This is a genomic window from Mesorhizobium sp. FG116 (genome assembly GCF_057809835.1).
Map to the genome: position 1 here is coordinate 1 of NZ_JBMDKS010000030.1, position 50,154 is coordinate 50,154.

The following is a 50,154-nucleotide window of genomic DNA, read 5'->3' on the forward strand; positions in this document are numbered from 1 at the left end:
CGTCGCGACAAAGTTTCATGCAGCCATTTCAGGAAGTCAGAAGACGCCGGTTCCGGGGGCCCTCTTTCTGGCGCCATTCGGTTGATCTCGACGTTTTGCTAGGTTCTCAATGCCTTTCGTCTGTTTCGCGCCCGCATCCGGTCGTTCGGGTCAGATGCCGGTGCTCCCGAAACCGGACGACTGTCCTCAACACCGGACCCAATTTCGCATCCGCTCAGATTTCCCGGTCAGCGTCGTGGACAAATTAAGCTGCGATGAAGCTGTTACGAGCTTGAAGCCGGCACTTCATATGTCCACACCCGAAAACCTTTCAGGATATGTGGACCGAATGAATTGATCAGCGGAATGTCGGTCGCGTCGCGGCCTCGCGCGACGACGATCCTGCCTATCCGCGGCGTGTTGTTGCGCGGATCGAAGGTGTGCCACTCGCCGTCGAGGAACACCTCCATCCAGGCGCTGAAATCCATCGGATCGACGACCGGGACGCCGATGTCGCCGAGGTGACCGTTGACATAGCGCGCCGGGATGTTGAGGCACCGGCAAAACGTGATCGCCAGATGTGCGAAGTCGCGGCAAACGCCCACGCGTTCATTGAAGGTTTCGAAAGCCGTGCGTGTCGATCGGGCCTGCATGTAGTCAAAGCGTATATGGTTGTGGACGAAGTTGCAGATCGCCTGCACGCGACCCCAGCCGGGTGGGATCGTGCCGAATAGGTCCCACGCCATCTGGCTAACCCGGTCAGTCTCGCAGTAGCGGCTTCCCATGAGGTAGACGAGACAATCGTCCGGCAGTTCCGGGACCGCGAGTTCGCGTGCGTCAGGCAGGACCAGGTCCAACTGCCCGTCGTCCCAGATGGTTGCATCGCCCCACATGCTCAAGTCGCCGGCAGGCGCGACGAGCCTCCGGCAGCGGTTGCCGAACAGATCGCGGTAAGCCGATACGGGCACATCGGGAGTGGTGAATGTCGTCTCCGGCACCCTTATGTCGGCCGCCCGGTCTTCGTGGACCGACAGCAGACACACCAGGGCGGTCGGCTGCTGGCAAGTCAACTTGATCTCGTAGCCGTAGCGGATCAGCATTGACTTGTGCCTCTACCGGAAATCGGCAGCAGTCAGCGTATAGGTGGTCCGGCGGCGATGGGAATAGGCCTCGCGCGCGACATCGTGGATCGCATTGCGCGCCGTATCGAAAGCCGTCAGGGAGTCGGCTTCGGACAGTTGCGTCTTGCCGGCCTTTGCCAGCGCTGCGGTCTCGACAAAGAATGGCACCTCGAACATGCCGTCATGCCCAATGAAGCGAATGGCGTTGCGCACTTCGTCGAAGCTGCGGCTCGGATTGGGAAATTCGAGCGTCACCGTCGGCATTCCTCTGCCGTACGCTGTGCGGTCCGGATGCCGGCCATCGCTCTGCCTCCACCTCGGCGTCGCAAATCATTCCGCCGATTGAGGGACAGCATGCCGTCGGTCGCAACCCTCTGGGTTAGCCCGATCATCGTGTTGCCGTCGATGCGGGCCGGAACCCCGGTGAAGACATGATAGACGGTCCAGGAGCGGTCCGCCTCAACACGGCGGCCATAGTGAAGATCCCGGGAGCCATGGCCGTGCGCGCCGCCCTCGTTTTCCCATCTGTCGATGGCGAAGTCCGCGGTCTTTTCCGTCAGCTCCGGGTGGTTGTTGGGAGCGTTCATGGTCGTGTCCTTTCTTCGTTCGCCACCTCGGCTTCGAGCGCGCCGGCATAGAGCACCGCGCCGGCCGCATCGGTAATCGTCATGGCGTCGGGTCGTTGCGGCATGTTGAGCGTTTGCGAGAGAAGGCGCGCGACCTCTATTGCGTCGTCGAGATTGGCTGCTTCAGCAGTCTCCCGACCGACAACGGCATGCGCATCGTCCCTGTCCCGGATGCGGTAGAATTCGATCGCAATATGCATCGCCATCCTTCCGGCCAGCACGAACTCAGGGATTGCCCTTGCCACGAGGTCCATTGGCGTTTGCAGCAACCTTTAACTGGTTCCCGAAGCCGCTTTCAGGCTTGGATGGAGCCTTCTCCTGCTTCGGCTTTCTGATCTCGCGATTGCTTCGTTTCTGTCCTTTAGCCATGTCCGAACGTCCTTTCGATGAGCGTTGCGCCGCTGCCAGATTGCGATATGTCGACCGGCTCGAGGCTGTCTTCAGTCGTTACGCGTTCATAACGCTCGTCGTCGTTGCGGATGCGGTATTGCAGGGAATCTCCCCGCGGCGGCAGCGTGCCGGTGATACGATAAATGTCGGCCGCATGAGGGGGTCTCGCGAACCCGCCCTTTAGCTTGACGGACTGCCCGACCGCGAAGAAATGCGTCGGAACCTCACGCGGGAACTGGCGGGCGGTGCGTTGAATGAAGCTCGTAGAAGTCATGACTGTTGGTGATCCTGTTCGAGAGCGGCGTCGAAATCGACAGGATCGATCGGCGCCAACTGATGTGTCTGGCCATCAATGCCGATGGCCGGCAGGTGGATGAAGGCGCCTACACGTCTCCAGGTGAGGCGGGAGGATATCTCCAGAAGTTCCTCGTCCTGGTCCACGCGATAGTCGCCGGCAGGCTGCGCGGCGTCGAAGCCGGGCAGCATGAAGGGTGCGGTGAACCGGACGACGGTCTGCGTGGTGCGCGTTGTCATGGTCGATTCCTCCGCAGGAGCACGCGACCGCACCTCCCGCATCATCCCATTCGAACCGGAACGAACCTCCCTGCTGCCAGTACATCCGTGGTCAGCGGCGGGGTTCATTCCAATGTTCGAACAGAGCGATATGTGCGCCGAAACGGCGCTTGATGCATTCGCTATCGAGAATTCGGTGGTGAATGGCGGGTCTCTGACACCGCGAAGCCAAATCGGCCAAATCAACGAGCCACTTATATGCGCTTCAATTGAGTTGCGAACAAGGCGCGGAGCGATTTTTATTTACGATCACGAATTAAAAATCTCAATTTACATAAAATAAACAATCGATTGAAACAAAAATACTGCTCTCTAAAAGTGATAATTTCTGAAAATTAATTAAGATAGTCAGAGAGATATTTTAGAATACGCAAGAATTAATTTTGGCACTCCTATCATTCGAGTGCCAGAGTCGTTATGTATATGAAGTGGTCGCCCTAAGCGCCGACCCCAGAAAGAACCCCATGAAATTTCGGCCCCTCCATGACCGCGTCGTTATTCGACGTGCGGAAGGCGAACTCAAGTCCAAAGGTGGCATTATCATTCCCGACACCGCGAAGGAGAAGCCACAGGAAGGCGAGGTGGCCGCCGTCGGCCCTGGCTCCCGCGACGAAAGCGGCAAGCTGATTCCCCTCGACGTCAAGGCAGGCGATCACATCCTGTTCGGCAAATGGTCTGGCACCGAGGTCAGGATCGACGGTGAGGACCTCTTGATCATGAAGGAGGCCGACATCATGGGCATTGTCGAGAAGACTGGTACTGCCGCCAAGAACGCCGCCTGATCTTCGATCCCGAATCTCAAGACCGAACTGGACAAATATCATGTCTGCCAAGGAAATTAAATTCTCCACTGATGCCCGCGACCGCATGCTGCGCGGCGTCGAACTTCTCAACAATGCCGTCAAGGTGACGCTTGGACCCAAGGGCCGCAACGTCGTCATCGACAAGGCCTATGGCGCGCCGCGCATCACGAAGGACGGCGTCACGGTCGCCAAGGAGATCGAGCTTGTCGACAAGTTCGAGAATATGGGCGCGCAGATGGTGCGGGAGGTCGCTTCGAAGACCAACGATCTCGCCGGCGACGGAACTACCACCGCGACCGTGCTCGCCGCCTCGCTTTTGCGCGAGGGCACCAAGCTGGTTGCTGCCGGCCTGAACCCGATGGACCTGAAGCGCGGTATTGATCTCGGCGTCGCCGCCGTCGTCAAGGAAATCCTGGCGCAATCGAAGAAGGTCAAGTCCTCCGAGGAGATCGCGCAGGTCGGCACCATTGCCGCCAATGGCGATGCGACCGTCGGTGAGATGATCGCCAAAGCGATGGACAAGGTGGGCAACGAGGGGGTCATCACCGTTGAGGAAGCCAGGACGGCAGAGACCGAACTCGCCGTGGTCGAGGGAATGCAGTTCGACCGCGGCTACCTGTCCCCCTACTTCGTCACCAACACCGAGAAGATGCGCGTGGAACTGGAGGAGCCCTACATCCTTCTGCACGAGAAGAAGCTCGGCAATCTTCAGACCCTGCTACCGATCCTTGAGGCGGTCGTGCAAAGCGGCAAGCCGCTGCTGATCATCTCCGAAGACGTCGAGGGTGAGGCGCTGGCCACCCTGGTCGTCAACAAGCTGCGCGGCGGTCTCAAGGTCGCGGCCGTCAAGGCGCCCGGATTCGGCGACCGCCGCAAGGCCATGCTGGAGGATATCGCCGTGCTGACCGCCGGTCAGATGATTTCCGAAGATCTTGGCATCAAGCTGGAGAACGTCACGCTCGACATGCTCGGCCGCGCCAAACGGGTCGAGATCGAGAAGGACACCACCACAGTCATCGATGGCGCAGGCGACAAGGCCGGAATCGCTACACGCATCACCCAGATCAAGGCGCAGATCGAGGAAACAACCTCGGACTATGACAAGGAGAAGCTCCAGGAGCGTCTGGCGAAGCTCGCCGGGGGCGTCGCGGTGATCCGGGTCGGCGGCGTGACCGAGACAGAGGTCAAGGAGAAGAAGGACCGCATCGACGACGCGCTGAACGCCACCCGCGCGGCTGTGGAAGAAGGCATCGTGCCGGGGGGAGGCGTGGCGCTTCTGCGTGCCAGAGCGGTGCTGGCGTCTTTGGAAAGTGACAATGCCGATATAACCGCAGGCATCTCGATCGTGCGCCGGGCGCTTGAATCGCCGATCCGTCAGATCGCCGAGAACGCCGGGGTCGAGGGCTCCATCGTCGTCGGCAGGCTGACTGACAGCAAGGACCGCAACCAGGGCTTCGATGCCCAGACCGAAACCTATGTCGACATGATCAAAGCAGGCATCGTCGATCCCGCAAAGGTCGTCAGAACCGCACTTCAGGACGCCGGCTCGATCGCGGCGCTGCTGATCACCGCAGAGGCAATGATTGCCGACGCGCCTGCGAAGGATTCCGCGCCAGCGGCCGGAAACGGCGGCATGGGCGGGATGGGATACTAGGCGCGTCGACGGTCGCGGATGCCAGGTATGGCATCTTTGGATTTCGCATTTCGTTCAGGCCATAGCGCCCGAGCCGTCATGCGACGACAGTGACTCAATCCCCCGCCGCCGCCTCCCGAAAATTCCCGCGGCCTGACAATTGAATCCCTGTATCAGTGTGGGAGCCGGGCGGGTTTTTGGCGATTGCTCAAGCTGTTCGATGATCGGCGCCTCAAATTCACAGCTTTCGCTGTTGCGATGGCATTGAAACGGAACCCTCGTGCCGCCTTGGCGCTCGTAGTAGGCGGCCACGAAATCGCCAATCATGGCTGGCAACGGATCGACTATTATGAAGTCGATCAGGTTACAGAACGTGAGCATATCAGGCTCGCGGTGGCGAATTGCCGAACTTACAGGATCGTGGCCTCTCGGCTGGTATACAGGTCAGGTCAACGTCGAGAGAAGTTCTTGCGAACAGGTTTCCGTCACCGCTCTCGCCTTTGCGCGCGATAGGGCGTAGTGTGCGCGATGGCTAAAAGCAAACTTCGATCCCCGATCGTCGTCTATATAGCCGGCCCGATAGGTTTCACGCTGATCGAGTCCGTCCAGCAGGTTTCGGACTTCCTGTTTGAGCATTGGCCCGGGAACGACAGCATGGCTTGGGCAGGCGCGATGAACCGCTGCGCCGAAGACGGTGGCATCGATGACACGAGCACCGCACCGCTTGCGGAGCTAAAGGATGCCGCTATCAGCTACGGTCACATGGTTGAGATCTACGGACATCAGCACTGATTTCTGACGGCGTCAGCCGGCGTTGGCGGCAATGAGATCCGCTGTCCCGGGCATCTCCCTATTGAAGTATGCCACTTAACCAGACGGAGCGCTCGAATGGCGATGAAGCCGAATTATCGATACGAACGCAGTCAACGAGATAAAGCAAAGGTTGCCAAGAAAGAAGCGAAGCTGGCCGCGAAGGCAGTAAAAGGGAAGCCCCCACCCACGGACCAGGATGACGCGCAATAAGCCGTTGCCGACGAAAGCTGACCCGGTGCAGAATGGAATTGGGCTGCGATGACAAAGCGCGAGACGGACGACTTCGAGATCGACGTGGAGTGCCCGCGTTGCCACCACAAGGCCAGGACACGCGTCGGCTGGATTCGTGCCCACACACAGATGGAATGCCCGAACTGCGGCGAGATCATTGATATAGAGAGCAGGAATTTCCGGTCGTACGAACAGCGCTGAGTGCTGTGGCCGGGCTTGCTCTGCCACCCTCCAGATAATCGGGAGGAAGCCAAGCCCGACAAGCGCGGCGCGCGAACCTCTGGCGAGATAGATGACGCGAGGCTGGGTATCAGCGTAAATCGCCGGCCGTTGTGACATAATTGGTTTGTCTGCCGCGCGCGTAAAGCTTGCGGGCTGCCTCGTGAATGGGAGCACGGGCTCGGCCGAACGCGGCAAGAAACGCGGTCTCCCTTGCGCCTCTCGCGCCAGGCTTTGCACCAGATACTGCCAGCGCATCAGCTTCGACAAAGAAGCACACTTCGAACACGGATCGTGGCCGATGAAGCGGACCGCGTTGCGCACGTCGTCGAAGCTCCGGCTTGAATTAGGAGAGTCGAGCGTCACAGCACGCGATCGTGCCGCCGCGCCTAATTGCGACGATTGAGCGATAACGTTCCTTCGGTGGCATGGCCGCGGCTCGGCCCGGTCAGGTAATAGGCCTGGATTTTCGCAGGAATCCCCATGAAAACGCGATAGATGCTCCAGGAACCGTCTCGCTCAACCCGATGGTCATGTTGATGATCCCCGGTGTCATGCCGATCGCATCCTGCTTCGTGCCTGGAACCCATCGGGGCGCGTTGCTCGCTTTCTTGAATATTCATGGTGATGTCCTTTCTTCTTATATCGGCGTGAAACGGCACAACCCACGCACGGCGATCCCGCCGGAACCTTACCGGCCGTCAGTTCCTGTTCTTTCGCGCGGGGCGCCAGCATTCGCTTCGGGCCTGCGCTGGCTGCCTAAAAGGATATCAGCTTTTGCCGGCGCCTTTGCCTGTTTGAGTTTCCGGATCTCGGGATTGCTGCGTTTTGTCCCTTGGCCATGGCGGAACGTTCTTTCGAGGAGCTTTGCGTTTTCGCCACCTCGCGATACGTGCACCGGGTCGAGGCTGTCGTGCGTGGTCAACGTCTCATGGCGCTCCTCGTTGTTGCGGATTGGATAATGCGGAGAAGTTCGCCCTTGGAGGAAGCATGCCGGGGATTTCCGCGGTCTTCGGGAGGGTGCCGAAGTTGCCCTTCAACCTGACGGCCTGGCCCGGCGCATAGGTGGGTTGCTGCCTCGTGGCGGAGCGGGCGGGGGTTTCGGCGCATGAAGCTTGTCGCGTTCATGATTGCTTTCGGTCGTGCTCCAGTGCCGCTTTGCTGGGGCGTGTCGAACCCCGGCAGCGAAAAAGCCGACAGGAAGTGAACGACCTGCTGCATGCTGCGGCTGTCCATGACTGCCATTCTTCCGAGGCGCTGCTATCCGAACCCCAGATGACATTCAGCCTGTCAGGTCCGTGCGCAATTAGCGCGAGGAGTCGATACAAGGCTTTGAATAGATGCGGCGGGTCACGCCCAATCGGCCCGACCATATTGCTATCGAAATTCGGAAAATTGGCGGGGTCTCTGACACCGCGCAAGCCAAATCCGCTAGATCAACGAAGCTTATCCATGCACTTCAATGAGTTGCAAGAAAGGCGTGTCCGCTTTGTTTTTCTTCCGGGGGAATTGTAAGAGCGGCGGGCAAGGAAAAGTTCGAAACGCATGTGCCTCGACATCACGACCATTCCGGCCGAGTCCTTGCGAGGCAGGTCGTGGTCTGGTTCCCTGCTTGCGGCGGGTGTTGCCCTGATTCGCGGCTCGTGGTCTCGAACCGGCAAGGCGAGCCTCTAGAAGGAAGACGACAATGAACACCAGACCGGCAGTCACCGAAATGAAGCCCCGGATCACCGTGATCGGCGTTGGCGGGGGTGGCGGCAATGCCGTTAATAACATGATCGCCGCTGGGCTGCAGGGTGCGGAATTCATCGTCGCAAATACGGACGCGCAGGCTCTTGCCATGTCGAAGGCGTCGCGGCTGATTCAACTGGGCGCCAGCGTCACGGAAGGGCTTGGAGCCGGTTCGATGCCGGATGTCGGCGATGCGGCCGCGCAGGAGTCGATCGACGAGATCATGGACCATCTTGCGGGAACGCATATGTGCTTTGTAACCGCAGGCATGGGAGGTGGCACGGGAACGGGCGCCGCTCCCGTTATCGCGCAAGCCGCGCGCCAAGCCGGCATTCTCACCGTGGCCGTCGTCACAAAGCCGTTCGTCTTTGAGGGCAAGCGCCGGATGCAGTCGGCGGAAGAAGGCATTGAGCGGCTTCGAGAACACGCGGACTCGGTGATCGTCATCCCAAACCAGAATCTGTTCAAGATAGCCGACGCCAGGACGAGCTTCGCAGACGCCTTCGCCATGGCCGACCGCGTGCTCCATGCCGGGGTCGGTTGCATCACCGACCTCATCGTGAAGGAGGGGCTGATCAACCTCGACTTCGCCGACGTCCGCGCGGTGATGCGCGGCATGGGTCGGGCGATGATGGGTACCGGGGAATCATCGGGAGAAGGCCGGGCTAAGGAGGCGGCCGAGGCGGCGATTGCGAACCCGCTCCTGGACGAGGCGTCGATGGGCGGCGCAAGAGGAGTTCTCGTGTCGATCTCGGGCGGCCTGGACATGACGCTGTTCGAGGTCGACGAGGCGGCAACCCGCATCCGGGAGGAAGTCGATGCCGATGCCAACATCATCGTCGGCGCTATATTCGACCTGGCCATGGAAGGAAAATTCAGGGTATCCGTCGTGGCGACCGGACTGCAGCAGAAGGCGCAGGTGATCGATTTCAAGCAGAGAACAGCATAAGGGAACGTAGGATGCCGTCCGAATCCCGCTCACCGCGTCTCGCGGTTCTGATCGACGCCGACAACGCCTCGGCAAAGATCGCCGACGGCCTGTTCGAGGAGATCGCCAAGATCGGCGAGGCCAGCGTCCGCCGGATTTATGGCGACTTCTCCAGCGCCCGTTCGAAGGCCTGGGCCGACGTGTTGTCGAGGCATGCGATCATTCCCCAGCAGCAGTTCGCGTACACCACAGGCAAGAACGCCTCGGATATCACCCTCGTCATTGATGCGATGGATCTCCTCCACAGCGGCCGGTTCGACGGCTTCTGCCTGGTTTCCTCCGACAGCGATTTCACCCGGCTGGCCGCTCGAATCCGCGAGCAGGGCACCGACGTGTTCGGTTTCGGCGAACAGAAGACGCCCGAAAGCTTCCGGCAGGCTTGCCGGCGGTTTATCTATACCGAGAACCTGCTGCCCTCCGCATCCGTGAATGAGCCCGAGGTAACGCCGGTTACAAAGCCGCTGCAGCCTTCCGCCGCCGCCGTGCCGGTCATCCGGAAGATCATCGCTCAAATGGAGAGTGAGGACGGGTGGGTGCCGCTCGGGGTGGTCGGCACCCAGCTTGCCAATCTGGCTTCCGATTTCGATCCTCGCACCTTCGGCTTTCGCAAGCTGAGCGACCTAGTGCGCAAGACGAATGCCTTCGAGATCGACCATCCCGCCGGGGGAGCGCTGCGCATCAGGATCAAACCGGAAGCCGCAGCTAAGGCGCCGCGCAGGAGGTGATCACCCTCGATGCTAGCCCTTCACTGGCCGACGAGAATACCTGCTTCGCGCGCAGCCAGGGCAAACGCGCGCCGAACGGTTGATATCGGCTTCTTGTCCGCGCTGGCGTCGTGGCAGGCCTGCAGGGCCGCGCGATGCGCCGGCCCCCGTTTGCCGGACCAAGCCCGAAGCAGAAACGACGAGCATTCGTAGACGTCAGAAATTACCGTCTCGGCGCCGTGCGCGTCGGCCCGAACGGTTACCGGCAGAGCGAATTTGGGACTTTGCATCGCCGTCCATAGGGCATTGCGGCATTGATAGCGAGACAATTCGTCCAGAATTCGCAGCCCGCCCGTCTGCAGTCAAGGCACCTTGTTCACCGACGTCACCGCGAGGTTGGTAAGTTTGTTGTTGGTCGCCTTTTCTTGGTCGAGAATTCGCTGAGCAGCTTATGCGCCTCGTCGTGCCAGGCCGCTGGCCCATTCGCGCAACGAGCGTACCGGGAAATCTGGTGTGCTCGACCGCCCAGCAGCCAGCCAGCAGGCCGGCATCGAGAGCAGTCTCCGACGCTTCTTGCATCAGGCCGTCGGCCCCCTTGATGAGGCCCCCGATGGCCTCGCATTTCTCTCCGGAAGCCTTCTTGCCGATCGACTTGAACACTTGTTCGAGTTTCTTGATTTCCCCTTTCGTTTCCTCGAGGTGATCCTCCGCCGCGCCGGAATTGGCAGCACAGAAAGAGCGGGCGTGACAAATGGTTGCGCGCGGGTGCTCCAAGCCGGCGCCTTGGCCACCATCGGCTGTAAATGGCCCCGTCGGCCGGCCGGGTCGGGAGCGACGCCGCAAGATCATCGATCGTGGCCTTCCAAGATTAATCCGGGCCGCGCCTTGTTTCGAACACCGTATTGGTTTATGTTGCAAGTATCGGTCTTGGCTGTCGAACTTTGTTTCTAACGCGCACTGCGTTTTCGGCGATCTTCTCCTCTCAAAATCGATCTGATCCGTTTGTCGTGCACCTTGCACGGCAAACAATTACCTATGGATGATTGAAAGGAAATCGTCATGAATACTGGAACAGTAAAGTTCTTCAACGCGACCAAGGGCTTCGGATTCATCGAGCTTAGCAACGGCCAGCCGGACGTATTCGTCCACATCTCGGCGGTAGAACGGTCCGGCATGCGCTCGCTCGTCGAGGGCCAGAAGCTTAGCTTCGACCTCGTGAAGGACAACCGCAGCGGCAAGAGCGCAGCCGAGAACCTGCAAGCTGCGTAACTGATTGCGCTGGCCTTTGACCACGGATGTACTGGCACTGGCCGCAGAGCGCAGATGAGAGAGGTCGGGTATGTCCCGGCCTTTTTTTCTTTTTATGACTGGAGATCCGCACATGCGACACCTCGAAATGCCGCAAGGGATATTCAAGCCCAAGCCGACCGCCATCGAAACGAAGCAGGATGCCACCACCAGGGCGGCCCGCCATATCATCGACGGTGAAGCGGCCCTACGGGAACAGAAGACCGAACGGCTGAGGCTGGCAAGACTTGCCACGGAAACAACGAACACAAATACGCCGCCCCCCCAGAAGCGACCGGTCCGACGCAAGCGCGCATAGCCGGATCGACCCGGCACAAGCGCGAAACAGGGACAGGACAAACGCCGAATTCCAACAGGGAAGGATAATGAAATGCCCTCCACCTATCTCTATTGTCGGCTCGCAGTAACGAAATTCTACGACATGCTGCTGGGAAAACCGCCCGTGGTGGCGACACGTTTCAAATCCACAAAATTAGCTGCGCGACCCGACGAAGCGCGACGCCGAAGGCAGGGTGATACCGACGGCTCGCGTCGCAGGGTGACTGAAACGAAGCTCAGGCACCAAATGCACTGAGCCGTCCGCTGAACGTCCTGCAACTGCAGAGCACGCATGTCGGAAATTTCTACGGGTCCGCGATGAACAGCCAGAACTTCAGAATGCCTTGGTGATCTACGATGACCGGACGGCTACAGCCTGATCTCCTCGGTGTCGCAGGCGACCGACTTCCTGTTTGCCAATCACAAGGAACATGGCAGCGCGGGCGGGTAATTGCTGCATGCATCAAGGCAGGCGTTTCCACCCCTGAGCAGGTCAGCACCGCCCTTATCGCCGCGGTACCGGCGCCGGGATCGGGATCGATCCCACGTGCGCCTGTATTGATTTCGGCAACCGACTTCTCGCCCTGATCGAATATCGTGGCCGCCAGGGAGCGCAGATGAACAACGTAATCAACCTTCATGGCGAAAAGCGGTTGAAGGTGTGCGCGGCGGTGACAAATTAGGCCATGGAGCGCCGGCATAATACTGGTGCGGGCGGAGTAAAAACAGTCCAGTGGCTAGGCGGATCCCTTTGGGGGCCGGCCGGGATGTTTGCCGGGGAAGTCTATGCCGCCGTCCGGCATTTCGTTTTCGTTGAAGGCAACAGCCGTCGTGAGGCCGATATCTTCACTGCGATGCTGTCGTTAGCGGGGCGCGGATGGCTGCAAATATGTGGCATTGCCCCGAGTGTAACGCTACACCGATAGACGTCTACGACACGCCTTTTTGGAAAGCTGCGGAAACAAGCGAAGCCCAGTCCTCTCGCTTGTAAAGCTGATGGCCTACGGATTGTCCGAACAGCCATCAGCTTTACGCCTGCATCAGCCTGCCTGTGTTCAACAGTTGGACGAGACCACAAAACAGCCCGATCGGGATTATGTCCATTCGAACCAGTCATAATCCCTAAATCGGCCCGTGCGGGACGATAGTTGCATGACGTCGCGATAAGCACCTTCGTTTATCACAATGTTTTATTAGATAAAATCTGAAATCGTAACCTGACGACCTAGGAAAATTATAACTTTCGCGCACCTCAGGTACGGGAAAGTTATAATTCTCCTGGCTTTCATGTGGGAGCTATGCTAACTTTGTCGTACCTGAGGTGCGCGAAAGTTACAAAATGCCCCTTCACTTGGTAGGCGAAACGCTCGACAAGACCCGCAGTCATTACATGGCTGAGACGGGGAAACTCGTGCAAGTGATGCGGGGCATTTACGTTGACGCGGATGACGACATCGACGCCACGGTCATCAAGCACGCTGTCCGTATCGCTCACTATCTCTACCCTCAGACTTACCTCTCCGCTGTCAGTGCGGTCGCGCTCGGCCCGACGCGTGACGGACGTCTTTTCCTGAGTGGCCGACGTAAACAGCGCACGAGGCTCCGTACGCTGGAGATCATTCAGAACGAGGCTCCCGAGCATCCGTCTGTTGCCCAAGCCATCATCGACGACGGCATGGGAGAGTTTCGTGTCAATGTTTCGTCCATGCGGCAACGCTTTCTCGAAGCCTTCCGACTGCGTAGCGAGCATGCAGCCTCGATCGACGACACGTCACGAGCAGCCATCGCAAGCAGGCTCATAGAAGAACATGGAAATGCTCAAGGTGCCGCTGATGCGGTCTGGGCGCTCGCTCGCCAAAATCAGTGGTACCGGGAGGGCGAAGCCGCAGAGAGGTACTTCTTGCGCCGCCCGGCAACGGCTCCTGCGCGTAACGAGGCAGCGCTTGATCTGATCGTGGCATGGCACGGCAATCCTGTAGGCAATCTCGCTCACGACGGCTTCGAGTGGCGATGGAAACAAACGGAAGAAAATGGCCCCCCTCTTGTCCGGCAAACGACACCCGGCAAATTGCCTCCGTTTATCCTGTCCCTTCTTCCCGAGGGGTGGCTGGAGTCCGTCTTAAACGACCGCGACGAGCGTGCCATGCTGCGATCCGGCAGGCGTTACATGTCCAACATAACCATCGTAGAAAAGCGTAGTGAACTGGCAGCTCTGCCATCCGACATTCTGCAAACGCGCCTATCATCCTACTTAGAAGGCGGAGTTTTCACGGGCCGCTACGCGGGCCCCGGCCGCGACCATATCGAGAAGAGTTTCGAGCAAAACCTGGCGCAGATATTCGCAAACGCCGAAACACCACGCCTATCCGGTGTACAAATCAAAGCCCCGATGTTTCTCGATGGTGATGGCTCGCTTTCACCCAGCATAACCACTCCGTTCACCCACATCCTCAAGCCCGCGGGCACAAGCGGCTTTGAGGCTTTGCCTGTGATTGAATGGCAATCGCTCACCTTGGCAGCGGCTCTCGGGTTCAGGACACCAGCAATGGCGCTCATCCCTATGCCGGACGGGATGCCGCCCGCTCTGCTGGTTGAGCGCTTCGATATACGCACCAGCAAGAAAGACACAGAGCTCCTGGCCATGGAGGATTTCTGTTCGGTCCTGGATGTCCCCACCCGCGCCAAATACGACGGCACGATGGAACGCATAGCGCGGGCAATACGCCCACTATCGACCTCTCCCGACGAAGATGTTCTGCTTCTTCTCAAGCGATCACTGTTCGCATGGTTCATCGCGGACGGCGACATGCATCTGAAGAACATGGCCCTTTTGAAAATCGCCGAGCCCGGCAGCGCACGCTTCAGTTCCGTCAGGATGGCCCCTCTTTATGATGCCGTCACAACGCGGGTATTCCCGCGCCTCGAAAGAGATCGCATGGCCCTTAAGATGAACGGCAAAGATGATCGCCTACGCCGTTCTGATTTCAAGGCATTCGCGAGCACGGCAGGTATAAAAGCATCCGATGCTGATGCCGCAATAGACGAGCTTATTTCGCAGCTCGAAGCAGCCCTTCGCGCAATAGCGCTTCCCTCTGTGGTACCTGCCGCCACATCGATAAGCGATGCAGCAGAACGTATGCTTACATTAATAAAAGAACGACTAGATGATTTTGCCTGATGAATCTTGCAGTCCAGGCCCCCAGTATCACATCTATGGGCGAATGCTTCCCCGCCACCCCCAATGCTTCAGAAACAGAGCCGGGAGCGGCCAGCAGACCGTGCTTGCAAACCCACCCCACTGCGGCTGGATGGTGATGGCGGAACGCGCCGAATGGCCGTAGTAGCCACCGAGCGTTGCGAAGGCGGCATCTTAGAGGCCGGCCCCCAAGCCGAGGCCAAGCACGACCCATCCCGAGACGAACACCCACAGAGACGGTACGGCCGCAAGCATGACGAGGCCAGCGGGGACCGGCGAGGATCTTATCTTCGGACGCTGTAGCTTCGGTCGTGCTGGATCAGCGTTCCGCCTCGACGGCGTCAGTGCGCCGGCTTCCCCGCTCATACCAGCCTTTCGAGCGGTTCACGATCCAGACGACCGAGAGCATGACCGGCACTTCAATCAGCACCCCGACTACGGTTGCGAGCGCGGCCCCGGAGTGGAATCCGAACAGGCTAATGGCGGCGGCGACCGCCAGCTCGAAGAAGTTGGATGCGCCGATCAGCGCCGAAGGACCGGCCACGCAATGCTGTTCGCCCACGGCCCGGTTGAGCAGATAGGCCAGCCCCGAGTTGAAATAGACCTGAATCAGAATGGGGACCGCCAGCAGGGCAATGATGAGCGGCTGCGCGATGATCTGTTCGCCTTGGAAGCCGAACAGCAGCACCAGCGTCACCAGCAGGGCGACCAGCGACAGCGGCCCGAGCTTCGCCAGCAATGCGGCAAGCGCCGGAGCGGCGCCGCTGGCAAGCAGCCGCCGCCGGACGATCTGCGCGACGATCACCGGAATGACGATGTAGAGCAGGACCGAAAGGACCAGCGTTCCCCACGGCACGGTAATCGCCGACAGGCCAAGCAGCAGGCCGACAATCGGCGCGAAGGCCACCACCATGATCGCGTCGTTGAGCGCGACCTGGCTCAATGTAAAATGCGGCTCGCCCTTGGTGAGATTGGACCAGACGAACACCATTGCGGTGCAGGGTGCGGCGGCCAGAATAATGAGGCCAGCGATATAGCTGTCGATCTGGTCGGCCGGCAGGTGGGGCCGGAACATCCAGCCGATGAACAGCCAGCCGAGCAGCGCCATCGAAAAGGGCTTGATCGCCCAATTGATAAACAGCGTTACGCCGATGCCGCGCCAATGCCGCCCGACTTCACCAAGGGCGGCGAAGTCGATCTTGAGCAGCATGGGAATGACCATGAGCCAGATCAGCACCGCGACGGGCAGATTGACCTTGGCGATTTCGAGCGCGCCAACAGCTTGGAACGCGCCGGGGAACCAATGTCCGAGGGCGATGCCGACGACGATGCAGAGGGTCACCCAAAGGGTGAGATAGCGTTCAAAGGCGGACATGGGGATTTCCTTACGCCGTCGCCACGCGGCCGTGTTCGTCAATGACCCGCTCGCCATCCTCTTTCACGAACTCGCCCCGTTGTGGTGGCAACAGATCAAGCACCGTTTCGGATGGCCGGCACAGCTTCACCCCTTTGGGGCTGACGACGAGAGGGCGATTGATCAGGATCGGGTGCGCCATCATCGCGTCGAGCAACGCGTCATCGGTCAATTCGGGATCGCCAAGGCCGAAGTCAGCATAGGGTGTTCCTTTTTCCCGTAAGATCGAGCGGAGCGACAGGCTGGCGCGCTCGATAAGCTGCGCGAGCAGCGCCCGCGAGGGCGGGGTTTTCAGGTATTCGATGATATGAGGCTCGACACCTGCATTGCGGATCAGACCAAGGGTATTCCGCGAGGTCCCGCAGTCGGGGTTGTGGTAGATAATAACATCCATGTCTTGCCTCATGCCGCGCTGCCGCGCGGCGAGCTTGCGCCTTTGGATTAGCCGATTTCGACAAGGCGGGTGCGCAACATCGATTTGTCGAGGCTGGAGACGGGAAGCGCGGCAAACGCCGCGATGCGGTTCCGCAGATAGCGGAACGCGCTCATGAAAGCCGTTTGCCGGGCAATCTCTGGCCCTTCGACGGCGGCCGGGTCTTCGATCCCCCAATGCGCCGTCATAGGCTGGCCGGGCCAGACCGGGCAGGCTTCGCCGGCCGCGTTGTCGCAAACGGTGAACACGAAATCCATGACCGGGGCGTCAGGCCCGGCATATTCGTCCCATGCCTTCGAGCGTAGGCCATCAGTGGGGTAGTCGAAGTTCGCGAGTGTCGTGATAGCGAGCGGGTTCACTTCGCCCTTGGGCTGGCTTCCGGCCGAATAAGCACGAAAACGTCCCACGCCATCCTTGTTCAAGATGCTTTCGGCGAGGATCGAGCGGGCGGAATTGCCGGTGCATAGGAACAGGACATTGAAGATGCGTTCGGGTGCGGCGTGGTCAGGCATGGGCTTTGTCCTTGGTGGGAACACAACAGGCGGCGAGCGCAGCGACAGCCGGGGTGCAGACTTCGGGATGCCCTTGGCAGCAGTCGCGCATGAGAAATTCGAGAAGGCCTGACAGCGCCGGATAGGAGGCGCTGTAAATGATCGAGCGGCCGTCGCGGCGGGACTCGACGAGGCCGGATTGTTCAAGGTGGCTCAGGTGGAAGGACATGCGCGACGAGGATGCGCTGCCCATCGCTTCCCCAATGGCCCCTGCTGCCATCCCGTCAGGCCCGGCCGTGACCAGCAGGCGCACGATACGCAGACGGGTTTCCTGCGAGAGCGCCGCGAACGCGGAGAGGGCTTGCTTTTCGTCCATTAATGTCTCAACATTTCAAGAATCATTGAAATATGGGTATACGAACATGGATGTTCACGCCAGCCCCCTAATGACGGATTTTCAGGATGACGCCTCACTCGGCGCGTTCCTTAATGCTTTGGAAGCGCACGCCGACAAGGCCCTTGTCCTCACCTATGGCAACGGGCAGCAGGTGCAGGCCGGCTATCACGTCACCGAAGTTAAGGCGGGTTCTTTCGTCACGCTCGATTGCGGCGGCAATCCCGATGCGTGGCGGGAAACCGTCTTGCAGGTCGAGGATATTCCGGCGACCGAACGCAGCGCGCCCATGACCGTCGCCAAGTTCCAGTCGATCTTGGGAAAGGTCGGCAGCAAGATCCAGCTCGACGGGGAGGCGCGTTTGACTTGGGAGGTGAGCCGTCCCGGCGCTCCGATGCAGGTTTATGATGTGGCCAGCATCGGGATAGAAAGCGGCCGGGCGATTGTGCAGTTCAGCCCACGCCCCGCAATTTGCAAGCCGAGGCATCGCGCGCAACAGGTCGGAGCATCTGCCTGTTGCGGGTAGGGCGTCACCGCAATCCCAATTCGCAACAGCGGATTTCGGGAGTTGCGACAATTGCCTTGGTTCGTTGCTAACGCACTGTTTCGGTAGCCTATTCCGACATCAGTCGGATCGCTTGCGTCCAGTAACCATAGCTCTCGCAAGGTTCTCGTGATGCACGAAGCTTGCTAGCAGGACACCGAGAATGTGAAAAATGACCAAGCCCAGCGTGATATTGGCGATCACTTCATGGGCCTCACCGAAGGCGCTTTCGCCTCTGGTCTTGTCGCCCTCGTCTCCTTCGCCGGCGGGGAGTTGTTCTGTCGTGGTAGCAGAGGTCTGTGCAAACAGTGGGGCCAACGGCCCAGCGCCTTCTTCGGCATATCGGATGAGCCCGGTGACCACGGTTGCAGCCAGGAAAATCAACAGCGCTATGACCATGGCGCCACCCGCGGGACTATGGCCGATGTAGCGCTTCGCGCGGGCAAGCACGAGATTCCAGAGATAACGGATGGCAGCTATCGGATCGGTCACGAAGTCCGAAAACCGCGCATGACGCGGCCCGACAAATCCCCAGCCAATGCGGGCCAGGACCAGAACGCCGACGATATAGCCTGCCCAGACGTGAACGGTCGTGACGTCTTCTGTCAGGTATGCGACGAAGAATGCAAGGGCAACGGCCCAATGAGCTACCCTAACAAACGGATCCCAGACCTTTATTTCGGATGAAGCCCGAGCGTGCATGTCGCGCATTCCTTGAAAATTTCCAAGCTAGGTGATTCGGCTTCCCGTGCGTTGACTTGGATCAAAGGGTCGGCATCCGTTCGCCTGCCAGAGGTTGCCCGACTGATCGCTATTTATCGAGCCTGACATTGCTGCCATCGGCAAGGGCAGCGGGCGGATAGACGACGACGATGTCGCCGGAACCCACGCCCTGCGCTATCGCGGCAACGCGTTGCGAGAGACGCGCAACTTGTATCTCCCGGAGAAGCACGCGGCCTTCCTCTACAACGAAGACGTTCCAGGCATCGCCGCGCCGGAACAGCGCTCCGACCGGCAGGACGGTCGCCTGATCGGTCTGGTCGACCACGATCTTGACCTCGACACGGTAACCGTCTCCCAAGCCGGTCCACGTCTCGCGCGGCGAGGTTAGGTCGACGATAACCCAGACGCGCTGTTCTTCGACCCCAAGGGCGGAGACTTTGGTGAAGCCGGAGGGCTCCACGCGTCGCACAGCACCCTCCAAATCTGTGGGACCGCCCCAGCGCTCAATGATTACCTTGTCGCCATCCTTTATGCGGGCGGCGTCAGTCGTCAAAACATCCACTGCGATTTCGAGATCGCCTGGATCACCCACCTCGATCAACGGAGATCCTTGCGAAACAACATTTTCGCTTTCCTGGACGATCCTGAGAACTCGACCATTTATGGGTGACAGTACAGGGTAGCTTTCGCCAGGCTCGGAATTGTCGGCGGTCTTCAGAGCCGCGCGAGCCTGCTCCAGAACGTGGGCCGCAGCGTGCCAGCGGCGTTCCGTGGCAATGAGCTGCCGCTCCGCCACCAGCACGAGCAACTCCTCCCGCTGCAATTGCGCGGCGGCGGCGACGTTTTGTTCCGCGAGCTTTTGGGTGCGCTCCAGATCGGCACGGGCTTGAACCAGCAGCACTTTGGCCTGCTCGTAAAGCGACTCGGCTTCTTCGACCGCCGCCTCGGCGGCGCCCACCTGCGCCTCCAGTTCCAACCGGACGCGTGGGTCGAGCAATGGAGAGACTGGCGGCGTGATGATCGCCATAGTTTGTCCCTCCTGCACGGCATCGCCTGCCTCCAGAGCCATTCTCTGCACTCGCCCGGATAAAGGGGCTGATACCAGATAGCGATCCCGCATCCGCGTGCGGCCGTCTTCTTCGATCGTGTCCTGGAACGTCGTCGCCACGACCTCGGCGGTCTCGACGAGAACCGGCTGAGGCATAAAAACCCAGTAGAGGCCAAACGCCACGAGCAACAGCAGCAACAATCCGCCGACGATGGATGTTCTTCGGCGCTTCATGATCAGTCTCGGGTCTTGAGCACGGACACCAGATCGAGTGTGTCGATCCTGCGGCGGATTGTGATGAAGCTGGCCACGGCCGCGCCGATCACCAGAAGCGAGGCCATCGCGTAGCTGCTCGGATCGATCACGGCGGGAATCTGGAACGACTCGCGCGCGCGCGCAGAGGAGATCAGTTCGACCAGGTACCATCCGATTAGAAGTCCGGCGGGAACAGCCACAACGAGCTCCACGACGAGCTCACTGAGGATGACAGCGGACACCTCGCGCCGAGTCAGTCCGATGATGCGGAGGCTGGCGAGTTCCCAGGCGCGCTCCTGCAGGGCGATGCGGGCGCTGTTATAGACCACCCCTATTGCGATCAGCATTCCGAACCCCGCGAGAATCAGCGCGCCGATCAGCACCATTCCGCCGATCGTCTCGTTGAACAGTGCAAGCCAAAGAGCCTTGACCGAACTTCCCTCGACCTTTGGCATCAACTTTACCCTGGACCAGAGCAGATCGGATTGGCGCAGATCAAACTTGATGGTCGCGAAATTTACGACGGGACCCTCCCGCATCAACCGATTGAGCGCGGTGCGCTCCATCGTCACCGATGCCCCCAGGATGTCGTCCGAGATCCTGCGGACGGCGACGTCCCTCGCGGTCCGGGCGCCTTCGAGTACCTCGATCGAGACAGTGTCGCCGACGTGCAGATCGAGCTGCCTCGCGATCTGCCGGCTGAGCATGATGCCGTCGGAAGGAACGGCAATCGGCTGCAGCGCGCTGTCCCTCATGACCTTGAGCTCGGAATCCGAATCCAAGCCAGTAGCTGAAGTGCGGTAGGTTCGGTGCCCCGCTCGCAGTCTGATTGGAACGACCCGCTGGATCTCGGCCGTCAGCACGCCGGGAATCGCCTGCAGCTCGTAGAGCGCATCTGCTGAGACCGGCTCGGCGAAGGTGAGAAACGCGTCACCACGCTCGATGCGTCCGAAGCTCACATCGATCATATAGTCGATTGCGTCAAACCAATAGAGCCCGAACAGAACGAGCGGAATCGCCAGAGCGATGCCGACGGTCGTCAAGAGCGTCCTCACGGGCCGACCCAGGATCGTTCGGGCGGCGATGACGTACTGGAGGGGAATTCCCCGGCTTCCCATTGTCTGGAGCCAACTGAATGCGTGCAGCGCCGGCGGCGTTTCGGGCCGCATTGCTTCCGCGGGCGAAAGTGTTGCGATCCGATATACGGTCGATGCCGCAGCGAGGTTCGCCGCAGCGAAGCTGACAGCCGTCACAGCGACGAGCAGCCACGGCTCGAGCTGCGCCTCCAGTGATGGAAACCGAAAGAAGGCGCGATAGCTTCCGACGACCCCGATAGCGAACCAGCGTCCCAGAACCAGACCCATAACCGATCCGAGCAATGCGATGGCGGTGACCAGCTTGAAATAGTGGAACGCGATCGTGCGGTTCGCGAACCCCAACGCCTTCAGCGAAGCGATCTGACCCCGTTGTGCCTCGACCATCCTTCCGATCACGACGTTGAGCAGGAATGCGGCGATGCCGAAAAAGACCGACGGCATGACGATGCTCAAGGTTTCCTGCTCGGCCAGTTCGTCTTGGAGAAAGCGGTGGGACGGCTGATCGCTCCGATCGTAGGCTCCCGTGCCGCCGTAGGGCGCCAGCAGGCGATCGACCTCGTCCAGGACATGCGGCATGCTCGCGTCGGGCGCCAGCGTCATCACGACGTCATTGAACGCACCGTCCATGTCGAATGCGCTGGCCACTGCATCCTCTCCGGCCCACAGCACGACGAAGTTTCGATCGTCCGGAAGCGGCACTGCGGCGCGTGTCGCAAACACGAATTCTGGCGACAGGGCGCTGCCAACGACGCGGAAGCCTTGTAGCCGGCCATTGAGGACCACGTCGATGGCTTCTCCCAGCCGCACAGCGCGCGCCTCCGCATAGGCGGCGTTGATGATGACTTCCTCCGGATGCAGCGGATCGGGCCAGCGTCCCTGCACGAGGTGAAGGCGATCGAGCAAAGGCTGACCTGCGGTCGGAAGCGAGATGACGCGCCCTGAGATGGGGAGGTTCGTGTCCACGCGGATCACCCGCACGGCCTTCGCAACGCGCGGCTCCACGATGCCGATGCCGTCGATCTCGCGCAGGCGATCGACAATGGTAAGCGGCGCGCGTGTCATGCTGGCAAAGAGGTCCGCGAAGCGTTCGTTGCGGTAGTGCGCCTCCATGGCGCCGACCAGCGCCAGATAGTTCGACACCGACATCACGAAGACTGCCACGCCGGCGGCGACGAGCATTGCGATGCTGAGAACCTGAAGCCGCATCGACCAGAGATCGCGCAGCACCTTGATGTCCAGGACGTTCACCATTCCACATCCTCGGCGCGGATGCGATTTGGATTCGGCTCCTCCTTGACGATACGCCCGCCGCTAAGCCGCAACACGCGGTTCGCCATCCCTGCGATTGCCGAGTTGTGAGTGATCACGGCGGTCGTCGTGCCAAGTTCAGCGTTCACCTTGGCGATTGCTGCGAGGACCAGCCGGCCGGTGTCCACGTCGAGAGCGCCGGTCGGCTCGTCGCAAAGCAGGATGTCCGGCCGTTTTACGATTGCGCGCGCCACTGCGACACGCTGCTGCTCTCCGCCCGACACCTGCGAGGGAAAATGACCAGCGCGATGTGTCAGTCCGACGAGCTCGAGCGCCTCAGCTGGCTTCATTGGATTGCCGGCAATCTGCGCGACCAGCTGTACGTTTTCCTCGACTGTGAGGCTCGGGATCAGGTTGTAGAATTGAAAGACGAAGCCGACATGCTCGCGCCGGTACGTGGTCAACTCCTCGTCGCTTGCTCCGGTCAGTTCGTGATCTCGCCAGGTTGCTGTACCCGACGTTGGAGCGTCCAACCCGCCGAGGATATTGAGCAGGGTCGATTTGCCCGAGCCTGAGGGCCCAAGAAGAACGATGAATTCGCCCTGCCGGATATCGACATCGACGTCCTTCAGCGCTACGACGCGGGAGTCGCCGGAGCCATACACCTTGGTCAACCCTCTGGCCACGAAGACCGGACCCTCAGGTTGTGTTGTCGAACTCTTTGCCTCTCGCTCGCGGACTAGCATGCGGACTCCGGTCCCTCAAACGACACATAGAGTTTGGCTCACGTCGGCAGCCTTGATTCTTATCAAGTATTACAACGACATTGGAGCAGCCGCCTCAACGTCACCTGGATCGCGCCCTGCCGTACCATCGTTCCGGTCTCAATCCATGCAGTGCTGCATGCCGGCCGCTGGGCGACGTTTAGAGCCGGCGGGAAGAGAGATTCGATGACGCTTTTTGACATCCCAATTGCCCCCTGAGGTGAGCCTGGCGTGTAGCCACGCTCCAGCACGGTTTCTCATCGGCTTCTCAACTGCCGGAACGTCGGTCATTGGGATCCCTCAAGGAGACAACTGCCTCAAACCCACGGTCGCCACCGCTGCGCGGCGACCTCAGTTCGAGGCGGCTGCCGATGCGATGAGCAATCGTGGTCACGATTGACAGTCCGATGCCGCTGCCGCGCCCGGAGCTGCCGTTGCGTTCGAACCGGCCCGTCAGCCTCTGGAGCTTCTCAGGTGGCACCAATGCGCCATCATTCGCCACGGTCAAGATTCCTTCGGTCGAAAGCGCGACTTCGACGGGCGAGTTCTTTTCACCGTGCTGAAGGGCGTTTTCGATCAGATTCCGGCACAGGATTCCCACCGTGTCCGGATCGACCGACGACAGGACTGGTGTCTCGGGCATGCCGAGCACTATTCGGCCTGGCGTCTCCGCCCGCTGCATGTCCTCCACGACGACGGACAGCACGTCACGAAGGTCTGACTCCTGATCCAGCTTCAGGCGCCCACCCTCCGCGCGAGCAAGCTGCATCAGCCGCTCGGCCCGCACGGTAAGCCGCTTCAGCGTCACCTCGATGTCAGCTCCGCGCTGTGCCGTATGAGATTCCGCAGTTTCTTTGCGGATGCGTTGCGCCTGGGCGATTGCTGCGGCAAGGGGTGTGCGAAGCTCGTGGGCTGTATTGGCGGCGAGGCTGCGTTCCGCATCGAAAGCCGCACGAAGCCGTTCCAAAAGCGCATTCATGGTGGCGGCCAAAGGGGCCACTTCGCTCGGCAGGTCGTCGGCAGAAACCGCGGCCAGATCCTTTTCGCTGCGCGTCTCGAGCTGCTCCCGAAACGAACGTAAGGGATGCGTTGCTTGTCGAACGGCGAAGGCGATCGCACCGAATGCGGCAGGGATCACGAGGAGGACCGGCAACGCGAGCACCATCTGCATCTCACGGATGACTGACGCCTGATGCTCCAGCGGCTGCGCCACAGTGATAATGACAGTGCCTTGCAGAGCTTCCTCGCTGTACAGTCGGTATCGGTCGGTCCGACGGAAACCCGGACCGTCATAGTCGGGAAATGCCGAGAGATCGGCAGCGTGGGAACGTAGCAGGACATCGCCCTTGTCATTGCGCACCAGGTAGGTGAACAGTTCGCCGTGGCTGCGGATCGCGCCGAGCCTCTGGCTTGCCGTGTCGCCTTCTTCGCGACCAAAAATGTCGAGGACAGCGAGCGGCAGTAGCCGCTGGGCGGTTTCCTGGAGCGAAGAGTCGAAGACCTCTTCGATCTCATGACGGATTAGCACGGCTGTCGCCCAGGCTGCCCCTACCCAGATCACGAGGAGGATGGTGCCGAGCGTAAGCAGAAGCCTTCTCTGGAGACTTTGAGGCGCCTTCATGGCTGCGCCAGCCGATAACCGAGGCCGCGTTCGGTTTCGATCAGGTCGGATCCGAGCTTCTTGCGTAGGCGGCTGACATGAACCTCGATCGTATTGCTCTCGATCTCGGCATCGAAGTCGTAAAGCTTTTCCTCGAGTTGGGTCTTGGAAAGGACCTGGCCCGGTCGGGTAAGGAAGGATTCCAGAAGGGCCCATTCGCGCGCCGTCAGTTGAACCGGCTTTCCTTCGCGCCGGACGCTCCGGCGCGCGATGTCGATGTCGAGGACACCGTGCCGGATGATCGGGTTTGGGTTACCGGCATACCGTCGCGCGACCGAACCGATCCGCGCGGAGAGTTCGTCAAGGTCGAACGGCTTGACCAGATAGTCATCTGCGCCGACCTTGAGACCTTCAATCCTGTCGGAAACCTGATCGAGGGCGGTCAGGACGATAACGGGAGTTGCGTTTCCCGCGGCGCGTAGAGCCTTGAGGAAGGCGATGCCGCGACCATCGGGAAGCATGAGGTCGAGCAGAATCAGATCGTGGGCGGCACCCGCGATTGCATCGCGCGCCGCGTCGAGGCGCATGACCCAGTCGACGGAGTGTCCGTCGCCAACAAGCTGGTCGCGCACGGCCGCGCCCAGAACAGCATCATCTTCAACAAGCAGCGTGCGCATCCGGCGCTTCCTTTGGCCATGCTCCATGGTGGCCGCCCGTCCTGACGGTTTGCTGAAGCAGGACATCGGCGGCCTTCAGGAAACCGTCAGCTTCACCCCGCAATCTGAAGCCAGTCCAAGTAAGGGAAATTATGCGCCATGCGCCTCGCCCTGACAATTCTCACCATGGTCGCGGCGCTGCCCGCGGGCAACGCCATGGCCGACGACGACTGCTTCGTGCCGATGGCCGACTGGAAGCCCAGGGAAGCTGTCGCGAAGATGGCGGCCGATCTCGGATGGTCCGTGCGCAGGATCAAGATCGACGATGGCTGCTACGAGATCATCGGGACAGATGCCGAGGGTCGGCAGATAGAGGCGACCGTCGATCCTTCGACCCTCGAGATACTGGAGATCGAGGCGCGGGACAATGACGGTCGCAACGGTCGCGGCCAACAGGACCGCAGCGACGACTGAGTGGAAGTGGACCGCCGCCGACTTGTTGAAAGGGCTCCGCCACGGCGGGGCCTTCTGCTTTTCTGCGGTTCCTGACGGCTAACTGAAGCAGAAAATCCCATCGCGTCAGGATGCGATCAGGCGCGTCACCCAGAAAGGACCAGCAGAAAAAGGAGACCTGCCATGAAGAATACCCTCGCAATCCTGCTTGCCTCGACCGCGCTGGCTGTCGGCGCCGGCATCCCGGCGTGGAGCGCCATGCAGCGCGTCGAGCATTCCCCGAAGTCGTTCCAAGACAATCCCTTCGTTCGGCTGGCCGGCGATGACGACGATGGCGACCGCGAACGTGGCCGCAGCTATCGGAGCAACGATGACGGCCACCGTGTCGGCGATGACGATGACGACGGCGGTGGTGACGATGATGAAGATGATGATGGCTCTCCAGGCGCCGCATCGGCGAGCCCCGCGCCGGCCGGAACCGTCGCTCCACCCGCTAACGGACTGTTCGGCGGCGGCGCGATGCCGAAGGTCAAGGTGAACTAACCCGCCTCCTTCCTCACTTACGCAATCCGGAGAACCATCATGAAGAAGATCCTTGCCGCGCTGGCTTTGACGACGGCACTGACCCTCCCGGGGATCGCGCTTGCGCGACCTGTGACGCTGACCACAACACTGAAGAGCTATGGAGGCGATGGCGCCTATCTCGCGATCTATGTCACCGACTCGAAGGGCGCGTATGCCGGGACCCTCTGGATGGCTGGAGGCAAGGCGAAATACTACGAGCACCTCTCCGACTGGTACCGTGCAACTGGCGGCAACGCCGCCGAGATCAACGGCATCACCGGCGCCAGCGTCGGTGCGGGGCGCACGCTGGAAATCACGCTCGATCTCGCCGATGCGCTCTTTGATGCGGGTTATACCGTGCATATCGACGCCGCCGTCGAGGACATGCGTGACAGTCCAAACGAGGTGGCCATGCCGCTGACGTCGGCAGGAGCCGGACAGACGGTGCAGGGCCGTCGATACGTCGCAAGCTTCGGCTACAGCATCTGAGGCGGCTGCCATGGTCCGGATCCTCCACCGCTGGCCGGGGTTGGCGGCGCTGGCCCTACTTACGTTCCTGGCACTCAGTGGCGCGGCTCTCTCGGTCTTTCCGGTGGCGGAGCGATTGTCGACTGCGCAGGGCGATGCCACCACCAGCGTCGCGGATCTCGCGGCCACGATCCGCTCGGTCTACCCCGGCGTCGAGCAGATCAGGCGCTCGCCGTCGGGCCGCATCACCGCCTACTGGTTCGACAACGGCGCGCCCGGATCGGCTGTGGTGGATCCGGCGACCGGCATCGCCGTCGGCTCGGCCGATCCCAACCAGATCGAGCGGTGGCTCACCAACCTGCACCGCTCACTATTCCTGGATGACGCAGGCCGTATCGTTTCGGGCATAGGGGCGGCGGCCATGCTGGTCCTGTCGATCTCCGGGATTCTTCTGGTCGCGCGCCGGACCGGAGGGTGGCGGCACTGGCTGTCGCCACTGCGCGGCCCGCTGGCGGGACGCATCCACGTCGAGCTGGCCCGCGGCGCCGTGCTTGGCCTGCTGCTGTCGTCTGCGACCGCGATCTGGATGACAGCTTCGACGTTCGGGCTCCTGCCCGACCGGCCTGCGGCCCTTGACATGCCTGTCGCCAGCGGCCAGACCGGGGCATCGCTTGCCGAGATGCCGCTGCTCGCGGCGACACAAGTTTCCGACCTGCGCGAACTGACATTCCCCTATCCGGACGACGCAACCGACGTCTTCACTCTGAAAACTGACCGAGGAACCGGATACATCGATCAGGGCACCGGCGAGATGCTGGGCTGGGCGGATCTCAGCGGCTGGCAGCGCGCGACCGAAACGGTTTACATGCTCCACACAGGGCGCGGGGCAGCGCTGCTCGGTCTCCTTCTTGGGGTCATGGCGCTGGCAGTTCCGGCGATGGGCACGACGGGCGCGATCCTGTGGTTCGTGGCACGCCGCGGCCGACCTTCCATCAAGGGCAATGCTGTGCCGGTGAGCGCAGATACGATCATCCTGGTTGGAAGTGAGGGCGGCAGCACCTGGGGTTTTGCCGCCACGCTTCAAGTTGCGCTGGCCAAGGCCGGCAAGCGCGTTCATGTCGCCCCAATGTCGGCCTTTTCACCCGAACGCACCCAAGCCGCGCAGCACTACATCGTGCTGGCGGCGACTTACGGCGACGGCGATGCTCCTTCGTCCGCCACAGGCTTCCTCGATCGCCTCGCCGCTCTACCCGTGATCCCATCGGGAACGCTTGCTGTGCTCGGCTTCGGGGATCGCAGCTTTCTTCGCTTCTGTGCCTATGCGGAAGCCGTCGAAGTCGCCGCTCGGACGAAAGGGTGGCAGATGCTGCTGCCGCTCGGCACGATCGACCGGCAGTCGCCGCAGGAGTTCGCACGGTGGGGGCATGCGCTCGGCGCCGCGCTGGGCGTTCCCTTGGAACTCGACCACCTGCCGGTCGCACCGCAGACCACGTCGCTGACCCTGGTGTCGCGTCGCGATCACGGGCACGAGGTCCAGGCTCCGACCGCGATACTGCGCTTTGCCGTGCCGCGCCTTGCGCTTTGGCAGCGTCTTCTCGGCCAGGGATTCGCCCGCTTCGAGCCGGGCGACCTGATCGGCATCGTGCCCGAGGGCTCGACAATCCCGCGCTTCTATTCGCTCGCTTCCGGCAGCAAGGATGGCTTCGTCGAGATCGTGGTCCGCAAGCATGTGGGCGGCCTTTGCTCCGGCGTACTGCTGGCGCTGAAGCCGGGACAGCAGGTGGCTGCCTTCCTACGGCGCAATCCGCGCTTCCACGCCGGCAGGGACCGCACGCCGCTGGTCCTCGTAGGGGCCGGCACCGGCATCGGCCCTCTCGCCGGCTTCATCCGCGCGAATGTCGGGCGGCGGCCGATCCATCTGTTCTTCGGGCTGCGCCACCCCGACAGCGACTTCCTCTATCGGGATGAGCTCGACGCATGGACTGCCGAGGGGCGCCTGACGGGCCTTGCCACGGCATGCTCGCGGGGTGCGCACCCCCGCTATGTCCAGCATGCGATCGCTGCCGAACGGGCGGCCTTCATTCAGGCGATCCGCTCGGGCGCACGCGTCATGGTTTGCGGTGGGCGCGAGATGGCGGCGGGAGTGGCCGAGACCGTTACTTCGATCCTGGAGCCACTTGGCTTGTCCCCGACCTTGCTGCGGGGGGAGGGACGCTATGTCGAGGACGTCTACTAAGCACCTCCACCAAGCAATGAACGGACCGACTATGGGTACGCGCTGGTCGGCGGTTATACATGCGCCGCCGCGGGGATTCGATGCCGAAAGCGCCAGCGTTGCGCTCCAGGCGGCCGTCGACGAGGTCGATGCCCAGATGTCGATCTGGAAAGCGGACAGCGATCTGATGCGGCTGAACCGCACCCCCGTTGGCGAAACTGTCCCGGTTCCCGTCGCGCTCGAAGCAGTGCTCAGGCTTGGCATCGCCGTCGGCAGCACCTCCGGCGGAGCATTCGACATGGGGGTCGGCGACGTCGGTTTGGCATGGGGATTCGGGCCGTCTGAGGCGATGCCGGATTCGATACGTGCCGCGATGTCTGTCCGCCGCGTTCCCGCCCACGAAGCTCTTGATGTCACCGACGGCGAGGTGACCAAGCGCGCTCCCGTCACGCTCGACCTCAACGGCATCGCCAAGGGTTTTGGCGTCGACAGGCTAACCGAAACGCTGGCGCAGCTGGGTGTTGCCGACGCCTTGGTTGGGATCGACGGCGAGATGCGCGCCATGGGAACGAGATCCGATGGCGAAGCCTGGACCGTCGCGGTCGAGGCGCCCGATCCGGGTCGCCGCGCGCCGCATTCGATTCTGTCCCTTTCGGATTGCGCCGTCGCCACCTCCGGCGACTACCGCCATTTCGTTGAGGTGCGAGGTCGCCGACTGTCGCACACCATCGATCCTCTTCGGGGGGCGCCGCTTCTGGAATCGCCTGCTTCGGTCACCGTCGTGGCCCCCTCTTGTGCAGCAGCCGATGCCTGGGCAACGGCCCTTATGGTTCTCGGTCCCCAGGAAGGAAGTGCGTTCGCTAGGAAAGTCGGCATTGATGCCCTGTTCCTGCTTCGAGGCGAAGACGCTAAGGTCGGGACACAGCGTGTCGGGCGGACGTTCGAACAGACCACATGAGGGATCGGAAAGCATGGAGCATTCAACGGGTGACCGGCTGAAGACAGCGCTGTTGATGGTTGCCTTAAGCGGTCTCGCGGGCGGTCTCGTCCTGGCGTATGGATTTGGAAGACCGGATCTCGCCTCTACCGTCTGGCTCGTGGGGGTCGTTCCGGTGCTCGCCGCGCTTTTGGTCGAGATTCTGCGCAGCCTCCTGCACGGTGAGGTCGGTCTCGACATCGTGGCGGCTTTGTCGATGTCGGCCGCGCTCCTGTTCGGCGAAACGCTGGCAGCCGCCGTCGTCGCCCTCATGTATTCCGGCGGAACCTTCCTAGAAAGCTTTGCCGAGGGCCGGGCGCGGCGCGAGATGCGGGACTTGCTCTCGCGCGTGCCCCGTACCGCCACGCGACACCGCGATGGGGGGCTGGAGGACGTCCCGCTCGAGGCAATCGCGCCCGGCGACCGGCTGCTCATCCGCCAGGGCGATGTCGTTCCGGTTGATGGTACCGTCGCGTCCCTCTCCGCATTTCTCGACACCTCAGCACTGACGGGCGAGTCGCTTCCCGTCAAGCTGACGGACGGCGGCGAGGCGATGAGCGGCTCGACCAATGCCGGCGAGGCTTTTGACCTCATTGCGACGCGGCCCGCAAAGGACAGCACCTATGCCGGGATTGTGCGCCTCGTCGAACGGGCGCAGTCTTCCAAGGCACCGATGTCGCGCTTGGCCGACCGCTGGTCTCTGGCGTTCCTGCTGATAACCGTTGCGATTGCTTTCTCCGCATGGTGGTTCACAGGCGATCCGATCCGCGCGGTCGCTGTGCTGGTGGTGGCAACACCATGCCCGCTGATCCTGGCGGTACCCGTGGCACTTGTGGCAGGGCTGTCGCGCGCCGCCCACTACGGCGTGCTGATCAAGGGCGCCGGACCGCTGGAAGCCATGGCGCGTACGCAGACGCTGATCCTCGACAAGACCGGCACTTTGACCGACGGGCGGCCGCAGATCGTCTCGGTCGACACTCATGCCAACTTTGAGCCTATCGAGGTTCTCAGGCTGGCCGCGGCCCTGGACCAGGCCACCAAGCATCCGGTCGCGCAGGCGATCGTCGCGGCGGCGCGCGAGCGGGGGCTGGCGCTGCCGGTCCCCGCACAAGTGACCGAAACGCCGGGCGAAGGATTGTCGGGGCTGGTCGAAGGTCGCCCAGTCGTCGTCGGCGGTCATGGGTTCGTCGCTGGAAAGGTCGGCACGACCGCTGCCGAACATCCTGCTCTCTCAGCCGGATCTGTGCTCGTGGCACTCGGAGTCGATGGAAAGCTCGCCGGCCATCTCGTCATGGCCGACCCGTTGCGCGAGGGGACGCGAGACATGATCGTCCGACTGCGCCACCAAGGGATCGGCCGAATCCTGCTGGCGACAGGAGACCGCAAGGCGGTCGCCGAGCGTGTGACAGAGGGTCTCGGTATTGACGGGATCCGGGCAGGCCTGACACCGGACCAGAAGGTTCTGCTCGTGTTGACGGAACGCAAGCGCGGCCCGGTCATGATGGTCGGCGACGGTGTAAACGACGCGCCCGCGCTTGCAGCAGCCGATGTGGGCGTAGCCATGGGCGCGCGCGGAGCAGCCGCCTCAGCAGAAGCAGCCGACGTCGTCCTGCTGGTCGATCGCATCGACAGACTGGGACCGGGGATTGAGATCGCACACGGCGCGCGTCGCATCGCCGTGGAAAGCGTAGTGGTTGGCATTGGCCTTTCGGTCCTCGGCATGATCGCGGCGGCGCTCGGTTATCTCACACCTGTCCAGGGCGCACTGATCCAGGAGGCGATCGACGTCGCCGTCATCCTCAACGCGCTTCGTGCGCTTCGCATCTCTCCTACAGAGACATGGTCACCCAGGCCTGCCGCCACCGGACACCAGTCGACCTTATTGCAGGGAAACCAGACATGAGCCGCCTTTCGCACTCCGAAATACACATGGTCCACCGCATCGGCTGGCTACGTGCGGCCGTGCTCGGTGCTAACGACGGCCTTGTGTCCACGTCGAGCCTCGTGGTGGGTGTCGCGGCTGCTGGATCCGGCTCGATCGAAATTCTCATTGCGGGCCTTGCAGGCCTTGTTGCGGGTGCGATGTCCATGGCAGCCGGCGAGTATGTATCGGTGAGTTCCCAGACCGACGCTGAGAACGCCGATCTCGCTCGAGAACGGCGGGAACTTGCCGAGACGCCAGAGGCAGAGCTGGAAGAGCTAACACGGATCTATGTCGACCGCGGTCTCGACAGGAGATTGGCCGAGCAGGTCGCCACCCAATTGACGGAGCAACATGCGTTGGGCGCACACGCCCGCGACGAACTCGGCATCTCCGAGACGGTCGCAGCCCGTCCCGTGCAGGCAGCTGTCGTATCGGCACTGACCTTCGCGGCTGGTGCGGTCGTTCCGGTGCTGGTCGCGCTCGCCTCCCCCGCTGAGAGAACAAGCGTTCTCGTGGCTGGAACCACCGTAGTTGCGCTCGCCATCCTCGGTGGCCTCGGCGCAACGGCCGGAGGAGCGAGCGTGATGCGCGGAGCGGTCCGCGTTACTTTCTGGGGAGCGCTCGCCATGGGCGTCACAGCCGCAGTCGGTGCGATCTTCGGCGTGAGTGTCGCCTAGACCCGCACACGGGTGCGTTGTCGGCGCGACCGTGCAACTCCGCCCTTCTATCAGGACTTTGACGCAACACGAACGGCATACTAGTGAAACAGTCAGGGGCACTGCATTTCGCCAGGCATTCGTGTCTGACCTGGATCAATTCCCTTGAGTGCTGTCATGCTATCAAGAAGCGTTCTAGCGTGCCGACATGGTTCGCTCCAGCACGAGGTCGCATGATGCTCGAATACAGGGTGGAAGCACGTCGGGTTGATGCCCACGGTTCCCTTGCTTTGACCAAGAATGCCCGAATTGCGCTCGACACGGATCCTGGCGGTCGATCTGATGCTTTCAATCCCGCGGAACTGCTGCTCGCCGCAGTCGCCGCCTGCATGGTCAAGGGGATCGAACGGGTGGCTCCGATGTTGCACTTCGATTTCAAAGGTATCCATGTCGATGTTCATGCCGTGCGGCAGGATAGCCCGCCGAGGATCATCTCGATCGACTACGTGCTGACGGTTGACACGGACGAGACGGATCAGCGTTTGGAACTGCTGCACAGGAACGTCCGCAAATACGGCACTATCTCGAACACGATCGCAGCAGCGGCCGCCCTGGACGGCATCATCACCAGACGGGGATGATCAGGCTGCGGACGGAGGACCATCTCCTCTCACAAAATCAAGCTAGGACTTCTGTACCCAATGGTTGGCTGCCGAGCCGACTTTCGGGTCCCGATGATGCAGTTTGCTCCACCGCCCTGTCCCGCGACTTGATCGAGCAGCAGCAGAGCGACACTCGAGATCAGTCCCGCGAACGGCACCCACCGCGGCCAGATGAATACGCCCGGCAGGGGCTCCCTTCGCGCGACTTGGGGATGAGCGCGAGGTTGACCATAGCGAAGATCGCCAGCGTGAAGCAGGCGGTTAGATCGGCGAGTCCTGCCAGTGGCACCGCGAGCGCAAGTATCAGGACCGCACCCACTCCAATAGCTGTGGCCAGAAGTGGCGTGCGGGTGGTCGGGTTCAGTCGGGTCAGGGCGTATGGAAGGTTTCCCTAGGTTGCGAGCCCATAGAGAACTCTGGCGATCATGATCATGTATACGATGATGCCGTTGAGCCTCGCCACCACCGCGATCATGCTCATCGTAACGAGCGGCATACCGGTCAGCCGCTCGAAAACTAGCGCAAGCGGCGCGGTCGAACGAGAGAGCTCTTCCGGCGGCACCGCGACGAGCGCGATCCAGACGATGAGCGCATAGATAACCGTGGTCAGGGCGAGGTTTATGAACATGGCGCGCGGCAGAGTGCGCGAGGGGTTTTTCATCTCCTCGGCGACGTTGACCAAATGCTCGAAGCCGATGAAGGCGAACACCGCGATCAAGGTCGTTCCGGACAACCCGACCCAGACAGCGATGGCACCCGAAGCTGGCAGGATTTCAGGAAGTCGGGTGACGACATCGCTCCCAGTCCCCAGACTCGCTGCGATGATCAACACAAGCCCGCCGACCTCGATGAGCATCACGATGCCCGCAAACGTCACCGACTGGCGGGTGGCCGGGCAGGCGACGAGAACCATTCCCCAACGACGAGGCTGATGATCCAAGGTGCGGAAGGTCGACGAGCACGCCGAGATAGCCCGCGCTTCCCACGCTGTTCGTCGCGGCGGAAATGATCGCGGTCACTACGACTAGCAAACCTACCCCGAGGCTCAGCCAAGGCCGGTTGAACGCCTTCTCGACATAGGCGGCTTCGCTGGCGCTGACGGGCATGCGCGTACCGAGTTCGGCAAAGGTCGCGGCACTGAACGACATGATTACAGCGGCGCCGATAAAGGCCAGCGGCGCATGCATGCCACTGCGGCCCGCCGCGACGCCCACCAGCACATAGATGCCGGTGCCAATGGTGACGCCAGCCCGCAGAGGACGGCATGTGTCAGCGTGAGGGATCGGACGAGCGATTGCGGTGGGTGCCGGACGATGATCACCGCAGCCAACGGCAACTCCCTTTATCGATCTCGCGGTCCCACAACACGGCGATCTTCGATGGACTCGTCAAAGCCCGTCGACTGCCTGCCTAAGCAACTCCCGCACATCTCCCGCGATCGACGCGAGACCGGGATTGTCCACTCCCTGCATCGAAGCGATCGGATCAACTGCGGAGACCTCTACGAGACCTTCGCCGACCTGCTGCAGTATAACGTTGCATGGCAGCATTGTGCCGATGCGGCTTTCTTCCTGTAGGGCCTTGTAGGCGAATCCCGGGTTACAGGCACCGAGGATGACGTAGGGTCGAAATTCGACCTCCAGCTTCTTCTTCAGCGTCGCCGCGACGTCAATGGTGGTGAGGACACCAAACCCCTTGGCAGCCAGCGCCGACGTGACGTAATCGGTCGCCTTGTCCATTGGCATCGAGATCGTCTTGCTGAAGTGGTAGCTCATCGAGAATTCCTATCTTCCGCTTTTAAAGGCTCAAAAGGCACCGCAATCGCCGCCAATCAGTTCGTCGGCAACGGCCTTCTGCTCATCTTTCAACGCGGCGTAGAGCCCGTCCGTCGCGGGCTTCATGGCCTTCATGGATTCGAGCATGGCTTCCATGCCGGATATTCGAGCATCCATACGCTCCGTCGCCGTCCCCGACTGCATGGTCTTTGCCATGCCCTCATGGATGGCCTGCATAAGTTCCACGCGATCGCTAACCGCTGCGGCGTAGGCATCCCATGCCGACTGCTGCTCCGCCGTGATGTTCAACTCGTCCTTGAGATAGGCCAGGCGTCCCTCGACCATGGCGCCCATCTTCGGCTGGCGCCCCATCATTCCGCGAAACCAGCCACCATCGCCCCAACTACCCTGGCCCATGCGATCGTGCCCCATCATGCCGATGGATGGACATCCGCCGCCTAACATACCCATCATGCCTTGTTGGGGCTGGGCATGAGATGGCGAAACGAATGCCGCTCCAAGCGCAACCACTGCAGCTGCATAGCTCGACAACTTTGACATGTGACGTCCTTTCACACCTCGCAATCGGGTGCATCGGGAAAGATTAGCGCTCTGCAGCGCGTGGTCGATGATCTGGATCAAGAACGGGTGAAGTATCTCGGGGCTGAGCGATTCTGGTCTGCAATTTCCGCAAGGCAAGGCTCGCCGCCTTGCAAGGGTTAGCCTGTATGTCGGCGTATTGGGCGGTAGAATGGACCTGCCGAAGGATGCGTGCTGCCTGGTCCGACCCCGCGTCAGAACCAATCAGCTTGCGTGCTGCCCACGTGAGCAGCGCTCAAACAGGCCGCGGGACCAGTGAACTTATCGCTTCCGCAGAAACGAACGAATCCAAGGCGAATTCGCGCCATTTAGCGTCACTCATTTTGAGGGCAAAAAGCACTAGTGCTTACGGGACACTTGGCCTCGCGTGTAGCCGACTCGGGCGTGATCAGTTAATGTGTTGAAATATCATAAGCATTTGGCGCGCCGGACGAGATGAAACTGGGCACCACTATGTCATTGTTTGCAAAATCTGATTTTTTTGACACAGGGCGCCGCCGCGGCACCTTCCATACGCGCTCCCGTATATTTACTATTTAGACGCCTTTGCGTATATTTCTTTCTTATACGCACTCGCGCATATTGATACTTTATACGCTACCGCGTATATTCATCATTGGAGGTCACCATGAACGAACAGATCGCCCGCACAGAAAAACAGTTAGGCGCTATTCTGCGCCGCGCGCGCAAGCAGGCGCGGTTGAGCCAGGGCGCGCTCGGCGAACAGATTCGCCTGCGGCAGGGCACGGTCTCGCGTCTTGAAGCCGGGGAGCCCGCCGTGCAGCTGCGCACCCTGATGGAAGCTCTTTCAGCCCTCAACCTGGAACTGGTCGTCCGGCCGCGCAGCCGGGGCAGCGCCGCCGACATCGAGGACCTGTTCTGATGGCACGGAAGCGGGCGCATATCCCTCTAAACGTCTTCCTGAACAGCCGCCATGTCGGCGTGCTGCGCCGCGAGGCCACAGGCGCAATCGACTTCCAGTACGGACGCGACTGGCTGGACTGGCGCGGCACATTCCCGGTGTCACTATCGCTGCCCCTGCGCGAAGACCGCTATATCGGCGCCCCGGTCATCAATGTGTTCGACAATCTGCTGCCCGACAGCGACCCGATCCGCAAGCGCATCGCCGAGCGCGTTGGTGCGGATGGAGCAGACGCCTTCAGCCTGCTGACTGTTCTCGGCCAGGATTGCGTCGGCGCCCTGCAATTCCTGCCCGATGGCACTGATCCCGGCGCCGCCGGCGACACCAAAGGCAAACCCGTCAGCGACGACGCCGTCGCCGACATCATCAGGAATCTGGCCGCCGCGCCGCTCGGCATGGGTGAGGACGAAGATTTTCGGATTTCGATTGCCGGAGCCCAGGAAAAAACAGCGCTGCTGCGCAAGAACGGCCAGTGGTTCAAACCCGTCGGCACGACCGCCACCACCCACATCCTCAAACCGCAGATCGGCCAGCTTCCCAACGGCATCGACCTCTCGAACAGTGTCGAGAACGAGTATCTCTGCCTGAAACTGCTGAAAGCTTTCGGCGTCCCCGCCGCAAATGTCGAGGTCGCGGATTTCGGGGGACGCCGCACGCTGATCGTCGAACGCTTTGACCGCCTTTGGACAAAGGACGACAGGCTGCTGCGGCTGCCACAGGAAGATATCTGCCAGGCCCTGTCGATCCCGCCCACCAGAAAATATCAGGCCGATGGCGGTCCCGGGATGCGCGAAATCATCGGCCTGCTGAAAGGCAGCGACACGCCCGATGCCGACATCGCGACATTCATGCGCGTCGGCATCCTGTTCTGGCTACTGGGCGCGACCGACGCTCACGCGAAAAACTTCAGTATTTTCCTTGGACCCGGCGGGCGCTTCCGCATGACGCCGCTCTATGATGTCCTGACCGCGCAGCCGAGTCTCGACGAAGGCCAAATCCCCCGTAAGAAATTCAAGCTCGCGATGTCGGTGGGCAAAAACCGCCATTACGCCATCCATGACATCGCGCCCCGTCACTTCGTGCAGACAGCAGACAGCGCCGGTGTCGGCACCCCGGCGATGAAGACGATCTTTGAAGACATAGCCGCGAACGCCGAACGGCAGGCGCAGGCCGCTATCGCGGCGCTGCCCAGCGGCTTCCCCGAACAGCTCGTGACGTCGACCATGGCGGCCATCAGCCATCGCACCCGGCTCATCGCCGACTCACTCTTGGCGGCCTCTGATGGTTGAAGCAAAGAAACATCGGCGCTTCGCCATCCTTGGCTGGGGGCTCGCTGCCGTGGGACAAGCGTCCCAATTTCGACGAACAGCACGACGACTGGCAATTTGACGGACCTGCCTTACCGCCGGAGTTCAGCCGCGTCTCATCATCCAGCGGCGGCGTGCTGACACTGGTCATCGGCGCGGTCCACGGCACGTCCTGCCCTGCCGCATACGCGATCAGCAAGCGCCGGAACCCCGACGATGCTATAGTCGACCTGCGGCGCCGCGAGGGCACGATCATGCGGCATATGGGTTTCTACTTCCGCGACGGATCAAGGCGATGCGTCCCGCCGGTGCCTGAAACCATCGCGGGATGGGCGGCAGAACATGATAAAGCATGCGGCTGTTCTTCGCGTCTGTTCAGGTCAGCAAAGCAGCGACGTCCTCCGTTACGAGGAAAGTCATGACCGCCGGAGCACTATCGTTTTCATTAGCTGTATGTCCCTAATGTTGGATGATCCGCCAATGGTTGCTCTCTAGCAGCATACGACGTTTTGGCCGCTAAGATGATTTGACATGCGCCGCATCTATCCGACTACGAGCGATTTAGGGCCCCAGCTCTCCGTCGGTGACCCGCGAGGAACTCCTGTCCAAGGTGGATGTTCCCGCGAATATGTTTCGGCATGCAGTCGCGGCGATGACCTACGCCAGTTGTTGGCGAAGTAAGTTGTTGCCAAGTCGACGCTAAATGCCGACACTGCGCGGATCATCGCGCTCAAACATACGAACAATATGACTACAGCGCGGCGCGCAAGCTCGCGGCATCGCCATACAGCACTGCCCCGACGGAACTTTGCCAACTTCGCGGCCTTTTAATCCAACTGCCATCAGGGCTGGCTATTGCTAAATCATTATAGGAGGCTGCGGGTCGTTGGCCGAAAATCAACTGTATATCATGCATATTTCCATTCACGGTCTTCTTCGGGGCACCGACCCGGAAGTGGGTGCCGACATCGATACGGGCGGACAGGTCCGCTACGTTCTCGACCTGATCGAGGCTATGGGCAGCCACCGCAGCATCCGCAAGGTCGATCTGCTTACGCGCAAGATCACCGATGCCCGAGTCGCTTCCGACTATGGTGTGGAGCGCGAACCCCTTTCCCCTAAGGTCAGCATCCGGCGCATTCCCTGCGGACCGGGCCGCTATATGCGCAAGGAGCTTTTGTGGCCCCATCTCAGCGAGTTCACCGACGGCGCGCTGGCGATGATCCGCGAGCAGGGCGAACTGCCCGACGTTCTGCATGCGCATTACGCCGATGCCGGGCTGGTCGCGGTACGGCTGAGCAAGGCGCTCGGCGTACCCGTTGTCTTCACAGGCCATTCGCTCGGCCGCTTCAAGCTCGCCAACCTGATGGCGCGCGGCATGGAACGCGAGAAGGCAAACCAGACCTTCAACCTGCCCGAGCGGATCGAGGCGGAAGAAGAGACCATCGAAAATTCCGCGCTCATCGTCGCCAGCAGCAAGAACGAAGAGCACGAGCAGTACCGGCTCTACGATCACTACGAGCGCAAGCGGATCATGGTGAACCCGCCCGGCTGCGATCTGGCGAAGTTCGGCGAGAAGCCGGGTAGGGCGGCGAACCAGGCGTTGCAGCAGACGCTCGCGCGCTTCCTCGGCGATCCGGCCAAACCGGCGCTCATCATGCTGGCCCGCCCCGACCCGCAGAAGAACATCCTCGCCGCCATCGAGACATTCGCCGAAGCGGGTTTGCGCGACAAGTGCAACCTGGTGTTGTTCCTCGGTGCACGCGACGATATCCGCGAGCTCGAGCCGGCGCAGAAGAAGCTTTTGCAGGATGTGCTTTACCTCATCGACCGGCACAATCTTTATGGCAGCGTCGCCTACCCGAAGGCCAATCCGCCCGAAATGGCCGCAGCGCTTTTCCACTATGCCGCGCGCAGCGGCGGCGCGCTTCTCGGCCTGTCGCGCCATGAGAATTTCGGGCTGACGCTGGTGGAGGCGGCAGCGGCAGGCCTGCCTGTCGTCACGTCCGGCGCTGGCGGCATGTCGGACATTCTCGACATCTGCAAGAACGGCATCGTCGTCGATCCCGACAGGCCGGCGGAAACGGCCGGGCGTATCCACGAGCTCCTCCTCGACCGGACGCGCTGGAAGCAGATGGCCGAAAGCGGCAAGACCGCCAGCCGCGCGAATCTCAGCTGGAAGAGCCATATCGATCGCTATCTCGGCGAGGTTCGCGAGATCGTGCGGGCACAGGCGAGGCCGGAAGCGCGGAACGCCCTGCCGAAGCCGCTTTCGAGGAGCACGCGGCTTCTGATCTGCGACATCGACGACACGCTGACCGGCGACCGCGACGCCATCGTCCGGCTGAACAGGATCATCGCGGAGCGCGACGACATTGCCTTCGGGATATCGACCGGCCGCAACCTTCAGGGCGCGATGGAGACGCTGCGCTTATGGTCCGTCATCGAGCCGCAGTTTCTCATCACCTCGGTCGGCACGGAAATCCACACCAATTTCGGACAACTCATGTCCAATAGCCGCTGGTCGAAACACCTCCAATTCCGCTGGAACCCGCAGCGCGTGTCGGAGGTGCTGGGCCAAGTGTCCTGGCTGCGGCCACAGGAAGAGGAAGCGCAGGCGCGCTACAAGATCAGCTATTATTGCGAGGGCGCGGATGCCACGACGGTTGCGAAGGTGAAGACTCTTTTGCGGAAAAGCGGATTGCAGGCGCGCGTCGTCGTTTCAAAAAACTACTGCGTCGATGTGCTTCCCGTCCGCGCCTCGAAGGGTCACGCGCTGCGGTTTCTCGCGGCGCAATGGAGCATCGATCTCGGCAACGTCTTCACCGCCGGCGATTCCGGCAACGACCTCGACATGCTGCGCGGTCTGGTCAAGGCCACCGTGGTCGGCAACCATAGCGGCGAGCTGGAAACGCTCCGCGACGATCCAAACACCTGGTTCTCGGAGCGGAACTCCGCCGCTGGAATTCTCGACGGGCTGGCACATTACGGCCTGATTTCCCCGGCGCAAATATGAAGGACTAGTCGCGCAGCGCCACGCCGTATCTGGTCGCATCGACGCGCAGGTAGCCTTCCGGCGTTGTCCAGAGCCGCATCGGGCTGGTCAGCTCGCCGACAAAGCTGCCATCCGGCCGGTGATTGAGGAAGGTCATGAGCGCGAGCTTGCCGTCAGGTCCCTCGATCACGCGGCCTCCATAGAGATGTCCCACGGCGTCGCCGGCGAAGAACAGTTCCTCGGCGAGCTCAAACGGCCCATCGGGATTGCGCGAGCGGACATAGTGGCTGCCGGTGCACATGCCGCATCTGCCCGTAGCCAGATAGGCGGGATCGCGCAGGCGCGATGAGTTGCTGAAAAGGCAATACCACCACCCGTCGAGATGAAAGAGTTGCGGCACCTCCATCTCGCCATAATAGCCAATCCGGAAAAGTGGCGGCTCGACAGTCCAGTTCGTGAGATCGGGTGACGAGGCCTGCCCGATCACGCCCGCGCCGCGCGCATTGATGTCGTTATCTCGCGCGGTGAACAACATGCGCCATCCGCCAGTCGCAGCGTCTTCGAAGACCCATGGGTCCCGAAATGACTGGTCGTGCCAGCGCGAGGCATCATAGGATTCGTAATATCGGGCATCCGCTTCCAGCAGCGCTTCGTTCCCCAACTTCTGCCAGTCGTGAAGATCGTCTGACAGCGCCGCGCCGATGCGCTGGATCTTGCAGTCCTCGGCTTTCTGGGTTCCTGTATAGAACATCATCCATTTGCCGTCTGGACGCCTCACGACCGAGCCCGTCCAGGTCGTGCCGTCATCCCAGCCGGGCCCAACCGCAGGCCCCAACACGACGCCATGGTAGTCCCAATCTTCGAGGTTGAGCGATGTTGCATGATAGATCCGGGCGTGCGGATGCCGCAGGTCAGGATGCTCTTGGATGCGAGGTGCAGTGAGGCAGTAAAGATGATACGTGCCCTTATCCTTCGCAAACCAGAAGTCCCAGACATAATGCCCGGATAACGAAAATCCCATCGCAAAAATCCTGTCATTTATAGCCGGGAGCCGGCTGTTTAGAAGGCGTCGCCAACTGCGCCTGCCTACGTCGCGCACCAATGTGCCGAACTTAAGAAAGCCCCTTGGACATTCGAACGAAGGTTGCGCACTTGTTTCCGTGGTGTTGACTGGTACGCCTTGGGTGCGGCTCTAGCACTTTTGTCCCATTGAACTGTGCGTCGTACGGACATGACAAGAGCGTCCCGCCACGCGTTTTTCTTAAGCGAAGGGTCGACTGCGAAGCCAAAACTGTTCTGAACCGTGCCGGGTTTGGCGGAGGCTCGAAACCTTGAGAAGGTGGAGCCATCATGAGCAAGACGACGAACAGGCTTTTCTCCCGAGGTGCGTGCCCGAGCGGTGCGCATGGTTTTGGATCACGAAGGCGAGCATCGGTCGCGCTGGGCGGCGGTGTCCCCGATCGCGGCAAAGATCGGCTGCACGGCGCAGTCGCTCCATGAGTGGGTGAAGAAGGCTGAGGTGTACAGCGGCTTGCGCGCCGGCCTTCCGACCGAGGTTGCCGAGAAGCTGAAGGCTTTGGAGCGGGAGAACCGGGAGCTTCGGCAGGCCAACGAGATCCTGCGCAAGGCGTCGGCGTATTTTGCCCAGGCGGAGCTCGACCGCCCGTTCAAGCCATGATCGCGTTCATTGACGATCAGCGGGAGGCACATGGGGTCGAGCCGATCGCAAGGTGCTGCCGATCGCCCCATCGACCTACCACGACCATGTCGCCAAGCGGCGCGATCCCTCCCGGCTGTCGACGCGGGCGAAGCGCGACGAGGAACTCAGGGGCGAGGTGCGGCGCGTGTTCGAGGAGAACTTCCGCGTCTACGGCGTGCGCAAGGTCTGGCGACAGCTCGGGCGGGAGGGCTTCGACGTCTCCCGCTGCGCCGTCGCACGGCTGATGTGCCAGATGGGCCTCGAAGGAGCGGTCCGCGGCAAGCCGGTGAAGACCACGATCAGCGACCGCACCGCTCCCTGTCCGCTCGATCAGGTCAACCGCCAGTTCCATGCCCCGGCCCCGAACAGGCTGTGGGTCTGCGACTTCACCTATGTCGCGACCTGGGCCGGCTTCGTCTATGTCGCCTTCGTCATCGACGCCTATGCCCGTCGCATCGTCGGATGGCGGGCGAGCAGGACCGCCCATGCCGGCTTCGTTCTCGATGCCCTGGAACAGGCCCTCCACGACCGGCGTCCCGTCCATGGCGGCGGTCTAGTCCACCACAGCGACAGGGGAAGCCAATACGTATCGATCAAATACACCGAGCGCCTGACCGAGGCCGGCGTCGAGCCATCGGTCGGCAGTGTCGGTGACTCCTACGACAATGCGCTCGCCGAGACGATCAACGGCCTATACAAAGCCGAGGTCATTCACCGGCGCGGTCCGTGGCGCTCCTTCGAGGCCGTCGAGTTCGCGACGCTGGAGTGGGTCGACTGGTTCAACAATCGTCGGCTGCTGGAGCCCATCGGCAACATCCCGCCGGCGGAAGCTGAGGCACGCTACTATGCCATGCTCGAAGAGGCAGCCATGGCAGCGTGACTCAAACGAAACGGCCTCCGCCAAACCCGGCGCGGTTCATTGTGGATTTCACTGATGAGACCAATTTCACTACACAGTGAATCTGTATCATCTAATGAAAATCCTGCCGCGGGTTACGAAAAGCTAATGGGCGACATGGTGTATGGCTCGCGGCCAAGTTTCGCAGAGGCGTTCGCCGCAGTTGAACGCTTTGCGCAAAAAATCCGCGAAGCCTAAGGACGATTTCACCGTAACGGACTGCAACATATACCGGAAACCCGGCCGGTCACGTGTTATGGCAGCAGCCCTTCTCTATAGCAGCCCCGTAAGTCCGCTATTGGGAGCGTGTCACCTGACCTAAAATGGCCGAAATTGATGAAGGGTTTCGGGTGCCGGTAGGCGTGCGAAAGCCTTCATCATTTCGGACATTCAGGCTAACTTTGCCTACGCAGAATAGCAGACGTTGCGGACCGGCCGCAAAGGCACATGCCATGCACCTCCATTCTGGTCTTGTTTGCCCCCAAAGCCATCCGCAAAGGAACGTGAACCAGGATTGCCACAGGCTGATATTGCCTCGACCTTGGCTACGCATCACCTGGCGCGTGGCTCTGTGTTGTCCCGCCTTCAGCAGAAGGCATTGTTGGCTGAACCGGGTCCAGGACCTGCTCGACAATCTCATCCTCGCGACCGCGCACGACGCGCTGCCCCTTGCGGAGGCCTTGGGTTTCCGTGACGACGGTACAACGCCCGTCGGGCTCCAGCGCCTTATGGAAATAGATGACGACCCAATCCCGGGTCCTGCCCAGTGCGTGCGCGAGCCGGGTGTTCGAGTAGAGCGCCGTGAAATGCCAGGCACCGCGCCGGGCGTGGAGGATCGGCAGCCAGGCCTCGCCAGCACGGTTGAACCGCTTGGGCGCAATCAGCTTCAGTTCACCCTTCGCTGCCCGATCCCGGTACATTCGATCGACCTGCAGGAGAAGGCTGGTCGACGGCCTGTTGGCAAGCAATGGCGCCGGCGCTCGCACGGGTCGACCCAGTCGTTCGGCCAGTGACGCGGCGAGCATGGCGCGTCGTCGTGGGCCAAGCCCTTCCACATCGAGACTCCCAAGATGGAGCTCCGCTTCCAGGTCTTCGAGGGTTTCGATCTGCCCGTCGCGGCACAATCGCCCCGCCAGTTGAGCACCAATTCCGGGCAGCGTCCTGAATAGCGCTTCGGGAGTCAGTTCCCCGCGCAGCCTGTCGAGCTGATGCCATCTGCCGCTGGCTACCATTTCAGCAATTGCGTCCGCGATGCCGGGCCCTATCGTGGGCAGCGCGATTAGTCCCTCGCGTCCCTCGCGCGCCAGTATTGCGTCGACGGGCTCCGGAAGTGACGCGATTGTAGCGGCGGCTTTGCGGTATGCCCGTGGACGGAAAGGACCATCACCCTGCTGCTCGAGAAGGCCGGCGAAGTCTTGTAGCTTGCTGGCAGTCCACTGATTGAGGGCGGTTCCCGGCAGGCGCTTCGGCATAATGAACCCTGGCTGTTTCTGAACCGCCCCGCGAAAGCCCTCTGATGCTTCACGATCTGAGGTGGAGCGGCGTATCCGGGACCGCGGCCCAGCGAGAACCAAACTTAACTAACGTGAGCCGCGCGAGCCTCTCCTTCTAGTTCTGGATTTCTCCAGTTCTATTCGGTGAGGCTACGCGGCTCCGTCCGTCACGTGTCATCGAACAGCTGGTTTTGTACCAATCCCTTCATGCCTTGTGGCATGTCACGATCTTCCTTTTCCAACTCATCTCTTCGCGACGATATATATATTCTGTATCGGAAACAGGTGATGCGCATTGATGCGCGTCAATGGCAGCAAAATTCGTGGCATCATGAAGCGTTGATGCGCGTCAAAACTCTTGGGCCACCCTTCGAATAGGCTGCGTACATTCATTGTTCAGCTAAGGATCACGCACATGAATAAGCAGCATTGGCAGGACTGGCTGGTGGTCATCGTCGGCGCTTGGCTCGTCGCATCGAACTGGGTTCTCAGCTACGCCATTCCGGAAACCGCGCCGGCCGCACTCGACGCAACCATCTTCTGGAATGCGTTGCTGACCGGCGCCGCCGCAATCCTTCTGGGCGGCATGGCGATCGCAGCGTTCACGCTCTGGGAAGAATGGGCGGACATCACGATCGGCCTGTGGCTGGTGGTGTCGCCCTGGACCCTGGGATTCGCCGATATCCAGTTGGCGATGTGGAACGTCGTCCTCAGCGGCGTGGTGATCATCCTTTCGGCAGCGTGGACGCTCTACGACGCCCGGGAGGTCGGCCACGCATAGTGGTCTCGCCGAGACCTCCCCGGGCGGACGAAAGTCCGCCCCGACATCTACGATGATAAGGGGGTCTGGCGGCGACGAGCCAAGCGAGGACATCATGCACAACGGCAAGCGGACAAAGTCGCCGGACCTTAAGGTCAGTCGTCTGAAAAGCGATACCTGGCAGGTTGCACCCGTTTCCCATCGGGCACGGGACTGGCTCGCCAAACATGTCCCAGAAGAAGCCCTAGCCGCTGAGAGACTGGAGACGGATGTGCACGCGATCAACCGTCTCGCCGCCTCGGCGCGCGGCGACGGCTTGGTCATTGAGTTTAACGGCCCGCTCGATACAATCCACCTTTGACCGGGTCACAGTACCGAAAGGGCGTCCGCTCGAAGTCCGGCAGCGTCGCTTCGTGCCGAAGGCGTAGCGCAATAGTCGTGGTCACGAACGCCAACTTCAGATATGATTACATTACATTGGCGAATGGTTCATCGCCGCATGGGCAGAACTGGATGGCTGGTGCTTGATGGACCAGCGTATCTTCATTGCGCAGCTCAATGTCGAGCATTATCGCCGGCGACTTCACGCTCACCTCGACGATCCGCAGCGGCGCCTGGTCGAACGGCTGCTCGCTGAGGAAGAGGCGAAGCTGTCGTCTCTTAGAGCTGCGATCGCGGAAGGTATCCTTTCCAGTCTGCTCGATCTTCTGGCCTCTTGGGCATCCAGTTTCATGGATGACCGGGATCATCGTGCCCCAAGCCCGCGGCGAGCCGAGTTGGCGGCGATTTTCGACCAGTGTCCTTGCGCCATGTCCTTGATCGATGGCTCCGGGAAGGTTGTGCTGGCGAATGCCGCGATGCGCGGTTTCGTAGCCGAGGCCATTCCCTCGCGCGATCCGGAGCGGATCGGGCGATGGCGGCTGTTCGGCCCGGATGGTGGCGTCCTCGATCCGTCGCAGTGGCCCGGGGCACAGGCATTGCTTGGCAGGTCCACAAATCCCGGCCTGGCGGCACTCCATGTTGGCGACGATGGCCGTGAAACGGCACTGCGGATTGCTGCCGTGCCCGTAGCGGGATCCGACGGTTCAATCTGGGGCGCGATCGGAGCCGCGTACAAACATTCTGCTCTGGAGCGTCAGGACGTCCAGGACCTGCTCGAACGCATGCTGATCGACGAGCAGTTCCTGTCCAGACGCCGTGGCGGCAGGCGCTAGTTCGCCCGCCATTCCCGCCAGTGGGACGGTATAAGCCGCGTCATCACTTCTTTGGTCACTGCATTCATCCAACCCCCGAGAACCCGCCGGCACGGGAACACCAGGGCATGGATTTCATCGTGGTCGATGACCGCAAGCTCCAGATCGCGATCAAACGGCGCGGACGACGCCGGCTTTCAGCCGCCGTCGTCCTGAGGCGAAGAATGCGTGTGTAAAGACTGGGACATGCGACGCTCCCTGCTGAGGCAAGAGCGCGATCGGTCTCCCAAGCGTCGGAGGCCAATGAATGATCCGGCGATGGACACATTCTTCATCATCCGAGGCCTTTCTGCCAAGGAAAAGTCGAACTGCCCGTCAGGCCGATGCTTATTACCGGGGTCATGGAGAACGAAACTCGGTGCAAGGGCGGATTGCGATCCGCCCTTATCGCCCTAAGGACATCTCCGGCGCGTCAGCCGATTGCGATACGGTCCTCGACGGTCGTCACTCCCGGAGCCGACCAAGCCGCGCGCTCGGCGGCGCTGCGCTCCGACCAGGCGTGAACCTTGCCGTTCAGCCTGACCTTGCCACCGTCGAGAACGTCGACCTGGATCGCCTTTGCTTCAACCTCCGCGTAGCGCTTCAACGCGTCTTCGATGCGCTTCTTCACGTCCGTCGCAGATGCGTGTTGCCTGATTTCGATCTGGTTGGTGACACCGATCACGCCGGCGAGGTCACGCACGGCATTCGCGGCGGCGTTTCTCTGGTAGAACCATTCGACCTTGCCGGTCAGCGTCACCCAGCCTTTCTGCACCTTCACCTGAACAGTGCCGGAGGGAATGGATGTGTTCCAGCCGAGCGTATTGACCGCGCGCTTGGCGATCTCGTCGTCGGCGGTACGGTTGCTGCCGACCGGGCGCACCTCGATTTCCTCGGCGATGCCCTTCACGCCCTTCACCCTTCGCACGACATACTCGACCGTCACCTTCTGCGAATAAGTCGGCACATGGCCGGTTAGCGTGACGATGCCGTTCTCGACCGCGACGCCGATGTTGGCAGCGTCGACGCTCGGCTCGAAGTCGAGTTAGTCGATGATGTCCTGTCTCAATGAACTGTCGGTCATGGTTGCTTCTCCGTGTGATGATTCGAGCCGAGCTCGTAGCGTCACATTCAATCGCACCGTGGAGGTCGCGGCATTGACCGCCGTCAAAGCTTCGCTTGAACGCCGGCTCGTTCATGGCGACGCGACGGCATGGACCAACTCGCCCGAGAGTTCCCGACTGGCATGGTGTGAGACGTCGCCCAGCGACAACATGCCCACCAGCCGCTTCTTGTCGTTGATCACCGGCAGCCGTCGAATCTTCCTGTCCTCCATCAGGTGGATGGCGTCCTCGATGCTCTGGTCGGTGCGGCAGTAGACTATACCCTTCGTCATCACGTCACGCGCCTTCAACGCGTTCGGATCGGCCCCGTTAGGCAGGACACGCAGGGCAAGGTCCCGGTCGGTGATCATGCCGACGAGGCGGTCATTCTCCCCCACAGGGACCGATCCGATATCCTCTTTCTTCATGAGGGCCGCGACTTCGCTGACGGGCGTGTTCGGGGAGACCCATTTCGCCCCCTTGTGCATGGCTTTCTTGATGTTCATGACGTGCTCCTTTCAATTCCGACAAACTACGATCCGGATATGGGACGGAGTGTCTCTGTCCGGCTCCACCCGACTACGAGATGACGATGAACAGCATGCCGCCATCACGCATCACCTGCAGCAGAAGGTGGTCCCGTCCAAGCCGAGCCGCTGCGACCACCTCATCCGGCGTCGCTACAGGTTCCTGGTCGACGCCGACGATCACGTCGCCGGCCCGTAGCCCGGCCTTGCCTGCAGGGCTGTCAGGGTCAACCGAGGCGACACTCGCGCCAGCTTCAGTCGGGCCGTCGGGATCGACGGGCTGCAGCACGACGTCAGTCAGCAACGGGACATCGGACGGCACGCTCAATTGCGCCTCTGTTCGTTCGTTCAGCACTGCGGTGACTTCCAAGAGCTTGCCCTTGCGCACGAGGTTAAGTCGGACCTCGGCGCCGACACGCGTCAGGGCCATCTTCAATCTGAGTTCCCCCGCTTTCTCGATCGCGGCACCGTTCACGGCGACAATCACGTCGCCGGCCCGGATCCCGGCAGCTTCAGCCGGCGAGCCCGCTGTTACCTGAGTCACGAGCGCGCCTTGGGGGCGTTCGAGCCGCAATGCGCGAGCAAGGTCCGACGTCACATCCTGGATCGACACGCCGAGCCGACCGCGTCGTATCTCGCCGCGATCGATCAACTCCTGCATGACCACCTGAGCCATGTTGATCGGGATCGCGAAACCGATGCCGACATTCCAGCCGGCTGGACCGATGATGGCGCTGTTGATGCCGACGAGTTCGCCCTGAAGGTTGACCAGTGCGCCGCCGGAATTGCCCGGATTGATGGAAGCGTCGGTCTGGATGAAGTCTTCGTAGCCTTCGATACCGAGGCCGGTTCGACCGAGTGCGCTTACGATGCCGAGCGTGGCGGTCTGGCTCAGACCGAACGGATTGCCCACGGCAACGACATAATCGCCGACTTTCAGCGCATCAGAATTGCCCAACGGCAGAGCCGTCAGATCGTCAGCTGCAGCACGCAGAACTGCCAGATCAGTATCCGGGTCCATGCCGACCATTTCCGCAGCGAACTGCCGGCCGTCGCTGAAGACAACGGTGATCTCATCGGCATTTTCGACCACATGATTGTTCGTCAGGATGTATCCCTTTCCGGCATCGACGATCACGCCCGAACTGGCAGCCTGGAATTCGCGTTCCTCCGGCTGGACGTCCTGCGGCATCCCGAAGAAGCGTCGAAAGAAGGGGTCTTCGAGCAGCGGATCGTCCACCTGCGCCGCATGACCCTTGACCGCGATGCTCACCACACCGGGGAGCACCCGCTCCAACATTGGTGCCAGCGTCGGCTGTTCCGGAGTTCGCTCCTGCGCCGCGACCGGCCCTGCGAAAAGAACAAGCAACAATGAGAAGACGACAAAACCTGATCGGACGGCCATCTGGAGCTTCCCGTCATGACGCTGTGGATAATCATTCGTCGCCTCGGGGCAGCTCTGGTTCATTGACGAGGATCAAAGCGTGTTGAATTCCGCAGTGGAATGCTGTGAGCATTCTCAATCCCATTGACGAGGATGGCCGTGAGACCTTTCGCCCCGCGCTCGATGCTGGCGTGCATGGCGCAGGGCCCATGCGAGGACTTTGCGCTTATGCCGACGCCAG

54 protein-coding genes, 4 pseudogenes and 1 other annotated feature are annotated in these 50,154 nt (G+C 61.3%); of the genes and pseudogenes, 27 read left to right on the plus strand and 31 right to left on the minus strand.

The window, feature by feature from the left end; all coding sequences use genetic code 11:
- Positions 1–263: 263 nt before the first annotated feature.
- The 6 genes from ACODTY_RS19660 to ACODTY_RS19685 form a co-directional block, all read right to left on the minus strand.
- The gene (locus ACODTY_RS19660; RefSeq protein WP_488995893.1) at positions 264–1,079 is read right to left on the minus strand and encodes a transglutaminase-like domain-containing protein; all 816 of its coding nucleotides are present in this window, start codon (positions 1,077–1,079) and stop codon (positions 264–266) included.
- Positions 1,080–1,091: 12 nt separating this feature from the next.
- Complete coding sequence (locus ACODTY_RS19665; RefSeq protein WP_488995894.1) at positions 1,092–1,355, minus strand: DUF1488 family protein; 264 nt, start codon at positions 1,353–1,355, stop codon at positions 1,092–1,094.
- On the minus strand, positions 1,352–1,687 hold the full coding sequence (locus ACODTY_RS19670) for a hypothetical protein (protein ID WP_488995895.1): 336 nt from the start codon (positions 1,685–1,687) through the stop codon (positions 1,352–1,354). Before ACODTY_RS19670 ends, ACODTY_RS19665 begins: the two co-directional genes overlap by 4 nt.
- The gene (locus tag ACODTY_RS19675; protein WP_488995896.1) at positions 1,684–1,926 is read right to left on the minus strand and encodes a hypothetical protein; all 243 of its coding nucleotides are present in this window, start codon (positions 1,924–1,926) and stop codon (positions 1,684–1,686) included. Before ACODTY_RS19675 ends, ACODTY_RS19670 begins: the two co-directional genes overlap by 4 nt.
- A gap of 161 nt (positions 1,927–2,087) precedes the next feature.
- Positions 2,088–2,390 carry a hypothetical protein gene (locus tag ACODTY_RS19680; protein ID WP_488995897.1) on the minus strand — a complete coding sequence of 101 codons (303 nt, stop codon included), beginning with the start codon at positions 2,388–2,390 and terminating at the stop codon, positions 2,088–2,090.
- The gene (locus tag ACODTY_RS19685; RefSeq protein WP_488995898.1) at positions 2,387–2,650 is read right to left on the minus strand and encodes a hypothetical protein; all 264 of its coding nucleotides are present in this window, start codon (positions 2,648–2,650) and stop codon (positions 2,387–2,389) included. The genes ACODTY_RS19680 and ACODTY_RS19685 overlap by 4 nt, the downstream gene beginning before the upstream one ends.
- On the opposite strand from ACODTY_RS19685, the gene ACODTY_RS19690 reads away from it, so the two are divergent.
- The 5 genes from ACODTY_RS19690 to ACODTY_RS19710 all read left to right on the plus strand — a co-directional run bounded on the left by ACODTY_RS19690 (position 2,649) and on the right by ACODTY_RS19710 (position 5,917).
- Entirely contained in the window at positions 2,649–2,972 is a 324-nt protein-coding gene (locus ACODTY_RS19690) for a hypothetical protein (protein WP_488995899.1), read from the plus strand. The genes ACODTY_RS19685 and ACODTY_RS19690 overlap by 2 nt on opposite strands.
- A gap of 181 nt (positions 2,973–3,153) precedes the next feature.
- Positions 3,154–3,471, plus strand: a complete 318-nt coding sequence (locus ACODTY_RS19695) for a co-chaperone GroES (protein WP_488995900.1) — start codon at positions 3,154–3,156, stop codon at positions 3,469–3,471.
- Between the two features lie 40 nt (positions 3,472–3,511).
- A complete protein-coding gene (gene groL, locus ACODTY_RS19700) occupies positions 3,512–5,146 on the plus strand; it encodes a chaperonin GroEL (RefSeq protein ID WP_488995901.1) in 1,635 nt (544 codons plus the stop codon).
- 147 nt (positions 5,147–5,293) lie between these two features.
- Entirely contained in the window at positions 5,294–5,638 is a 345-nt protein-coding gene (locus ACODTY_RS19705; RefSeq protein ID WP_488995945.1) for a polysaccharide deacetylase family protein, read from the plus strand.
- A 15-nt stretch (positions 5,639–5,653) separates the two neighbouring features.
- Positions 5,654–5,917: a DUF982 domain-containing protein gene (locus ACODTY_RS19710; RefSeq protein WP_488995902.1), complete on the plus strand. Its 264-nt coding sequence runs from the start codon at positions 5,654–5,656 to the stop codon at positions 5,915–5,917.
- A gap of 562 nt (positions 5,918–6,479) precedes the next feature.
- Here ACODTY_RS19710 and ACODTY_RS19715 read toward each other — a convergent pair.
- The 3 genes from ACODTY_RS19715 to ACODTY_RS19725 all read right to left on the minus strand — a co-directional run bounded on the left by ACODTY_RS19715 (position 6,480) and on the right by ACODTY_RS19725 (position 7,313).
- The gene (locus ACODTY_RS19715; protein WP_488995903.1) at positions 6,480–6,677 is read right to left on the minus strand and encodes a DUF1488 family protein; all 198 of its coding nucleotides are present in this window, start codon (positions 6,675–6,677) and stop codon (positions 6,480–6,482) included.
- 100 nt (positions 6,678–6,777) lie between these two features.
- Positions 6,778–7,011: a hypothetical protein gene (locus ACODTY_RS19720; protein WP_488995904.1), complete on the minus strand. Its 234-nt coding sequence runs from the start codon at positions 7,009–7,011 to the stop codon at positions 6,778–6,780.
- 68 nt (positions 7,012–7,079) lie between these two features.
- Positions 7,080–7,313, minus strand: coding sequence for a hypothetical protein (locus ACODTY_RS19725; RefSeq protein ID WP_488995905.1), 234 nt, complete (start codon positions 7,311–7,313; stop codon positions 7,080–7,082).
- A 762-nt stretch (positions 7,314–8,075) separates the two neighbouring features.
- On the opposite strand from ACODTY_RS19725, the gene ftsZ reads away from it, so the two are divergent.
- The gene (gene ftsZ / locus ACODTY_RS19730; protein WP_488995906.1) at positions 8,076–9,068 is read left to right on the plus strand and encodes a cell division protein FtsZ; all 993 of its coding nucleotides are present in this window, start codon (positions 8,076–8,078) and stop codon (positions 9,066–9,068) included.
- An 11-nt stretch (positions 9,069–9,079) separates the two neighbouring features.
- A complete protein-coding gene (locus ACODTY_RS19735; protein ID WP_488995907.1) occupies positions 9,080–9,832 on the plus strand; it encodes an NYN domain-containing protein in 753 nt (250 codons plus the stop codon).
- A gap of 20 nt (positions 9,833–9,852) precedes the next feature.
- Here the strand turns inward: ACODTY_RS19735 and ACODTY_RS19740 are convergent, their stop codons facing one another.
- Both ACODTY_RS19740 and ACODTY_RS19745 read right to left on the minus strand, forming a co-directional pair.
- Positions 9,853–10,101 (minus strand): DUF982 domain-containing protein, encoded by a 249-nt coding sequence (locus ACODTY_RS19740; RefSeq protein ID WP_488995908.1) that lies wholly within the window; start codon positions 10,099–10,101, stop codon positions 9,853–9,855.
- Between the two features lie 72 nt (positions 10,102–10,173).
- Positions 10,174–10,525: pseudogene (locus ACODTY_RS19745) on the minus strand (DUF892 family protein); the annotation flags it as partial.
- Positions 10,526–10,870: 345 nt separating this feature from the next.
- Between ACODTY_RS19745 and ACODTY_RS19750 the strand changes: the two are divergent.
- Both ACODTY_RS19750 and ACODTY_RS19755 read left to right on the plus strand, forming a co-directional pair.
- Positions 10,871–11,080: a cold-shock protein gene (locus ACODTY_RS19750; protein ID WP_488995909.1), complete on the plus strand. Its 210-nt coding sequence runs from the start codon at positions 10,871–10,873 to the stop codon at positions 11,078–11,080.
- A 112-nt stretch (positions 11,081–11,192) separates the two neighbouring features.
- On the plus strand, positions 11,193–11,417 hold the full coding sequence (locus ACODTY_RS19755) for a hypothetical protein (protein WP_488995910.1): 225 nt from the start codon (positions 11,193–11,195) through the stop codon (positions 11,415–11,417).
- Between the two features lie 325 nt (positions 11,418–11,742).
- On the opposite strand, the gene ACODTY_RS19760 is transcribed toward ACODTY_RS19755, so the two are convergent.
- Positions 11,743–12,078, minus strand: coding sequence for a hypothetical protein (locus ACODTY_RS19760; protein ID WP_488995911.1), 336 nt, complete (start codon positions 12,076–12,078; stop codon positions 11,743–11,745).
- 698 nt (positions 12,079–12,776) lie between these two features.
- Here ACODTY_RS19760 and ACODTY_RS19765 point away from each other — a divergent pair.
- Positions 12,777–14,615 (plus strand): type II toxin-antitoxin system HipA family toxin, encoded by a 1,839-nt coding sequence (locus ACODTY_RS19765; RefSeq protein WP_488995912.1) that lies wholly within the window; start codon positions 12,777–12,779, stop codon positions 14,613–14,615.
- 337 nt (positions 14,616–14,952) lie between these two features.
- Here the strand turns inward: ACODTY_RS19765 and arsB are convergent, their stop codons facing one another.
- The 4 genes from arsB to ACODTY_RS19785 are packed head-to-tail and all read right to left on the minus strand — an operon-like array spanning position 14,953 to position 17,347.
- A complete protein-coding gene (gene arsB, locus ACODTY_RS19770) occupies positions 14,953–16,008 on the minus strand; it encodes an ACR3 family arsenite efflux transporter (RefSeq protein WP_488995913.1) in 1,056 nt (351 codons plus the stop codon).
- A 10-nt stretch (positions 16,009–16,018) separates the two neighbouring features.
- Entirely contained in the window at positions 16,019–16,441 is a 423-nt protein-coding gene (gene arsC, locus ACODTY_RS19775; RefSeq protein WP_488995914.1) for an arsenate reductase (glutaredoxin), read from the minus strand.
- 47 nt (positions 16,442–16,488) lie between these two features.
- Positions 16,489–16,992, minus strand: a complete 504-nt coding sequence (locus ACODTY_RS19780; protein WP_488995915.1) for an arsenate reductase ArsC — start codon at positions 16,990–16,992, stop codon at positions 16,489–16,491.
- Positions 16,985–17,347 (minus strand): ArsR/SmtB family transcription factor, encoded by a 363-nt coding sequence (locus tag ACODTY_RS19785; protein ID WP_488995916.1) that lies wholly within the window; start codon positions 17,345–17,347, stop codon positions 16,985–16,987. Before ACODTY_RS19785 ends, ACODTY_RS19780 begins: the two co-directional genes overlap by 8 nt.
- A gap of 46 nt (positions 17,348–17,393) precedes the next feature.
- Between ACODTY_RS19785 and ACODTY_RS19790 the strand changes: the two genes are divergently transcribed.
- Complete coding sequence (locus tag ACODTY_RS19790; RefSeq protein ID WP_488995917.1) at positions 17,394–17,891, plus strand: DUF6428 family protein; 498 nt, start codon at positions 17,394–17,396, stop codon at positions 17,889–17,891.
- Positions 17,892–17,990: 99 nt separating this feature from the next.
- On the opposite strand, the gene ACODTY_RS19795 is transcribed toward ACODTY_RS19790, so the two are convergent.
- The 6 genes from ACODTY_RS19795 to ACODTY_RS19820 all read right to left on the minus strand — a co-directional run bounded on the left by ACODTY_RS19795 (position 17,991) and on the right by ACODTY_RS19820 (position 25,321).
- Positions 17,991–18,620: a cytochrome b/b6 domain-containing protein gene (locus ACODTY_RS19795; RefSeq protein ID WP_488995918.1), complete on the minus strand. Its 630-nt coding sequence runs from the start codon at positions 18,618–18,620 to the stop codon at positions 17,991–17,993.
- A 100-nt stretch (positions 18,621–18,720) separates the two neighbouring features.
- Positions 18,721–19,914: an efflux RND transporter periplasmic adaptor subunit gene (locus tag ACODTY_RS19800; RefSeq protein WP_488995919.1), complete on the minus strand. Its 1,194-nt coding sequence runs from the start codon at positions 19,912–19,914 to the stop codon at positions 18,721–18,723.
- Positions 19,915–19,916: 2 nt separating this feature from the next.
- A complete protein-coding gene (locus ACODTY_RS19805) occupies positions 19,917–22,283 on the minus strand; it encodes an ABC transporter permease (protein WP_488995920.1) in 2,367 nt (788 codons plus the stop codon).
- Positions 22,277–23,026 (minus strand): ABC transporter ATP-binding protein, encoded by a 750-nt coding sequence (locus ACODTY_RS19810; RefSeq protein ID WP_488995921.1) that lies wholly within the window; start codon positions 23,024–23,026, stop codon positions 22,277–22,279. Before ACODTY_RS19810 ends, ACODTY_RS19805 begins: the two co-directional genes overlap by 7 nt.
- Positions 23,027–23,312: 286 nt before the next feature.
- Positions 23,313–24,665 (minus strand): ATP-binding protein, encoded by a 1,353-nt coding sequence (locus ACODTY_RS19815; RefSeq protein WP_488995922.1) that lies wholly within the window; start codon positions 24,663–24,665, stop codon positions 23,313–23,315.
- Complete coding sequence (locus tag ACODTY_RS19820; RefSeq protein ID WP_488995923.1) at positions 24,662–25,321, minus strand: response regulator transcription factor; 660 nt, start codon at positions 25,319–25,321, stop codon at positions 24,662–24,664. Before ACODTY_RS19820 ends, ACODTY_RS19815 begins: the two co-directional genes overlap by 4 nt.
- Before the next feature lie 138 nt (positions 25,322–25,459).
- Between ACODTY_RS19820 and ACODTY_RS19825 the strand changes: the two genes are divergently transcribed.
- The 8 genes from ACODTY_RS19825 (at position 25,460) to ACODTY_RS19860 (ending at position 33,197) form a co-directional block, all read left to right on the plus strand.
- A complete protein-coding gene (locus ACODTY_RS19825; RefSeq protein ID WP_488995924.1) occupies positions 25,460–25,774 on the plus strand; it encodes a PepSY domain-containing protein in 315 nt (104 codons plus the stop codon).
- Positions 25,775–25,936: 162 nt separating this feature from the next.
- Complete coding sequence (locus ACODTY_RS19830; protein ID WP_488995925.1) at positions 25,937–26,296, plus strand: hypothetical protein; 360 nt, start codon at positions 25,937–25,939, stop codon at positions 26,294–26,296.
- A 39-nt stretch (positions 26,297–26,335) separates the two neighbouring features.
- On the plus strand, positions 26,336–26,806 hold the full coding sequence (locus tag ACODTY_RS19835) for a DUF2271 domain-containing protein (protein WP_488995926.1): 471 nt from the start codon (positions 26,336–26,338) through the stop codon (positions 26,804–26,806).
- Between the two features lie 10 nt (positions 26,807–26,816).
- Positions 26,817–29,021, plus strand: coding sequence for a PepSY domain-containing protein (locus ACODTY_RS19840; RefSeq protein WP_488995927.1), 2,205 nt, complete (start codon positions 26,817–26,819; stop codon positions 29,019–29,021).
- Positions 29,002–29,958 (plus strand): FAD:protein FMN transferase, encoded by a 957-nt coding sequence (locus ACODTY_RS19845; protein ID WP_488995928.1) that lies wholly within the window; start codon positions 29,002–29,004, stop codon positions 29,956–29,958. The genes ACODTY_RS19840 and ACODTY_RS19845 overlap by 20 nt, the downstream gene beginning before the upstream one ends.
- 13 nt (positions 29,959–29,971) lie before the next feature.
- Positions 29,972–31,879, plus strand: a complete 1,908-nt coding sequence (locus ACODTY_RS19850) for a heavy metal translocating P-type ATPase (protein WP_488995929.1) — start codon at positions 29,972–29,974, stop codon at positions 31,877–31,879.
- Positions 31,876–32,577, plus strand: a complete 702-nt coding sequence (locus tag ACODTY_RS19855; RefSeq protein ID WP_488995930.1) for a VIT1/CCC1 transporter family protein — start codon at positions 31,876–31,878, stop codon at positions 32,575–32,577. The genes ACODTY_RS19850 and ACODTY_RS19855 overlap by 4 nt, the downstream gene beginning before the upstream one ends.
- Positions 32,578–32,792: 215 nt before the next feature.
- Positions 32,793–33,197: an OsmC family protein gene (locus ACODTY_RS19860; RefSeq protein WP_488995946.1), complete on the plus strand. Its 405-nt coding sequence runs from the start codon at positions 32,793–32,795 to the stop codon at positions 33,195–33,197.
- 412 nt (positions 33,198–33,609) lie between these two features.
- Here the strand turns inward: ACODTY_RS19860 and ACODTY_RS19865 are convergent, their stop codons facing one another.
- The 4 genes and pseudogenes from ACODTY_RS19865 to ACODTY_RS19880 all read right to left on the minus strand — a co-directional run bounded on the left by ACODTY_RS19865 (position 33,610) and on the right by ACODTY_RS19880 (position 35,635).
- Complete coding sequence (locus tag ACODTY_RS19865; RefSeq protein ID WP_488995931.1) at positions 33,610–34,131, minus strand: amino acid permease; 522 nt, start codon at positions 34,129–34,131, stop codon at positions 33,610–33,612.
- A gap of 103 nt (positions 34,132–34,234) precedes the next feature.
- Positions 34,235–34,405: pseudogene (locus tag ACODTY_RS19870) on the minus strand (APC family permease); the annotation flags it as partial.
- Between the two features lie 201 nt (positions 34,406–34,606).
- A complete protein-coding gene (locus ACODTY_RS19875) occupies positions 34,607–34,993 on the minus strand; it encodes a DUF302 domain-containing protein (RefSeq protein ID WP_488995932.1) in 387 nt (128 codons plus the stop codon).
- 30 nt (positions 34,994–35,023) lie between these two features.
- Positions 35,024–35,635: a Spy/CpxP family protein refolding chaperone gene (locus ACODTY_RS19880; protein ID WP_488995933.1), complete on the minus strand. Its 612-nt coding sequence runs from the start codon at positions 35,633–35,635 to the stop codon at positions 35,024–35,026.
- A gap of 586 nt (positions 35,636–36,221) precedes the next feature.
- Between ACODTY_RS19880 and ACODTY_RS19885 the strand changes: the two genes are divergently transcribed.
- The 4 genes from ACODTY_RS19885 (at position 36,222) to ACODTY_RS19900 (ending at position 40,838) form a co-directional block, all read left to right on the plus strand.
- The gene (locus tag ACODTY_RS19885) at positions 36,222–36,476 is read left to right on the plus strand and encodes a helix-turn-helix domain-containing protein (RefSeq protein WP_488995934.1); all 255 of its coding nucleotides are present in this window, start codon (positions 36,222–36,224) and stop codon (positions 36,474–36,476) included.
- Complete coding sequence (locus ACODTY_RS19890) at positions 36,476–37,804, plus strand: type II toxin-antitoxin system HipA family toxin (RefSeq protein WP_488995935.1); 1,329 nt, start codon at positions 36,476–36,478, stop codon at positions 37,802–37,804. Before ACODTY_RS19885 ends, ACODTY_RS19890 begins: the two co-directional genes overlap by 1 nt.
- On the plus strand, positions 37,801–38,244 hold the full coding sequence (locus ACODTY_RS19895; RefSeq protein WP_488995936.1) for a hypothetical protein: 444 nt from the start codon (positions 37,801–37,803) through the stop codon (positions 38,242–38,244). The genes ACODTY_RS19890 and ACODTY_RS19895 overlap by 4 nt, the downstream gene beginning before the upstream one ends.
- A gap of 488 nt (positions 38,245–38,732) precedes the next feature.
- Positions 38,733–40,838: an HAD-IIB family hydrolase gene (locus ACODTY_RS19900; RefSeq protein ID WP_488995937.1), complete on the plus strand. Its 2,106-nt coding sequence runs from the start codon at positions 38,733–38,735 to the stop codon at positions 40,836–40,838.
- 4 nt (positions 40,839–40,842) lie between these two features.
- Here the strand turns inward: ACODTY_RS19900 and ACODTY_RS19905 are convergent, their stop codons facing one another.
- Positions 40,843–41,838, minus strand: a complete 996-nt coding sequence (locus ACODTY_RS19905) for a glycoside hydrolase family 68 protein (RefSeq protein ID WP_488995938.1) — start codon at positions 41,836–41,838, stop codon at positions 40,843–40,845.
- Between the two features lie 329 nt (positions 41,839–42,167).
- Between ACODTY_RS19905 and ACODTY_RS19910 the strand changes: the two are divergent.
- Positions 42,168–43,396, plus strand: a pseudogene (locus ACODTY_RS19910) (IS3 family transposase).
- Positions 42,450–42,565, plus strand: a sequence feature (AL1L pseudoknot). It overlaps the preceding pseudogene by 116 nt.
- Positions 43,397–43,959: 563 nt before the next feature.
- On the opposite strand, the gene ACODTY_RS19915 reads toward ACODTY_RS19910, so the two are convergent.
- A complete protein-coding gene (locus tag ACODTY_RS19915; RefSeq protein ID WP_488995939.1) occupies positions 43,960–44,886 on the minus strand; it encodes a DNA-binding protein in 927 nt (308 codons plus the stop codon).
- A 436-nt stretch (positions 44,887–45,322) separates the two neighbouring features.
- Here ACODTY_RS19915 and ACODTY_RS19920 point away from each other — a divergent pair, with 436 nt between their 5' ends.
- The 3 genes from ACODTY_RS19920 to ACODTY_RS19930 all read left to right on the plus strand — a co-directional run bounded on the left by ACODTY_RS19920 (position 45,323) and on the right by ACODTY_RS19930 (position 46,881).
- Positions 45,323–45,688 carry an SPW repeat protein gene (locus tag ACODTY_RS19920; RefSeq protein ID WP_488995940.1) on the plus strand — a complete coding sequence of 122 codons (366 nt, stop codon included), beginning with the start codon at positions 45,323–45,325 and terminating at the stop codon, positions 45,686–45,688.
- A 94-nt stretch (positions 45,689–45,782) separates the two neighbouring features.
- Entirely contained in the window at positions 45,783–46,028 is a 246-nt protein-coding gene (locus tag ACODTY_RS19925) for a hypothetical protein (RefSeq protein WP_488995941.1), read from the plus strand.
- Positions 46,029–46,194: 166 nt separating this feature from the next.
- Positions 46,195–46,881, plus strand: coding sequence for a hypothetical protein (locus ACODTY_RS19930; RefSeq protein WP_488995942.1), 687 nt, complete (start codon positions 46,195–46,197; stop codon positions 46,879–46,881).
- A 451-nt stretch (positions 46,882–47,332) separates the two neighbouring features.
- Here the strand turns inward: ACODTY_RS19930 and ACODTY_RS19935 are convergent.
- The 3 genes and pseudogenes from ACODTY_RS19935 to ACODTY_RS19945 all read right to left on the minus strand — a co-directional run bounded on the left by ACODTY_RS19935 (position 47,333) and on the right by ACODTY_RS19945 (position 49,934).
- Positions 47,333–47,983: pseudogene (locus ACODTY_RS19935) on the minus strand (BON domain-containing protein).
- 111 nt (positions 47,984–48,094) lie between these two features.
- Positions 48,095–48,508, minus strand: a complete 414-nt coding sequence (locus tag ACODTY_RS19940; RefSeq protein WP_488995943.1) for a CBS domain-containing protein — start codon at positions 48,506–48,508, stop codon at positions 48,095–48,097.
- A gap of 73 nt (positions 48,509–48,581) precedes the next feature.
- On the minus strand, positions 48,582–49,934 hold the full coding sequence (locus ACODTY_RS19945) for a DegQ family serine endoprotease (RefSeq protein WP_488995944.1): 1,353 nt from the start codon (positions 49,932–49,934) through the stop codon (positions 48,582–48,584).
- Positions 49,935–50,154: the final 220 nt, after the last annotated feature.

Coding starts and splice junctions, on each gene's coding strand:
- ACODTY_RS19780 (WP_488995915.1), bottom strand. CDS start 16,992: ATGCCTGACCACGCCGCACCCGAACGCATCTTCAATGTCCTGTTCCTA.
- ACODTY_RS19905 (WP_488995938.1), bottom strand. CDS start 41,838: ATGGGATTTTCGTTATCCGGGCATTATGTCTGGGACTTCTGGTTTGCG.
- ACODTY_RS19760 (WP_488995911.1), bottom strand. CDS start 12,078: ATGAAGGTTGATTACGTTGTTCATCTGCGCTCCCTGGCGGCCACGATA.
- ACODTY_RS19690 (WP_488995899.1), top strand. CDS start 2,649: ATGGTCGATTCCTCCGCAGGAGCACGCGACCGCACCTCCCGCATCATC.
- ACODTY_RS19790 (WP_488995917.1), top strand. CDS start 17,394: ATGGATGTTCACGCCAGCCCCCTAATGACGGATTTTCAGGATGACGCC.
- ACODTY_RS19755 (WP_488995910.1), top strand. CDS start 11,193: ATGCGACACCTCGAAATGCCGCAAGGGATATTCAAGCCCAAGCCGACC.
- ACODTY_RS19900 (WP_488995937.1), top strand. CDS start 38,733: ATGCATATTTCCATTCACGGTCTTCTTCGGGGCACCGACCCGGAAGTG.
- ACODTY_RS19820 (WP_488995923.1), bottom strand. CDS start 25,321: ATGCGCACGCTGCTTGTTGAAGATGATGCTGTTCTGGGCGCGGCCGTG.
- ACODTY_RS19785 (WP_488995916.1), bottom strand. CDS start 17,347: ATGGACGAAAAGCAAGCCCTCTCCGCGTTCGCGGCGCTCTCGCAGGAA.
- ACODTY_RS19675 (WP_488995896.1), bottom strand. CDS start 1,926: ATGCATATTGCGATCGAATTCTACCGCATCCGGGACAGGGACGATGCG.
- ACODTY_RS19855 (WP_488995930.1), top strand. CDS start 31,876: ATGAGCCGCCTTTCGCACTCCGAAATACACATGGTCCACCGCATCGGC.
- ACODTY_RS19710 (WP_488995902.1), top strand. CDS start 5,654: ATGGCTAAAAGCAAACTTCGATCCCCGATCGTCGTCTATATAGCCGGC.
- ACODTY_RS19835 (WP_488995926.1), top strand. CDS start 26,336: ATGAAGAAGATCCTTGCCGCGCTGGCTTTGACGACGGCACTGACCCTC.
- ACODTY_RS19920 (WP_488995940.1), top strand. CDS start 45,323: ATGAATAAGCAGCATTGGCAGGACTGGCTGGTGGTCATCGTCGGCGCT.
- ACODTY_RS19765 (WP_488995912.1), top strand. CDS start 12,777: ATGCCCCTTCACTTGGTAGGCGAAACGCTCGACAAGACCCGCAGTCAT.
- ACODTY_RS19660 (WP_488995893.1), bottom strand. CDS start 1,079: ATGCTGATCCGCTACGGCTACGAGATCAAGTTGACTTGCCAGCAGCCG.
- ACODTY_RS19885 (WP_488995934.1), top strand. CDS start 36,222: ATGAACGAACAGATCGCCCGCACAGAAAAACAGTTAGGCGCTATTCTG.
- ACODTY_RS19940 (WP_488995943.1), bottom strand. CDS start 48,508: ATGAACATCAAGAAAGCCATGCACAAGGGGGCGAAATGGGTCTCCCCG.
- ACODTY_RS19840 (WP_488995927.1), top strand. CDS start 26,817: ATGGTCCGGATCCTCCACCGCTGGCCGGGGTTGGCGGCGCTGGCCCTA.
- ACODTY_RS19740 (WP_488995908.1), bottom strand. CDS start 10,101: ATGCAAAGTCCCAAATTCGCTCTGCCGGTAACCGTTCGGGCCGACGCG.
- ACODTY_RS19800 (WP_488995919.1), bottom strand. CDS start 19,914: ATGAAGCGCCGAAGAACATCCATCGTCGGCGGATTGTTGCTGCTGTTG.
- ACODTY_RS19845 (WP_488995928.1), top strand. CDS start 29,002: ATGTCGAGGACGTCTACTAAGCACCTCCACCAAGCAATGAACGGACCG.
- ACODTY_RS19930 (WP_488995942.1), top strand. CDS start 46,195: ATGGACCAGCGTATCTTCATTGCGCAGCTCAATGTCGAGCATTATCGC.
- ACODTY_RS19750 (WP_488995909.1), top strand. CDS start 10,871: ATGAATACTGGAACAGTAAAGTTCTTCAACGCGACCAAGGGCTTCGGA.
- ACODTY_RS19680 (WP_488995897.1), bottom strand. CDS start 2,390: ATGACTTCTACGAGCTTCATTCAACGCACCGCCCGCCAGTTCCCGCGT.
- ftsZ (WP_488995906.1), top strand. CDS start 8,076: ATGAACACCAGACCGGCAGTCACCGAAATGAAGCCCCGGATCACCGTG.
- ACODTY_RS19915 (WP_488995939.1), bottom strand. CDS start 44,886: ATGCCGAAGCGCCTGCCGGGAACCGCCCTCAATCAGTGGACTGCCAGC.
- ACODTY_RS19860 (WP_488995946.1), top strand. CDS start 32,793: ATGCTCGAATACAGGGTGGAAGCACGTCGGGTTGATGCCCACGGTTCC.
- ACODTY_RS19685 (WP_488995898.1), bottom strand. CDS start 2,650: ATGACAACGCGCACCACGCAGACCGTCGTCCGGTTCACCGCACCCTTC.
- ACODTY_RS19815 (WP_488995922.1), bottom strand. CDS start 24,665: ATGAAGGCGCCTCAAAGTCTCCAGAGAAGGCTTCTGCTTACGCTCGGC.
- ACODTY_RS19890 (WP_488995935.1), top strand. CDS start 36,476: ATGGCACGGAAGCGGGCGCATATCCCTCTAAACGTCTTCCTGAACAGC.
- ACODTY_RS19925 (WP_488995941.1), top strand. CDS start 45,783: ATGCACAACGGCAAGCGGACAAAGTCGCCGGACCTTAAGGTCAGTCGT.
- ACODTY_RS19875 (WP_488995932.1), bottom strand. CDS start 34,993: ATGAGCTACCACTTCAGCAAGACGATCTCGATGCCAATGGACAAGGCG.
- groL (WP_488995901.1), top strand. CDS start 3,512: ATGTCTGCCAAGGAAATTAAATTCTCCACTGATGCCCGCGACCGCATG.
- ACODTY_RS19850 (WP_488995929.1), top strand. CDS start 29,972: ATGGAGCATTCAACGGGTGACCGGCTGAAGACAGCGCTGTTGATGGTT.
- ACODTY_RS19830 (WP_488995925.1), top strand. CDS start 25,937: ATGAAGAATACCCTCGCAATCCTGCTTGCCTCGACCGCGCTGGCTGTC.
- ACODTY_RS19670 (WP_488995895.1), bottom strand. CDS start 1,687: ATGAACGCTCCCAACAACCACCCGGAGCTGACGGAAAAGACCGCGGAC.
- ACODTY_RS19805 (WP_488995920.1), bottom strand. CDS start 22,283: ATGGTGAACGTCCTGGACATCAAGGTGCTGCGCGATCTCTGGTCGATG.
- ACODTY_RS19825 (WP_488995924.1), top strand. CDS start 25,460: ATGCGCCTCGCCCTGACAATTCTCACCATGGTCGCGGCGCTGCCCGCG.
- ACODTY_RS19695 (WP_488995900.1), top strand. CDS start 3,154: ATGAAATTTCGGCCCCTCCATGACCGCGTCGTTATTCGACGTGCGGAA.
- ACODTY_RS19795 (WP_488995918.1), bottom strand. CDS start 18,620: ATGCGCGACATGCACGCTCGGGCTTCATCCGAAATAAAGGTCTGGGAT.
- arsB (WP_488995913.1), bottom strand. CDS start 16,008: ATGTCCGCCTTTGAACGCTATCTCACCCTTTGGGTGACCCTCTGCATC.
- ACODTY_RS19810 (WP_488995921.1), bottom strand. CDS start 23,026: ATGCTAGTCCGCGAGCGAGAGGCAAAGAGTTCGACAACACAACCTGAG.
- ACODTY_RS19865 (WP_488995931.1), bottom strand. CDS start 34,131: ATGGTTCTCGTCGCCTGCCCGGCCACCCGCCAGTCGGTGACGTTTGCG.
- ACODTY_RS19720 (WP_488995904.1), bottom strand. CDS start 7,011: ATGAATATTCAAGAAAGCGAGCAACGCGCCCCGATGGGTTCCAGGCAC.
- ACODTY_RS19735 (WP_488995907.1), top strand. CDS start 9,080: ATGCCGTCCGAATCCCGCTCACCGCGTCTCGCGGTTCTGATCGACGCC.
- arsC (WP_488995914.1), bottom strand. CDS start 16,441: ATGGATGTTATTATCTACCACAACCCCGACTGCGGGACCTCGCGGAAT.
- ACODTY_RS19945 (WP_488995944.1), bottom strand. CDS start 49,934: ATGGCCGTCCGATCAGGTTTTGTCGTCTTCTCATTGTTGCTTGTTCTT.